This window comes from Williamsia sp. MIQD14 (assembly GCF_051025635.1).
Taxonomy (GTDB): Bacteria; Actinomycetota; Actinomycetes; order Mycobacteriales; family Mycobacteriaceae; genus Williamsia_A.
This window is the reverse complement of record NZ_JBPFDG010000004.1, coordinates 567,296-615,599: the sequence shown is the minus strand read 5'-3', so window position 1 is coordinate 615,599 and position 48,304 is coordinate 567,296. Positions and strand designations below refer to the sequence as shown.

The following is a 48,304-nucleotide window of genomic DNA, read 5'->3' as shown; positions in this document are numbered from 1 at the left end:
GTCTGATCCTGTGGAGAACCAGGCTCCGTGAGCCCCGTCAGAGCGCGTTGTTTCCCAACGATCTCTGACATGGGATTTGCACCCCAAGCGCGGAAGTTCCCCCGGAAACTCTCTCCGGTCTGTTTCCCCCGCTCTGCGGTGCGATATGAAAGTTACACAGGCGCGAACGCAGCGTCAAATCGCCTGGTCAGAGGCGTGCGAACGTTAACGGAACCGCGCACCGGCGACGTTTCGCTTGCCCCGACGCACCACGAGCCATCCGCCGGCCAGCAGGTCCGACGACGCCGGCACCCAGTCCGGGTCGGAGATCTTCACGTTGTTGACGTACGCGCCACCCTCGGCGACGGTCCGTCGAGCTGCCTTGTTGCCGTCGCTGAGTCCTGTCGCGACCAACAGCTCGACGATCGTGGGCTCGTCGCCGGAGGTGTAGTCGGCGACGACGGTCTCCGACAGCGCAGCGGTCAGGGTCCCCGCGTCGAGGTCACCGAGATCGGCGCGACCGAACAGCGCCTGGCTCGCGGTCTCCACCGCACGAGTGGCCTCGGCCCCATGGACGAGCGTCGTCATCTCCGCCGCCAACCGCTTCTGGGCCGCGCGAAGATGAGGTGTCTCGGTGGTCGAGGTCTCGAGCGCGTCGATCTCCTCACGACCCAGGAACGTGAACCACCGCAGGTAGCGCACGACGTCGGCGTCGGCGGTGTTCACGAAGTACTGGTACCAGGCGTACGGGCTGGTCATCTCGGGGTCGAGCCACACCCCTCCGCCACCGGTCGTCTTGCCGAACTTCTTCCCGTCGGAGGCGGTGACCAGCGGAACCGTCATCGCGTGCAGGCTCTCACCCAGCACCCGCCGCCCAAGATCGACACCCGCGACGATGTTCCCCCACTGATCGGACCCACCAAGCTGAAGAGTGCAGTCATGGCGACGGCGCAGCTCGACGAAGTCGTAGGCCTGCAAGAGCATGTAGCTGAACTCGGTGTAGCTGATGCCGTCGGCGTCGAGACGCCGTTTGACCACGTCGCGGGACAGCATGACGTTGACCGGGAAGTGCTTGCCCACGTCACGAAGGAAATCGACGACCGACAACGCGCCGATCCAGTCGAGATTGTTGACGACCACTGCCCCGGTGGGTGACGCGTCGAGGTCCACGAACCGCTCCAATTGCGCGCGGATGCGTTCGGCCCATTCCCCGACCACGTCGGAGGTCTGCATCGATCGCTCCCCCACCTCACGGGGATCACCGATCATTCCGGTGGCCCCTCCGGCCAGCACGATCGGCCGGTGCCCGGCGAGTTGGAAACGTCGCAGGGTCAGCAGCGGGACCAGGTGTCCAGCGTGCAGGCTAGGACCGGTCGGATCGAATCCGTTGTACACCGACACGACCCCGGCCGCCAGCGCCTCCCGCAGGTGGTCGATGTCGGTGGACTGCGCGATCAGGCCGCGCCACTGCAGCTCGTCGATGATGTCGGTGCTCACCAGTCCGATCCTTCCGCATCGATCGTCCCCGCGGCCAACCGACGTCTGCGGACCGCGGCCGAACCGGCCCGGAACGCCGAGACCGCCGGTGATCCGGCGATCCAGAAGCGCCACGGGCGCCCGGTGGCGATGGTGATGCCGACCCGCGGACCGGACATGACCGCGTCCTGGTCGAGAGGTACCCGGCGCTCGAGGCGCAGCGGGCTCGCGGGGGAACACAGGTCGACGCCGTTGTCGTCGAGGTCTGCCGCGACGGCCGCTCCCAGGTTGCCGGGGCCCATGGCCAGGCGATCCGCGGGCACTTCCGTCGACCGCGTCCGTGACCTGCGACGGACAACGGTGTCGTGCCCGTCGGTCACCTCGGCGGCACGGAGCAGCACCGCGGCTGACTCGCCGTCGACCTCCGCCGAGACGTTGAGGCAGAGGTGGATGCCGTAGGACCGGTAGACGTAGAGCCGCCCGGCCCGACCGAACATCACGCCGTTGCGTGGCGTCGGACCGGGGAAACTGTGTGCGGCGGGATCCGCGTGACGTCCGCCCTCCGGTCCCCCGTACGCCTCCACCTCGACGATCCGTAGACGCACCGGACCGGTGTCGGCATCGGCGGGTGCGACGAGGTCACATCCGAGGATGCGGCGGGCCGCGGTGACCGGGTCGACGGCGAGTTCGTCGGCGGTCAGCAGCGCATCGGACACCGGGGGCGATCAGCCGCCGGCGCGGGCGATCAGGGTGTCGTGTTCGGCGTCGTCGACCGAGCGCGCCTCGGGGATGAGCAGGACCGGGATGCCCTCGTCGATGCGGTACACCTGACGCAGTCGAGGGTTGTAGAGCACCTCGTCGGATCCCCCGGTCGCCTCGATGTAGAGCAGTTCGCCGTGGTCCTGCGGGCAGACGAGTCTCTCGCGCAGGAAGGCATCGAGCGGCATGTCTGCTCCTCGGATAGGTGTCGGCACCCCCGGACGAGGTGTCCCACCCACTCTACGAACGCGGTCCCGGACGGCGCGCGACCGCCTCGCGATCGATCAACTCAGGACGTACGGGCCGCACTCCCGTTCGACGACACGCTGTCCGCCGACGCCATCTCCCATTCCTTCTCCGCGAGCACGGTGCGGGTGAGGCGGCGATAGCGGCCGGTGTCGTCGCGGTACCAGACCCGCGTGCTGGGTTTCGGCAGCCCCTGCGCGCGGAACGACCCCGGCAGTGGTCGGTAGGAGTGACTCACCGGGATCTCGTCCACCGCCCACACGATGTGCGGACGTTCCGCGGCCGACAGCCCCGCCAACGCCACACGCAGCGACGACACCGTCAGCGCGTTGGTTGCCCGGCGCGGTGAGACCACCGCCACCGCGAGCTGCGCGCCCGGCGCGCCGACCGAATACGTGACGACCTGGTCGACATCGGGATGGCGCGACAGGGCCGCGATGATCGGCTGTGGGTACAGCGGCCCCTCCGACGACTTGATGACACTGTGCACGCCGGCCATCAGCCAATGGTCACCGTCGACGTCGCGGCGGACGAGCTGACCGGAGGTCTCCCACCGGTCGTGGCGACCGAAGACGTCGCGCAGAACCGTCGCACCGGTCTCGTTGCGCTGCCGGGTCTGCGCCAGCAACAGTCCGACCTCGTCGACGTGGGCCTCGCGCACGAACCCGCGCGGGTCGAGCAGGAACCGTTCCTCCACGACGTCCCAGGCCGCGACGCGGACACGGTTCGTCTCGGGCAGCGGTCGACCGACCGACCCGACCTTGCCGCCGGAGATGTTGGCGAGGATCGCCGCTCCGTCGGAGGTCGCATAGAACTCGATGACACCGGCGTCGGGGAAGCGTTCGACGACGTCGTCCCACAGACCCGCGGGCATGCCCGACCCGATGAACAGGCGGATGGGGTTGTGATCGGTGATCGCCAGGTCGGTGTCGCGGACGATGTCACGCATCATCGTCCAGGTGTAGGAGACGACGGTGATCCCGTAGCGGTAGACCTCGCGGGCGAAACTCTCCGGCCCGATCCCCGACGACAGCGCGATCCGCGAACCGCCGACCACGGTCGCACCGAGGGTGGTGAGCAGACCCGACGCGTGGTGCAGCGGTGTCAGGCAATAGACCGTGTCGTTGTCGGTGAGCGAGGCCGCCGACGCCGCACCGAACGCCGACATCGCCCAGCGGTGGTTGCTGATCGGCCACTTCTGCAGGGCGCCGTCGGCGCCGGTGAAGAGGATGAACGCCAGATCGCTCGCGAGGCCCGGGTCGCTCCGGTACCACGAGGGCACCTCGACCCGGTCGGGGTCGATCTGCTCCATGTCGATGACCTTGTCGCCGTCCGCCTGCGGGATGTCGCGGACGTCGCCGCCACCGAGGACCAGCACGCGCTCGGCGTGGGGCACGCACTCGTCGAGGCTCACCGGGTCGGCGACGACGACCAGCACGTCGGCGAGGCGCAACATCGTGGCGAGGTCGGACGACGGCGGAAGCGGGACCACGACGGCCCCGAGCCGTGACAGCGCAGCGATGGCCACCAGGGCACTGGGACGGGTCTCCATCATGACGCCGACGTGCTCGCCGGGCCGCACCCCGCACTGGATGAGACCGCGGACGACGTTGTCGATGCGGGTGTTGACCTCGGTGTGGCTCAGCACGCGGTCCTCGAAGAGGAACAGCTCACGCCGTCCGGCACGCTCGGCGTTCTCACTCATCAACTTGCCCAACGAGATCCGCGTGCCGGGCTGGATCTGGCCGAGCCGCATGAGACGGGGCAGCGTCCGCACGGACTCCCGCAGCACCGCCTGCGACGTGCGTCGGAACGATCCCGCCGCCGCGACCACCTCACGGCTCACACCGGCGCCCGCGTCGGCGACCGCACCGATGCCGTGGGTGACACGCGAGGCGAGGCTGACCCCGGATCCGGTGTTCTGCTGCGGGGTCTCCGCCATCGGCGCGATGGTCTCGGGCATCTCGCCGTTGCCCTCGTGCCACTGGATCCACCGGGCGGTGGTGGGCCAGCTCTGCGCCCCCGACACCGAACCGACCACGAGTCCGAAGTGACCCACCGGCAGCATCGTCTCGTAGACATCGGCGCGCGGCGCGGCGCGCTTGATGCCGCGGACCGCCGCCGGTTGCCCGATGTCGTCGGCGCCACCGACGAAAGCGAGGACCGGGCAGGTGATCTCGGCGAGGGTGACGAGGTGGTCGCGGATCACGAACCCACCCGACACCATGCGGTTGTGGACCACGAACTGGCGCAGGAGTTCGGCGATCGCCGGACCCGACCAGGCCACCCACCCGTCGGCCTCCAGGAATCGGCGCTGATCCTCACGCGGCAGCAGGGCGTCGCGGTCGTGGAGCTGGCGCAGGAAATCGATGCGACTACGGGCGGCCTTCACCGGGTCGAGCAGCTGGAAACCGGTGCGCGCCAACCAACCCGGGATGTTGAGGCGGTTGAAGACGTTGTCGGCGAAGACCTCGGCCAGCGGGGCCATGATGTTGGCGGGCAAACCCAGCGGCAGTGCGGCCAGCACGTCGACGGGACTGCCGAAGGTGGTGAGGCTCGCGATCTGCTGCGACCGCCGGTACGCGGCGGCCTGGTAGGCGAACATCCCGCCCTGGCTGTAGCCGACGAGATGGACGTCGCGCCCGGTCTCCTCGTGCATGAGGTCGATGATCTGGTCGATGGCCACGATGTGGTCGGCCAGGGTGCGCTCCATGCCCCCGGCCTCCTGGTCGGGTGAGCCGAAGTCGACGACCCAGGGGTCGATCCCCTGACCGTGCAGGATCGACACCGCACCGTTGTGCGGGGTGACGTCGTAGACGTTGGCCGACACCATCATCGGCGGGATCAGCAGGACGGGCGGACCACCGTTGAGATCGTCGGGGAAGTAGCGCCGCAGCCGGTACATCGGCGCGGTCTCCTCGACCCGGAACGGCGTCGGCCGGGTGCCGGTGTCGAGCCCACCCATGCGGATGACCTCGAGACCGTTCTGGGCGGTCGCGACGACCCGGTCCAGCGCTCGTCCGACGTTCGGGATGCCGACCACCCTGACTACCTCCTGGTCGATGGATCCGTGATCGGTGTCACTCTACTCACGATCCTGCGACGCCTCGTCCCACCCGCGCAGAGCCGCGATCCGGTCGGCGACCCGCGCGCGCTGTTCGGCGACGCGGACACCCGCGGTACCGCCGCGCGCCGATCGCGAACCGATGGACCCCTCGACCGTGAGGACCGACCGCACCGCGGGCGTCAGGTCACCGGAGATGGCGGCGAAGTCCGCGTCGGCGAGTTCGTCGAGACCGATCCCCCGCGCTTCCGCGGCCCGCACGCAGGCGCCGGCCACCTCGTGCGCGACACGGAACGGAACACCCTGGCGCACCATCCACTCGGCGATGTCGGTGGCAAGGGTGAAGCCGGCGGGCGCGAGATCGGCCATGCGCTGGGGGTGGAACTCGAGGGTGGCGACCATCCCGGCCATCGCGGGCAGCAGCAGTTCGAGCTGGGCGACGGAGTCGAAGACCGGCTCCTTGTCCTCCTGCAGATCACGGTTGTAGGCCAGGGGTTGTGCCTTGAGCGTCGCGAGCAGCCCGGTCAGGTTGCCGATGAGGCGTCCGGATTTGCCGCGGGCGAGTTCGGCGACGTCGGGGTTCTTCTTCTGCGGCATGATCGAGCTACCGGTAGACCACGCGTCGGACAGTGTCGCGTACCCGAATTCGGATGTGGTCCAAAGGATCACGTCCTCGGCGAGGCGCGACAGGTCGACACCGATCATGGCCAGGACGAAGGCGCCCTCGGCCGCGAAGTCCCGCGACGCGGTGGCGTCGATCGAGTTCTCGGCCGCACTGTCGAAGCCGAGGTCGGCGGCGATGGCGTCGGGGTCGAGGCCCAGCGACGACCCCGCCAACGCGCCCGAACCGTACGGCGACACCGCGGCGCGACGATCGAGGTCGACGAGGCGGTCGACGTCGCGCAGCAGCGGGTGCGCGTGCGCGAGCAGGTGATGGGCGAGCAGGACCGGCTGGGCGGCCTGCAGATGCGTCTTGCCCGGCACCGCGACATCGGGATACCGCTGCGCCTGTTCGACGAGGGCGGCCGCGACATCGAGGACACCGTCGGCGACCCGTCGGAGGGCGTCGCGCAGCCACATCCGGAACAGCGTGGCGACCTGATCGTTGCGGGACCGTCCCGCACGGAGACGGCCACCGACGTCGGCCCCGACCCGCTCGATGAGCCCCCGTTCGAGGGCGCCGTGGACGTCCTCGTCGGACTCGGCCGGTCCGAACGCGCCACTGGCGACGTCCGCACCGAGCCGCGACAGACCGTCGAGCATGGTCGTCAGGTCGGCGTCGGAGAGCAGTCCCGCGCCGTGGAGCACGCGGGCATGGGCTGCCGACGCCTTCACGTCATACGGCGCCAGCGCCCAGTCGAAATGGGTCGACTTGCTCAGCGCGGCCATCGCGTCGGCCGGCCCGGATGCGAAACGTCCGCCCCACAGCGCGCCGGTGTTGGTGCCGTGGCCGTCGCGACCGGCGCCGCCATCGCCTGCGGAGGTCATCGGCGCCGTCACTGCCCCTGCGGTGCGACGTCGCCGCGATCGCGGCGCGCGGCGATCTTCGACGACAGGCCGTGCAGCTGCACGAAGCCCTTGGCCGACGACTGGTCGAAGGTGTCGCCCGCGTCGTAGGTGGCGAGGTTGAAGTCGTAGAGCGACTCCGGGCTGCGCCGGCCGTTGATCACCACGGTGCCCGCGTGCAGCACCAACCGGATGTCGCCGGTGACGTGTTCCTGTGTCTGGGCGACGAAGGCGTCGAGTGCGCTCTTGAGAGGCGAGTACCAGAGACCGTCGTAGACCAGCTCGGCCCACTTCTGGTCGGTGCGACGCTTGTAGCGTCCGAGCTCGCGTTCGAGGGTGACGTGTTCGAGTTCCTCGTGGGCGCGGATGAGGACCATCGCGCCGGGCGCCTCGTAGACCTCGCGGCTCTTGATGCCCACCAGCCGATCCTCGACGACGTCGAGACGGCCCACTCCCTGCTTGCCTGCGCGGGTGTTGAGTTCCTGGATCGCCTCGAGCACCGACACCGGTCGACCGTCGATGGCGATCGGGCGGCCCTTGTCGAAGCTGATGACGAGCTCGTCGGGTGCGGAGAAGTTGACCGTCGGGTCGTCGGTGTAGTCGTAGACGTCCTTGGTGGGCGCGTTCCAGAGGTCCTCGAGGAAACCGGTCTCGACGGCCCGCCCCCACACGTTCTGGTCGATGGAGAAGGGCGACTTCTTCGTGACGTTGATCGGGATCGCGTTCTCCTCGGCGAACGCGATCGCCTTCTCGCGGGTCCACGCGTAGTCGCGCACGGGTGCGAGCACCTCGAGTTCGGGTGCGAGAGTGTTGAACCCGACCTCGAAGCGGACCTGATCGTTGCCCTTGCCGGTGCAACCGTGGGCGACGACGGTGCCGCCGTGCGAGCGCGCGTTCTCGACGAGGTGCTTGACGATCAGCGGACGGCTGATGGCCGAGAGCAACGGATAGCGGTCCATGTAGAGCGCGTTGTTCTGCACCGTGGGCAGGCAGTACTCCTCGGCGAACTCGTCACGGGCGTCGACGACGACGGCCTCGACGGCGCCGCAGTCGATGGCGCGCTGCCGGATGGCCTCCATGTCCTCGCCGCCCTGGCCGAGATCGATCGCGACCGCGACCACCTCCTTGCCGGTCTCGCGACCGATCCAGCTGATGGCGACTGAGGTGTCCAGTCCTCCGGAGTAGGCGAGAATGACGCGTTCAGTCATGAGTTCTGGAGCTCCCTGGTTGTCGTGTGTCGGTCGGTTCCGGCGGGGCCGGGGTCGGATGTGGTCATGCGAGGCCCTCGATCATGCGGGCGAGGTCGGCGCCGCTGTGGCCGTCGCGGGCGACCACGAAGATGGTGTCATCACCGGCGACGGTGCCCACCACCTGAGCCAGGCTGGCACGGTCGATCGCGCTGGCGAGATAATGCGCGGCACCCGGCGGTGTGCGCAGGACGGCCATGTTGCCGCTGTGGTCGGTCGACACCAGCAGGTCGGCCAGCAGCCGCGACAGCCGGTCGGTGCCACCGGACACGCCGCGGACGGGCGACCCGTCCTCGGGCACCACATAGACGCCCGCGCCGCCGTCGGCGGCACGCAACTTCACCGCACCGAGTTCGTCGAGATCGCGGGACAGCGTCGCCTGGGTCGCGTCGATCCCGGCCTGCGCGAGCAGCGTCTGCAGCTCGACCTGGCTGCGCACCGGTGTGGCGGAGAGGATGTGGACGATCTCGGCCAGACGTCCCGCGCGGGTCGGCGACGGCCGCCCCCACGGCGCGGCGCTCACGAGTGCTCCAAGAGCCAGATCAACAACGCCTTCTGGGCGTGCAGACGGTTCTCGGCCTCGGCGAAGACGACGCTGCGGGGTCCGTCGATGACCTCGCCGGTGATCTCCTCCCCGCGGTGCGCGGGAAGGCAGTGCATCACCATGACGTCGTCGGCGGCCTCGGCGAGCAGTGCGTCGTTCACCTGGTAGGGCCGGAACGGCGCGACGCGATCGAGGCCGTCGCCCTCGTCGCCCATCGACGTCCACGTGTCGGTGACGACGATGTCGGCACCGGCGACCGCGGCGAGCGGGTCGGTGAGGACCTTTGCCACGGCGCCGGTCTCCGCGGCGCGTGCCCGCACGGCCTCGATGACGAACGGTGCCGGGGTGAAACCCTCGGGGGCGGCGACGGTGACGTTCATGCCCGCGGTAACGCCGCCGAGCAGCAGCGAGTGCGCCATGTTGTTCGCACCGTCGCCGAGGTAGGTCATCGACAGACCCGCCGCGGTCCCCTTGTGTTCGATGATGGTCTGCAGGTCGGCGAGCACCTGGCACGGGTGGAACTCGGTCGACAGGGCGTTGACGACCGGGACCGTAGCGGTAGAGGCCATGGCCTCGAGACGCTCCTGGCCGTAGGTCCGCCACACGATGGCGCGGACGAAGCGCGAGAGCACCCGGCCGGTGTCCTCCAGGGTCTCGTCGCGGCCCATCTGGCTCGACTTGCCGTCGACGATCACCGCGTGGCCGCCGAGCTGGGCGATGCCGACCTCGAAGGAGAACCGGGTGCGGGTGGAGTTCTTGTCGAAGATGACCCCGACGCCGTGGGGTCCCTCGAGGGGCCGGTGCGCGAACGGGTCACGCTTGACCTCGGCGGCGAGGGCGAGCACCTCGGCCTGCTCGGCCGGGGTGAGGTCGTCGTCGCGCAGGAAATGTCGGACCATCAGGACGCTCCGGAATTCGTGAGGGCCGCCGCGTCACGGGCGGCGTCGAGGATGTCGGGCAGCGCGGAGACGAATCCGTTCGCCTGGTCCTCGGTGAGGATCAGCGGCGGCGCCAGTCGCAGCACGTCGCCGGCCGGCGCGTTGATGAGGAAACCGGCCGAGCGCGCGGCTTTCTCCACCTGTGCGGCAACGGGTTCGGTGAGCACGACACCGAGGAGGAGTCCGGCTCCCCGCACGTGGGAGATCATCGGGTGGTCGAGATCCTCGATGCCGGTGGCGAGGGTCTTGCCGACCGCGGCCACGTGGTCGAGGAGTTCTGCGGAGTCGATCTCGCCGATCACCGCCAGCGCCGCCGCGGCACACACCGGGTTGCCACCGAACGTCGTGCCGTGTTGGCCGGGCGAGAGCAGGTCGGCCGCGACACCGGTCGCGAGGCACGCACCGATGGGCAGGCCGCCGCCCAGCCCCTTCGCCAGGGTGACGACGTCGGGAACGATGCCGACCGTCTGGTGGGCGTAGAACGCGCCGGTGCGTCCGATACCGGTCTGCACCTCGTCGAGGACGAGCAGCGCCCCCCGATCGGTGGTGATGCGACGCGCCGCGGCGAGGTAGTCGGCGGGTGGGACCACCACGCCTGCCTCACCCTGGATCGGCTCGAGGAACACCGCGGCGGTGTGCTCGTCGACGGCGGCGTCGAGTGCGTCGATGTCGCCGTAGGGGACGTGGGACACGCCGGCGGGCATCGGTTCGAACGGTGCCCGCTTGGCCGGCTGTCCGGTGAGGGCGAGGGCACCCATCGTGCGTCCGTGGAACCCGTTCTCGGCGGCCACGATGTTCGGCCGTCCCGTGCGGCGGGCGATCTTGAATGCCGCTTCGTTCGCCTCGGCGCCGGAGTTGCAGAAGAAGGCACGGCCCGGGGTCCCCAACCGGGAGAGCAGCGTCTCGGCGAGCGCGACGACCGGTTCGCTGACGTAGAGGTTGGAGACGTGCCCGAGGGTGCTCAGCTGCCGTGTGACGGCGTCGATCACGGCCGGGTGGGCGTGTCCGAGCGCGTTCACGGCGATACCGCCGAGCAGGTCGAGGTACTCGGTGCCGTCGACATCGGTGACGACCGCGCCTCGTCCGCTGCGCAACGCCACCGCGGGGGTGCCGTAGTTGTCCATCAGCGCATGCGACCACCGCTGCTGCATCGGTGCGGTCATGAGTTCACCTCGGTGTCCTGTGATGTGTCCGGTCCCCCGGTCGGGACGACCATGGTCCCGATGCCCTCCCCGGTGAAGAGTTCGAGGAGCATCGAGTGCGCGACGCGGCCGTCGATCACGTGGGCACGGGGCACGCCGCCGGCGACCGCACGCAGGCAGGCCTCCATCTTGGGGATCATCCCCGAGTCCAGATGCGGCAGAAGTGCTTCGAGGGAGTCGACGTCGATGCTCGAGGTGAGCGAGCCGCGGTCGGGCCAGTCGGTGTAGAGCCCCTCGACGTCGGTGAGCATCACCAACTTCTCGGCACCCAGGGCCTGCGCCAGTGCGGCGGCCGCGGTGTCGGCGTTGATGTTGTGGACCACGCCGTCGGCGTCGGGGGCGATGGTCGACACCACCGGGATCCGACCGGCCGCGATGAGGTCGGTGACGGCACGGGGGTCGACGGTGGTCACGTCGCCGACAAGACCGATGTCGGTGGCCACGCCGTCGACCAGAGCGGTGCGTCGGGTGGCGGTGAACAGGTGGGCGTCCTCACCGGTGATGCCGACCGCGTAGGCGCCGTGGGCGTTGATCAGTCCGACGAGTTCGCGACCGACCTGACCGAACAGCACCATACGGACGACGTCCATCACCTCGGGTGTCGTGATGCGATAACCGCCACGGAACTCGCCGGCGAGACCGAGCCGGGTCAGCATCGCCGAGATCTGCGGTCCGCCGCCGTGGACGACGACGGGGTGGATCCCGCAGGTGCGCAGGAACACCATGTCCTGGGCGAAGGCGGCTTTGAGCTCGTCGTCGACCATCGCGTTGCCGCCGTACTTGACCACGATGATCTTGCCCGCGAAGCGCTGCAGCCACGGCAGGGCCTCGGTGAGGACGTGCGCCTTGGCCAGCGGGCTGAGGTCTCCGGCCACCGATCCGATGGTGGTCACGACGAGTACGCCGAGTTCTCTTCGACGTAGCCGTGCGAGAGGTCGGTGGTCCGGATGGTGGCCCGACCCGGTCCGACCGCGAGGTCCACGGTCACCACGATGTCGGCGCCGGACAGGTCCACCTCGCGCGCGCCGGCGACACCGCATCCGTTGCGCGACACGACATGACCGTTGAAGTCGATGGTGATGGTCTCGGGGTCGAGCTCGACCGGCGCCATCCCCACCGCGGCCAGGACGCGCCCCCAGTTCGGGTCGGAGCCGAACAGCGCAGTCTTGACCAGGCTGTCGCGCGCGACCGTCCGGGCGACGGCGACCGCGTCGTCGTCGCTGTGGGCACCGGTGACCGTGACCAGGATGCGTTTGGTGGCGCCCTCGGCGTCGGCCATCAGTTGCTCGGCGAGGTCGTCGCACGCGGCGAACACCGCGGCGGCGAACTCGTCGGCGTCGGGTTCGATGTCGCTCGCACCCGAACTGAGCATCAGCACGGTGTCGTTCGTGGAGCACGAACCGTCGACGTCGAGCCGGTCGAAGGTCCGGGCGGTCGCCGATCGCAGTGCAGAGTCGAGCACTGCCGCATCGACTTTCGCGTCGGTCGTGACGACGACGAGCATGGTCGCCAGCGACGGGGCGAGCATGCCTGCACCCTTTGCCATCCCGCCGACGTTCCAGCCGTCGGCGTGGTGGACGGCCACCTGCTTGGGCACGGTGTCGGTGGTCATGATCGCGTGGGCGGCGTCGGTGCCACCGGAGAGTCCGCCGGCCATGTCCCGCACGATCGTGGTGACGCCCGGTAGCAGCTTGTCCATCGGGAGGCGGTCGCCGATCAGACCGGTGGAGCAGACCGCGACCTCGATGGCGCCGGTCTCGGTACCCCAGTTGCTCAGGGCCGCGGCGACGGCCTCGGCGGTGGCGTGGGTGTCGCCGAACCCGTCGGGACCCGTGCAGGCGTTGGCGCCACCGGAGTTGAGCACCACGGCGCGCAGTCGCCCGGTGGTCAGCACCTGCTGCGACCACTGCACGGGCGCTGCCTTGACCTTGTTGCGGGTGAAGACACCGGCAGCGGCGTAGTCGGGGCCCTCGTTGAACACGAGTGCGAGATCGGGTCGGCCCGAGGCCTTGATGCCGGCCGCCAGGCCCGCAGCGCGGAAGCCCAGCGGTGCGGTCACGCCCTGGCCGCGGACCACGGTGCCGTTCGGACCCGGGCCGGCCGGTGTGTCGATCCCGTTCCGTGCGGGAATCCTGTCGCTCACGGTGCCACCCCCACTGTCGAGAGTCCCTCTGTTTCCTCGAAGCCCATGGCCAGGTTCATCGACTGCACCGCCGCTCCCCCGGTTCCCTTGGTCAGGTTGTCGATCGCGCCGACGACGACCAACGTCTGTGCGCGTTCGTCGACCGACACCGACAACGCCGCGGAGTTGGACCCGATCACCGCACCGGTGGTGGGCAGCCGGTCGTCGGGCAAGAGGTGCACGAACGGCTCGTCGCCGTAGGCCTTCTCGTAGACCGCCCGGATCTCGTCCGCGGTGGCCGACGTGCGCGCAGTGCAGGTCGCGAGGATGCCCCGCGCCATCGGGACGAGGACCGGGGTGAACGACACCGACACCGGCTCACCCGCGGCGGCCGAGAGTGCCTGCGCTATCTCGGGATTGTGCCGGTGGGCGCCGGCGACACCGTAGGCACGTGCCGATCCGATGACCTCCGACGCGAGGAGATCGATGCGGGTGGAGCGGCCGGCACCCGAGGTACCGCTCACCGCGACGATGGTGACGGCCGACTCGATGACGCGGGCGGTCACGGCGGGCAGCATCGACAGGATCGACACCGTCGGGTAGCACCCGGGCACCGCGATGCGCGTGGCCCCCGACAGCACGTCACGGTTCCCGGGGATCTCGGGAAGGCCGTAGGGCCACGTCCCGGCGTGGGGCGTCCCGTAGAACCGGGTCCACTCCTGCGCGTCGGACAGCCGGAAGTCGGCGCCACAGTCGATGACGAGCGTGGCCGGGGGCAGGGCATCGGCGATGGGACCCGACGTCCCGTGCGGCAGCGCGAGGAACACGACGTCGTGGCCGGCGAGCACCTCCGCGGACGTCTCCTCGAGCACGCGGTCCGCGAGCGGGAACAGGTGAGGCTGGTGCGCACCGAGAGACGTTCCCGCGTTCCCTCCCGCGGTCAGCGCCCCGATGGTGACCTCACCCGAGACCACACGGGGATGCCCGAGCAGCAGGCGCAGGATCTCGCCCCCGGCGTATCCACTCGCACCCGCCACGGCAATCGACATCGACATGTGATTCATTATGCAGAACGTTGCAAGTTAATTCATACCCGGGGTCGAGCCGGTGCCGTCGGGCCCGGCCGTTCTCAGCGCAGTCGGGCGCCGACCACCTCTCCCGCATGCGCGACCGCGGCGTCACGAGCCCCCGAGGCGTCGTCCTCGGTGAGGGTCCGGTCGGCGGCGCGGAAACGCAGGGCGAAGGTCAACGATTTCGCCCCCTCCCCGACCTGCGAGCCCGTGAACACGTCGTAGAGACGGATGTCCTCGAGCAGATCGCCCGCGCCGGCCACGAGTGCCCGTTCCACGTCGGCGGCCGCGACACCGGCGTCGACCACGACGGCGACGTCCTGCAACACCGCCGGGAACAGCGAGAGCTGTGGCGCGGGGAGGGCTGACGAGCGCGGCAACAGATCCAATTCGAGCTCGACGGCGCAGGTACGCGGCGGCAGTCCCGCGCGGTCGATGACGGCGGGATGCAGTTCACCGGCCCATCCCACGTCGATCGATCCACCCGCACCGTCGTCGGCGACCACCCGGGCGCACCGCCCGGGATGCCACGGGACGTGCTCGGCGGCGACCATGCCGAGCTCGACACCCGCTGCCCGACCGATCACGCGCGCGGCGTCGAACGCATCCGACGCCTCGACCGGACGCCCCGGACCCCACGGTCCCGCCGGCTCGCGCGCGCCGGTCAGGACGACCGCGGCGCGCAGCGGCTGACGCGGCAACGACCCCATCAGATCGGCGATCTCCTCCGACGTCGGCCGACGGGTCACGTCGACGGTGGCGACGGGGTGGACGTTCTCGTCGGCGATCATCACCTGCCCGATCGTGTACAGGGCGATGTCGCGCTGCCCGCGCGTGAGGTTGCGGACGGCCATCTCGACCAGTCCGGGCAGCAGAGTCGTGTTCAGCTCGCTGCGCGCGGACTCCAGCGGGTTGAGCACGCGCACCGTCGCGCGCCGGGAGTCGTCGGCCGGGATGCCCCACAGATCGAGGACATCGGCGGGCATGAACGGGAAGGGCAGCACCTCGACGAACCCCGACATGGCCAGCGCGCGACCGACACTGCGTCGGCGGACCTGTTCCGGGGTCAGTCCGGTCCCCGCCGGCGCACTCGGCGGGATCGCGGGGATGTTCTCCAGCCCCTCGAGCCGGAGGACCTCTTCGACGAGGTCCGCCGACTGCCGCAGATCCGAGCGCCACGACGGCGGCACGACCTCGAGTGTGCCGTCGGCACTCTCGCTCACAACGCACCCGACCTGCACGAGACGCCGCACCGTGGTCCCCGGTGCGTAGGTGATCCCCGCGACGCGATCGGGGAGATCCGGAGCCATGACGACAGTGGTCGCCGGCGTCCCGGTCGCGACATCGGTGTAGCCGGGATCGGCCGTCCCCCCCGCGATCTCGACGATGAGGTCGGTCGCGCGGGCCAGTGCGAGCGCGGTGATCCGCGGGTCCACCGTGCGCTCGAACCGCTTACCCGCCTCGCTGGAGAGCCGGTGGCGCCGGCCGGTCCGGAACGCCGACACCGGGTCGAAGTTCGCCGCCTCCAGGATGACATCGACCGTCGCCGAGGAGATCTCGCTCTCGGCGCCGCCCATCACACCGGCCAGCGCGATCGGTCCGCGGTCGTCGGCGATGACGACGTCGTCCGGGTCGAGAGCGCGCTCAACCCCGTCGAGAGTCGTCAGCTTCTCCCCCGCGCTCGCCCGTCGGACCACGATCGTGCCGGACACCCGGGCGCGGTCGAACGCGTGCAGTGGTTGCCCGAGTTCGAGCATCACGTAGTTCGTCACGTCGACCGCGGCCGAGATGGGTCGCACGCCGGCGACCAGCAGCCGTTTCTGGATCCACCACGGCGACACCGCAGCCGGATCGACGCCGCGGATGACCTGCGCGCAGTAGCGGGTCGCACCCGATGCGGGATCGATCCGGACCGGCCACGCGTCGTCCGACCCGGCGCGGGCGGCGCCGTCTGCGTCGACACCGGCGGGGTCGACGTAGGGCAGCTCGAAGCTCGCGGCGAGCTCGCGGGCCAACCCGCGCACCGAGAAGGCGTACCCGCGGTCGGGCGTCACGTTCACGTCGATCGCGGTGTCGTCGAGACCCAGCGCGCTCAGCGCGTCGGCACCGGGTTCCGCGGTCCCCGGCGCGAGCACGAGGATGCCGGAGTGGTCGGTCCCGATCCCCAGTTCCGACACCGAACAGATCATGCCGTCGGAGGTGTGCCCGTAGGTCTTACGGGCGGCGATGGCGAAGTCGCCCGGCAGGACACTGCCGGGAAGCGCGGCGACGATGAGATCGCCCTCGGCGAAGTTACGGGCACCGCAGACGATCCCGCGCGGGGTGTCCTCCCCGACGTCGACCTGACAGAACCGGATCGGCTTCTTGAACTCGGTGAGCTCGGTGATCTGATCAACCCGTCCCACCACCAGCGGACCGGTGATGGTCGGGAACGGCTCGACGTCCTCGATCTCGAAGCCGACGCGGACGAAACCCGCATCGATCTCGGCGGTCGACGCCGCGAACTCGGGGGCGCCGCGCCGAAGGGACTCGGTCAACCAGGACTGGGGAACGCGCACGGTGGCTCAACTACTTTCGAGATCGGAGACTGGAGCGGAGCGAGGTCAGATGGCCGGGCCGAAGGGGACCGTGAAACGGACGTCGCCCTCGACCATGTCGCGCATGTCGGGAAGATCGTTGCGGAACTGCAGGGTGCGTTCGAGACCCATGCCGAACGCGTAGCCGGAGTAGACCTCGGGGTCGATCCCGGCCGCGCGCAACACATTCGGGTTCACCATCCCGCAACCACCCCATTCGACCCATCCGGGCCCGCCCTTCTTGGCCGGGAACCACACGTCGACCTCCGCCGACGGTTCGGTGAAGGGGAAGAAGTTGGGGCGCATCCTGGTCGTGGTGTCGGGTCCGAAGATCGCCTTCGCGAGGATCTCCAGCGTGCCGCGCAGATTGGCCATGGTGAGGCCTCGGTCGACGGCGAGACCCTCCACCTGGTGGAACACCGGGGTGTGGGTCGAGTCGAGCTCGTCGGTGCGGAACGTCCGCCCCGGACAGGCGACGTAGATCGGCAGCTCACGCGTCAGCATCGACCGCACCTGGACCGGTGAGGTGTGCGTGCGCAGCACCTGTCGGGAGCCTTCGGGGGCGATGTAGAAGGTGTCCTGCATCGAACGCGCCGGGTGGTCGGGCAGGAAGTTCAGGGCGTCGAAGTTGAACTGCTCGGTCTCCACCTCGGGGCCCTCGGCGATCTCCCACCCCATCGCCACGAAGACGTCGGCGACCTGCTCGGCGATGACCGTGATCGGGTGTCGCGCCCCGACCGGTCGCCGAGCGCTCGGCAGGGTCACGTCGATGGCTTCCTCGGCGAGCACGGCGGCGTCGCGTTCGGCGGTGAGCACGACGACCCGCTCGTCGTACGCCTGCTGCGCCCGGGCGCGGACCACGTTGACACGCTTGCCCGCGTCGGCGCGCTCGGTCTTCGGCAGCTCACCGAGGGCGCGGCGCGCGAGGGCGATCGCGGACCGGTCACCGAGGTGGTCGGTCTTCGCCTGGGCGAGCTGGGTCAGATCGCCGGCGGCCGCGAACGCGGCGACGGCCGCATCGGCTGCCGCGTCCAACGCGTCCATGGTGGCTCCTGACGTCTCGCTGCTCACGACGAACCCAGCTCCTCTTGTGGTCAGTGGTGTCGAACGGATCGCACACCCGTGTCGCCGTCGAGCGTATCGGATCGGTCCAGCGGATAAGCGCGGCGGTGACCGACCAAAGTCGCAGGTCACGCCCACGGTGCAACGATCAGCGGTGGGTGGCGCGTGCGCTCGCGTAGAGGCAGACGGCGGCTGCGGCAGCGATGTTCAGACTCTCGGCCCGGCCGTGGATCGGTATCGACACCCGGTGGTCGGCGGCGGCAAGGAGATCGGCCGGCAGTCCGTGCGCCTCGTTGCCGAACAGCCAGGCCGCCCGGGTGGACACCACGGCGTCGGCGGCGTCGAGGGAGAGCTCCCCGTCCGCTGCGGTGGCCAGCACCGCGAAACCCGCATCACGGAGCGCGCTCACGACCGCATGCGGGTCCTGAGCCCGCGCGACGGGTAGGTGGAACACACTGCCCGCGCTCGCCCGCACGGCCTTGCCGTTGTGCGGGTCGACGGTGGCCGAACCCACGAGGACCACGCCGGCGCATCCCATGGCGTCGGCCGTGCGGATCAGGGTGCCCGCGTTGCCGGGGTCGGCGATGTCGACGCCGACCGCGATCGTGGACTTCTCGCCGGCGGCGTCGATGATCTGCCGGGGTGATGTGTCGAGCAGATCGCAGATCGCGAACAGTCCGGGACTGGTCGAGGTCTCGGCCAACTTGTCGGCCGCGCGCGCCGTGACCACGAGGGTCTCGATTCCCGCGGTGCGCGCCGCGTCGAGGATGTCGGCGTGCCGCAACTCCTCGTCGGCGCGGACCAGAACGGTGCGGGCGACGCCGGTGTCGAGCGCCGCACGAACCGAGTTGGCCCCCTCGACGAGGAACTCACCCCGGTCTCGGCGCTCACCGGAGCGGTGCAGTTTGGCAAACGAAACGACCCGCGTGGATCGCTCGGTGAGAGCGGGGTCCACAGCGGGTCGTCCGTGTGCGGATCGAGCGTCGATCAGGCTGCCGGGGCGTTGACGTCGTCGGGCAGCGCCTTCTTGGCGATGGCCACCAGACCGGCGAACGCCTCGGGGTCGCTGACGGCGATCTCGGCGAGGATCTTGCGATCCACCTCGAGCTCGGCGATCTTCAGGCCCTGGATGAAGCGGTTGTAGGTGATGTCGTTCGCGCGGGCCGCGGCGTTGATCCGCGAGATCCACAGCTTGCGGAACTCACCCTTGCGCGCACGGCGGTCGCGGTAGGCGTAGGTGAGGGAGTGCAGCTGCTGCTCTTTGGCCTTGCGGTAGAGCCGCGAACGCTGGCCGCGGTAACCCTTGGATGCCTCCAGGGTTGTCCGACGCTTCTTCTGGGCGTTGACCGCCCTTTTCACGCGTGCCACGTGGATTACCTCTTACTGTGTCGAGACCGCGCTCGGCGATCGGTGAAACGGATGTGTGAGCGCGTCGCTCAGATGTTCAGGAGCCGCTTGATGCGGGGCGCGTCGCTGTCGGCGACCACGGCGGTGCCGTCCAGGCGACGGGTGCGCTTGGTGGGCTTGTGCTCCATCAGGTGGCGACGGTTCGCCCGCTGACGCGTGATCTTGCCGCTGCCGGTCACCTTGAATCGCTTCGCGGTTCCCTTGTGCGTCTTTGCCTTCGGCATGTTCTTCCTCGTCTGTGTAGATGTGTGCGCCGGTCGTCGGCGCACCCGGCGGCGTTACGCGCCGGATGCGTCGGTGTCCGACGGTCCGCTCTCGCGGACCTGGGTCACCTTGGCGCGGGTCTTGGCTCCCTTGTGCGGGGCCAGGACCATGGTCATGTTGCGGCCGTCCTGCTTGGCCGACGTCTCCACGAAACCGAAGTCGCTGACATCGGCGCCGAGACGCTGCAGCAGGCGGTAGCCGAGTTCGGGTCGCGACTGCTCGCGCCCTCGGAACATGATGGTCACCTTGACCTTCGAGCCGGCCTCGAGGAAGCGGACCACATGGCCCTTCTTCGTCTCGTAGTCGTGGTCGTCGATCTTCGGCCGGAGCTTCTGCTCCTTGATGACCGTCATCTGCTGGTTACGGCGCGACTCACGCTGCTTCTGCGCGGCCTCGTACTTGAACTTGCCGTAATCCATGATCTTGCACACCGGTGGGCGGGCGTTGGGCGCCACCTCCACCAGGTCGAGATCGGCCTCGAGGGCCAGTCGCAAGGCGTCTTCAACACGCACGATGCCCACCTGCTCCGAATTGGGCCCGACGAGTCGGACCTCCGGTACGCGGATGCGCTCGTTGATGCGGGTCTCTGTGCTGATGGGGCCTCCTCGGTGAAAACAATGGGTGCCGCGGCGCAGGGCCGCGGGTCGTGCGCCGGATGCAGGCGGAACACCCCTGACTCAACGAAAAGGCCCCGCCGATGACGACATCGGTGGGGCCCGCAGTTGACCGGTCCACACCTGCGGATGAACGTTGCCGTTCACGCACGTGCCACCTCCAACAGGAGGTATCCGATTTCTGTTCCCGATGGATGCACAGGGAGCGGTGTTCGGATGACCGGACCGGGCAACGGTCCGTGGAGACGGACGTCGATCGGTGGGAGCGGGACTCCACTTGCAAACCCCAGCTCACGCCGGGGTGGTCTGACATGGAAGTCTAACAGCCATGCCGGAAAACTCACATTCCGCCGACCTCGGGGCCGACGGGTCCACCGAGCCCGGTGACCTGCCCGTGCGCGACCTGGCCGACGTCCCCGCGGTGGAGGTCATCACCAAGTCGATCGTGATGCTGATGAGTGCGGCGGCCGAGAAGCTCGGACTGGCCGACGACCCGTCGGCACAGGCGTCGGTCGATCTCGACGAGGCCCGCAAACTGATCAGCGCGCTCGCCGGCCTGGTGACCGCCTCGGTGTCCGACCTCGGTCTGCATGCCGCGCCGATCCGCGACGGACTCAAGAGCCTGCAGCTCGCGTTCCGCGAGGCCAGCAGCATCCCCGACGAACCCGGCGCCGGACCCGGCGAGAAGCTGACCGGACCCGTTCGCGGCTGAACCACCCGCCTCAGGTCAGCCGACCGACGCGCGGGTCCGCGATCCGTTCGCGGCCTTCTTCTTCGTCGGGCTGGGCTTCGTGGCGGTAGCCGTCGCCTTCTTCGCGGGCGTCTTCTTCCGGGCCGGCGCCCGGGTGCCGGTCGGTGCGGCCTGGGCCTCGACGATCTCGCGCAGGAATCCACCGGTGTGGCTCTCGGGCACCGCGGCGATCTCCTCCGGGGTGCCCTCGGCCACCACGACACCGCCACCCGATCCGCCCTCGGGGCCCATGTCGATGACCCAGTCGGCCGTCTTGATCACGTCGAGGTTGTGCTCGATGACGATCACCGAGTTGCCCTTGTCGACCAGACCGTTGATCACGGCGAGGAGCTTGCGGATGTCCTCGAAGTGCAGGCCGGTGGTCGGCTCGTCGAGGACGTAGACCGTGCGTCCGGTCGACCGCTTCTGCAGTTCCGCCGAGAGCTTGACGCGCTGCGCCTCGCCACCGGACAGGGTCGGGGCGGGCTGTCCGAGCCGGACGTAGCCCAGCCCGACCTCGACGAGTGTCTTGAGGAACCGGTGGATGGAGGTGACGGGCTCGAAGAACTCGGCCGCCTCCTCGATCGGCATGTCGAGGACCTCGGAGATCGTCTTGCCCTTGTAGTGCACCTCGAGGGTCTCGCGGTTGTAGCGCGCGCCGTGGCAGACCTCGCAGGGCACGTACACGTCGGGCAGGAAGTTCATCTCGATCTTGATCGTGCCCTCGCCGGTGCACGCCTCACACCGACCGCCCTTGACGTTGAAGCTGAACCGACCCGGCTGGTATCCGCGGACCTTGGCCTCGGTGGTCGCGGCGAACAGCGTGCGGATCTTGTCGAAGACGCCGGTGTAGGTGGCGGGGTTCGATCGCGGGGTGCGGCCGATCGGCGACTGGTCGACCTGCACGAGCTTGTCGAGTTGGTCGAGCCCGGTGATGCGGGTGTGGCGACCGGGCACCTGGCGCGCACCGTTCAGCTTGTTGGCCATGGTGGTGGCGAGGATGTCGTTGACCAACGTCGACTTGCCGGAGCCGGACACACCGGTGACGGCGGTGAGCACACCGAGCGGGAAACTGACGTCGATGCCGCGCAGGTTGTGCTCGCGTGCGCCGACCACGGTCAGCTGACGCTTGCGGTCGACGGGCCGCCGGATCTCCGGGATGTCGATGTGCTCGCGGCCCGACAGATATGCGCCGGTGAGGGATTCGCGGTTGGCGAGCAGACCCTCGTAGCTGCCGCTGTGGACCACGTTGCCGCCGTGCTCGCCGGCGCGCGGACCGATGTCGACGATCCAGTCGGCCATCCGGATGGTGTCCTCGTCGTGCTCGACCACGATGAGGGTGTTGCCGAGGTCGCGCAGGCGGGTGAGGGTCTCGATGAGCCTGCGGTTGTCGCGCTGGTGCAGGCCGATCGACGGCTCGTCGAGGACGTAGAGCACGCCGGCGAGACCGGAGCCGATCTGCGTCGCGAGTCGGATGCGTTGTGCCTCACCTCCGGAGAGCGATCCGGCCGCACGCGAGAGCGACAGGTACTCGAGCCCGACGTCGAGGAGGAAGGTGATGCGCGCCTGCACCTCCTTCAGCACCCGGCCGGCGATGGCCTGTTCGCGGGCACCGAGGGTGAGGTCGGAAAGGTAGTCGGCGCAGTCGCCGACCGACAGGGCGCAGACGTCGGCGATCGACTTCTCGCCGAATCGCGGATGGTCGAGGGTGACGGCCAGGATCTCCGGGCGCAGGCGGGCGCCGGAGCAGACCGGACATGGGATGTCGCGCATGTAGCCCTCATACCGGTCCTTCATCTGCTCGGACTCGGTCTGCTCCATCCTGCGGTGCAGGAACTTCATCACGCCTTCGAACTCGGTGTAGTACGAGCGGGTGCGGCCGTAGCGGTTGCGGAACTTGACGTGGACCTGATGGTCGCTGCCGTTGAGGATCGCGCGACGGGCCTTGAGGGGCAGTCGATTCCACGGGGTGTGGATGTCGAAGCCCATCTCGTCGGCGAGTCCCGACAGCAGCCGCAGGAAGTAGTCGGCGTTGTGACCGGTCGACCACGGTGCGATCGCGCCGTCGGCGAGGGTGGTCTCCGGGTCGGGCACGACGAGTTCCTCGTCGACCTCCTTGCGGATGCCGAGCCCGTCGCAGTCCGGGCATGCGCCGTAGGGGGAGTTGAACGAGAACGACCGCGGCTCGAGGTCATCGATGGCGATGGGGTGCCCGTTGGGGCAGGCCATCCGTTCGGAGAAGCGGCGTTCACGGTCGGGGTCGTCCTCGTCGAGATCGACGAAGTCCAGCACGATCACGCCGTCGGCGAGACGCAACGCGGTCTCGACGGAGTCGGTGAGACGTTGCTTCGCAGACGACTTCACCGCCAGACGGTCGACGACCACCTCGATGTCGTGCTTCTCCTGCTTCTTGAGGGTGGGCGGACTGGTGAGCGGATGGACGACACCGTCGATGCGGGCGCGGGAGAAGCCCTGTGTCTGCAGCGAGGCGAACAGGTCGACGAACTCACCCTTGCGGGTGCGCACCACGGGGGCGAGCACCTGGAACCGGATGCCCTCCTCCATCGCGAGGACCTGGTCGACGATCTGCTGCGGCGTCTGCTTGGCGATCGCCGCACCACACTCGGGGCAGTGCGCCTTGCCTGCCCGCGCGTAGAGCAGTCGGAGGTAGTCGTAGACCTCGGTGATGGTGCCGACCGTCGACCGCGGGTTGCGGTTGGTCGACTTCTGGTCGATCGAGACCGCGGGCGAGAGGCCCTCGATGAAGTCGACGTCGGGCTTGTCCATCTGTCCCAGGAACTGCCGGGCGTAGGCCGACAGCGACTCGACGTAGCGGCGTTGACCCTCGGCGAAGATCGTGTCGAAGGCCAGACTCGACTTACCCGACCCAGACAGGCCGGTGAAGACGATCAGGCTCTCCCGCGGCAGGTCGACGTCGATTCCTCGCAGGTTGTGTTCCCGGGCTCCTCGGACGATCAGACGATCTGCCACAGCTGTCCTCTACTCTGCGTCGGATCCGACGCTCCTCGCGTGCACATTGGTCGCCCGGTCGGTCGACACCATCGGTCGACTCCGTCGGTTCGGGCCGATCCCGGCCAGACCGAGCACTCCTCCATCGTAGGGGCGGCCACCGACACGACCGACCCGGGAGACTCCCCCGCGGCGACTCCGTGGCCCGCGTCACCGGTTGTAGCGTGAATCCATGACCGCTCCCGAGATGACCGTGTCCGACGACTACACCGGCGATCTGTCCGAGACCTCAGGTGCCCAGCGCCGCACCGCACCGACCGCGACGATCACGAAGCTGTCGGTCGGTCCGATGGACAACAACGCCTACGTCGTCACCTGTCGCGAGACCGGCGACCGACTCCTGATCGACGCCGCCAACGACCCCGATCGCATCCTCGCGTTGCTCGAGACGCTGCCCGGGACCCTCACCGCGATCCTCACGACCCATCAGCACTTCGACCACTGGCAGGGCCTCGCGCAGGTGCGCGAGTCGACCGGCGCGCCCACGCTCGCCGGGCGCATCGACGCCCCCGAGATCCCGGTCGACACCGACCGACCGGTCGACGACGGCGACGTTATCGAGGTCGGAAAGCTGCGCCTGACGGCCGTCCATCTCGTCGGCCACACCCCGGGGTCGATCGCCCTGGCCCTCGACGCCGGCGACCGCACACACCTGTTCACCGGAGACAGCCTGTTCCCCGGAGGTGTGGGAAAGACCTGGCAGGAAGGCGATTTCGAGATCCTGCTCGGCCAGGTGACCACCAAACTGTTCGACCGTTACGACGACGAGACCTCCGTCTACCCCGGTCACGGTCTGGACACGACCTTGGGCGCAGAACGACCCCACCTGGGCGAATGGCGTGAACGCGGGTGGTGACCACGCCCAGGCGCCCCCCGCCGGTCGTCGCCGCCCGGTAACCTCGACACGGCCCTGTGCCGCAGGTGACATGGATCCGTCACCTCTCAGAGCCCGCGTCCCGAGGAGGCCATCAGTGTTGATCCGCCGAATTGCCCGACCGATGCTCGCCAGCGTGTTCGTCGCCTCCGGCGTCACCGCGCTCCGGCATCCCGAACAGTTCGCCGAAACCGCGCGACCGTTCGTCAAGAAGTCCCAGCAGAACCTTCCCGACGACATCACCGACCCGCTGCCGTCGGACACCGAGACCCTGGTGCGCATCAACGCGGCGATCCAGGTCGGCGGCGGCGTCATGCTGGCCACCGGCAAGTTCCCGCGTATCGCGGCACTCGGCCTGGCCGGCTCGCTGGTCCCGACCACGTTGGCCGGCCACGACTTCTGGAACGAGTCGGACCCCGAGGCCCGCAACGCCGCCCTCGTCGACTTCCTCAAGAACGTCTCGCTCCTCGGAGGTCTCCTGATCACGGCGGTCGACACCGAGGGCAAGCCCTCGTTGGCCTGGCGCGGCAAGAAGGCCGCCGAGCACGCCGCCGACGCGGTGACCTCGTCGTTGCCGTTCACCGGCGACTCCGGCGGCGACACCCTCGAGCACCTCCGCTCGGTCGCCGCCGATCGTGCCTCGCACGTCGCCGAGATCGCCAAGGACCGTGGCCCCGTGGTGCTCGACGCCGCACGCGAACGGGCGACGCCACTGGCCGAGGCCGCGGTGGACCGCGGTTCGAAGCTGGCCGAGATCGCCAAGGAGAAGGCCACCCCCCTGGCCGAGGCCGCCGCCGAGCGTGGCAGCGAGCTCGGCGAGAAGGCGGCCAAGGTCGCGCGCAAGCGGGCCGAGAAGGCAGCGAAGGTCGCCCGCAAGGAAGGCGACAAGGCGGCGAAGAAGGCGCGCAAGCGTGGTTCGAAGCTGGCCGACGCCGCGCTCGACCGCGGTTCGGACCTCGCCGACACCGCCCGCCAGCGCGCGCTCGATCTCGCCGACCAGGCACGCGACCGCGGTTCCGATCTCGCCGATCAGGCCCGTGACCGGGGCGCCGAGCTGGCCGACCAGGCCCGCGACCGTCGCGCCGAGCTGGCCGAGCAGGCACGCGCCCGCAGCACCGAGCTGGCCGAGCAGGCGCGTGCGCGCAGCGCCGACCTCGCCGACCAGGCCCGCGATCGTGCGCCGGCGTTCGCCGACGCCGCCCGCAACGCCGCGTCCGACCTGGCGTCGACGGCCAACGACGAGGGCGCCAAGCTCTCGCGTCGTGCGCGCAAGCGTGCCGAGAAGGCGGCGAAGAACCTTCGCTGAGAACACCGTTCGATCGACGACGGGGTGTGCCGGTGACCGACCATGCCGACACACCCCGTCGTCGTGATCGGGCCGTCGCACGAAGTACCCGCCTCGGCCGCACCACGAAAGGCACCCGACACATCCATGACCCGGATCCGGGAGGACGCGACGAGTCCCGCCGTCGCCGCTGACGCGGCCACCGGCGCAGAGGACTCCCCCGTCGCGTCCGAGCAATCACACCTCGACGTCGTCTATGCGCGCCTCGATCGCATGCGGCAGTCGACCGGCCGCCGTCTGCGCACAGCTCTCGTCGAGTCCGACGGCACCCCGCAGTCGCAGTCCGAGCGCGAGTCCTACGAGCGCATGTACTCCGAGGATCTGACCAAATTCGATGCTGCCGAACACAATCTGTACTTCGGCCGTCTCGATCTCGAGGACGGCGAGACGCGACGCATCGGTCGTATCGGCATCCTCGACGACGACGCGCAGGACACCACCCTGTTGCTCGACTGGCGGGCACCGCTATCGCGGCCGTTCTACCTGGCCACACCCGCCGCACCCGACTCGGTCGCCCTCCGACGGCATGTCCGCACACGCAACCGACGCGTCGTGACCGTCAACGACGAACGTCTCGACTCCGGCGATCTCGATGCGACAAGCCGCGGCGACGTGGTGAACGAGGCCGCCCTGATCGGTGCCCTCAACGCCGCACGGACCGGCGAGATGACCGACATCGTCGAGACGATCCAACGCGAGCAGGACATCATCATCCGGTCGTCGCACCGCGGCGTCACCGTCGTCCAGGGCGGGCCGGGCACCGGCAAGACCGCGGTCGCATTGCACCGCGCCGCCTACCTGCTCTACACCCATCGCGAGATCCTCGGCCGCAGTGGCGTTCTCATCATCGGTCCGAACGACGACTTCCTCCGCTACATCGGTCAGGTCCTGCCCTCGCTCGGTGAGACCGGAGTGCTCCTGTCGACGGTGGGAGACCTCTACCCCGGGGTGAGCGCGGAACGCCCGGACGACCGCCGTGCGGCCGCGGTCAAGGGCGACCTCGCGATGGTCGAGGTCTTGCGCACCGCCGTGCGCGAGGCGCAGATCCTGCCGACCGAGCCGGTCACGGTCCGGTTCGACGGCTATCCACTCGTCATCGATCGCGGCCTCGTCAAACGTGCGCGCGGACGAGCGCGGTCGAGCCGGCGACCCCACAACCAGGCCCGCCCGATCTTCCTGCGTTCGGCCCTCGACGCACTCGCCGAACAACACGCCACGCGTATCGGGTCGAGCACCCTCGACGGTTCCCAGCTCATGAGTGCCGGCGATGTCGCCGACATCCGCGACGAGATGGAACAGGACCCGACCATCCTGCGCGCGCTGGCGCAGTTCTGGCCCCAGCTGACACCCGACCGTCTGCTGCGCGACGTGTTGGGCGACCCCGACCGGATCCGCGTGGCGACTCCCGGATGGGGAGCCGACGAGCGTGACGCGCTGTGGCGAGATCCCCGATCGGGCAACGGATTCACCGTCGGCGACGTACCCCTGCTCGACGAACTCGCCGAGATCATCGGGTACGACACAGGCGACGACGCGCGCGAACAGCAGGCGCAGTGGCGTCGCCAACTCACCGAGGCGCAGGACGCTCTCGACATCCTCACCGGTTCGGCCCCACAGGATCTCGAGGACGAACTCGATCCCGAGATCCTGATGGCCTACGACCTCATCGACGCCGAGCAGCTCGCGTCACGTCAGACCCGTCGCCAGACACTGACCACCGCCGAGCGGGCACACGCCGACCGCACCTGGGCGTTCGGCCACGTGATCGTCGACGAGGCGCAGGAGATCTCGGCGATGGGATGGCGGATGATCATGCGCCGCATACCCAACCGGTGGATGACGATCATCGGCGACACCGCCCAGACCGGTGACCCCGCGGGGACGAGCGACTGGGGATCAGTGCTCGAGCCCTACGTCGCAGCACGGTGGCGTCAGCACGACCTCACCGTCAACTACCGCACACCCGCCGAGATCATGGCCGTCGCGTCCGGAGTTCTCGCCGCGATCGACCCGGCGCGTACTCCCCCGACCTCGATCCGTCGGTCGGGCGTCGCGCCGTCGGTGCAGCGCGTCTCCGCCGATGCGATCGTCGACGCCGCGGTCGCCGCGGACGTCGCCGGGCGCGACGCCGACGCCGCAGGTGTGAGTGCGATCATCGCACCGGACGCACTCGTCGACGTGATCACCGCGGCGGCAGGCGCCGAGGTCAGGGTACTGGCGGTGACGGCCTGCAAGGGCCTGGAATTCGATCGCACGGTGGTCGTCGAACCGGCCGCGATCATCGCGCAGTCGCCCCGCGGCCTCAACGACCTCTACGTGGCACTCACGCGCGCGACGCAACGGCTGACGCTGGTCCACAGCGACAACCTGCCCGACTGCCTGTCGCTCGACTGAGCGGTCGGCCGCCGGGCGGTCTCGCCGAACGGCTCAGACGGTGTGAACGATGAGCACGTCGCACGCCGACTTGCGCGCGACGTCCGCGGGCACCGAACCGAGCAGTCGGCCCGCGATCGAGTTGAGGCCCTTGTTGCCCACCACGAGCAGGTCGGCCTTGGTGTCGCCCACGAGCTGCAGCAGGGCGTCGACCGGGGCACCCTTCACCGGACGGGTGGAGATGTTCGCGGTGGCCGCACCGGCCTTCACCGCACGCTCTCGTGCGGTACGCAGGATCTCCTCGGTCGGCGAGCTGCCGTGCACCTGGTAGGCCTCGTCCTTGAGGACGTCGGACATCGTGTTGACGTCCTTGCTCTCATGCGGGAAGAAGGCGCATGCGATAACGAGCTTGGCCCGATCTCCAGCGATGCCGCCCGCACGCTCGACCGCCTTCATCGACGACTCCGACCCGTCCGTTCCGACGACAACTGTCTGGTACGCGCTCATCCATTCCTCCGTCTGTTTCACATCGGTGACTGTGCACCGAGGCGGCTCACGCCGACGCGTCTGGCGCCGCCGACCACCGGCTTCGATATCCGGACAATAGTTGCACGACAGACCCCTTGTCGGGCATTCGTGTGTATCCCCACATCGTGTCGCCGAGCGTTGTCGCCATCACCCGTGACCGGCACGGACCGGGCCGATCCGGCCACCGCCCGCACCGGTCAGCGGATGCCGGCCGCGTCCATCCCGCGCAGTTCCTTCTTGAGGTCGGAGATCTCGTCGCGGAGCCGACCGGCGAGCTCGAACTGCAGATCGCGGGCGGCGTTCATCATCTGCGCGGTGAGCGAGGCGATGAGGTCGGCGAGTTCGGCGCGTGGCATGGCCGACACGTCGCGCTTCTCGATGACGCCTGCGCTGATCGACTTGCTGACCTCGCCCTGCGCGCGCCGACCGCGGCTGGCGTTACGGCCGGAACCGCCGATCTCCACGGCGTCCTCGGCCTCCTTGTAGACCTGGTCGAGGATGTCGGCGATCTTCTTGCGTAGCGGCTGCGGATCGACGCCGGCGGCCTTGTTGTAGGCGACCTGCTTCTCTCGGCGCCGGTCGGTCTCGTCGATCGCGTTGCGCATCGAGTCGGTGATCTTGTCGGCGTACATGTGGACCTCGCCGGACACGTTGCGGGCCGCACGACCGATCGTCTGGATGAGGCTGGTGGTGCTGCGGAGGAAGCCCTCCTTGTCGGCGTCGAGGATCGCGACGAGCGACACCTCCGGGAGGTCGAGGCCCTCACGGAGCAGGTTGATGCCGACGAGGACGTCGTAGTCGCCGCCGCGGAGTTGGCGCAGCAACTCGACCCGGCGCAGCGTGTCGACCTCGGAGTGCAGGTATCGCACGCGGATACCCATCTCCAGCAGGTAGTCGGTGAGGTCCTCGGCCATCTTCTTGGTCAGCGTGGTCACCAGGACGCGCTCGTCGCGTTCGGTACGCAGGTTGATCTCGTGCACCAGGTCGTCGATCTGGCCCTTCGTGGGCTTGACCACCACCTGTGGATCGACGAGACCGGTCGGCCGGATGACCTGTTCGACGAACTCGCCGTTGGACTGGCCCAGCTCGTACGGGCCGGGGGTGGCCGACAGGTACACCGTCTGACCGATGCGGTCGACGAATTCGTCCCACGTCAACGGGCGATTGTCGACCGCCGACGGCAGCCGGAACCCGAAGTCGACCAGGTTGCGCTTGCGCGACATGTCGCCCTCGTACATGCCGCCGATCTGCGGCACGGTGACGTGCGACTCGTCGATGACCAGCAGGAAGTCGTCGGGGAAGTAGTCGATGAGCGTGGCCGGCGCGGTACCGGGGCCACGACCGTCGATGTGCCGCGAGTAGTTCTCGATGCCCGAGCAGAAACCGACCTGACGCATCATCTCGAGGTCGTAGGTGGTGCGCATGCGCAGTCGCTGCGCCTCGAGCAGCTTGCCCTTGCCCTCGAGATCGGCGAGCCGGTCCTCGAGTTCGGCCTCGATGCTCGCCATGGCCCGCTCCATGCGCTCGGGTCCCGCGACGTAGTGCGTGGCCGGGAAGATGCGCAGTGTGTCGACCTGGCGGACCACGTCGCCGGTGAGCGGGTGCAGGTAGTACAGCGCCTCCACCTCGTCACCGAAGAACTCGATCCGGACGGCGAGCTCCTCGTAGGACGGGATGATCTCGACCGTGTCGCCGCGGACGCGGAAGCTGCCGCGGGTGAAGCTCATGTCGTTGCGGCTGTACTGCACGTCGACGAGCAGGCGCAGCAGGGCGTCGCGGTCGACCTCCTGGCCGACGTCGAGGTGGATCGAGCGGTCCATGTACGACTGCGGGGTGCCCAGACCGTAGATGCACGAGACCGAGGCCACCACGACGACGTCGCGGCGCGACAGCAGACTCGAGGTCGCCGAGTGTCGCAACCGCTCGACGTCGTCGTTGATCGACGAGTCCTTCTCGATGTAGGTGTCGGTCTGGGCGATGTACGCCTCGGGTTGGTAGTAGTCGTAGTAGGAGACGAAGTACTCGACAGCGTTGTTGGGCAACATGTCCCGCAGCTCGTTGGCCAGCTGCGCGGCGAGTGTCTTGTTCGGCGCCATCACCAGGGTGGGCCGCTGCACCTTCTCGATGAGCCATGCCGTCGTCGCCGACTTGCCGGTGCCCGTCGCACCGAGCAGGACGATGTCCTTCTCCCCCGCGGCGATGCGCTGTTCGAGCGCCTCGATGGCCGCGGGCTGGTCACCGGCGGGTGAGTGTTCGCTGACCACCTCGAAGGCGGCCTCGGACCGTTCGATGTCGCCGACGGGTCGATGCTCGGAATGGGCGACGATGGGGTGTTCTGCCGCGAAAGCCATGTACTCCAGAGTAGGCGTGGGGTCCGACAACCGCGCCGATCGTCCCGGGCTCCGATACCCTCCGGTCCCATGGACGGCTCGGGGTCGGTGGGGGTGCACCCACCCAAACGCGAGGTGTTCGACGTCCCTGCCATGACCAACACCGACAACAAGGGCGTCGTCCGTCCGGTGCGGACGTACACCGAGACGCCGTTCGGTCTGTACATGTCACGCACCGCCGACCACCCCCGGTTCGACCACCTGGAGTCGTGGTTGCTTCCCGCCCTGGGACTGCGGGCCAGCATCTTCTGGTTCGTGGAGGGCCACCGGGCCGGGCAACGCCTCTACCTCGACGTGGGTCGCTTCACCGGCCCCGACGCCGCCGGCCGATGGCACGCCGAGGACTGGTACCTCGACCTCGTGGACGTCCCCGGGACACCACTCGAGCTCATCGACGTCGACGAGCTCGTGGAGGCCCACGCCGCCGGCCTGCTGTCCGCGGGCGACACGGTTCGGGCGTTCGAGATCGCGACGGCCGCGCTGGTGGGCGCCGCCGAACGAGACCATGACGTGGACCGATGGTTCGTCGAGAGCGGCGCTCCGCTGAGCTGGCCCGACGGCCCGGCCGGTCAGTCGGGGGCGTCGCCCGTCATCACGCGCGGGTAGACCTCGTCGAACCACGGTTCCTTGGCCTCTACGTAGGTGCTCGCCACGCCGTCTGCGGTCGTGGCGGCGGACCGCTTGACCGAGAGGTACTCCGCCTGCAGTCCCGGATCGGCGATGAGACGATCGCGGAACGCGGCGGCGAACCGCGCGTTCGGGGAGCCGTCCACGCGCACGTGGACGTTCGCGGGACGGCCGGGGTCGGCGGCGGCGTGCAGGGCCTTCACCCAGGACTGCGGTCCGTCGGCGGCAGGCGCGTCCCCGCTGCCCACAGCGGGCTTGGGCCGGTCGCCGTCGATCCCCTCGACGCGGGGGAAACCGCCCTCGGCGAGCGGCACTCCGAGCGCCGCGATGGTGTCGACGTCCGCGACGGTCACCTGCAGATCGATGACGTCCTTCGCGTCGAGACCGGGCACCGCCGTCGAGCCGATGTGCTCGACCTGCACGGCCTTGTCGCCGCAGATCGCCTGCAGACGGTGGACGAGTCTGCGCCCCTGTCGGGCCCAGGTCGGGTCGGCCGCGACCAGCGTGGCGGGTCCGGCCGCAGCGCGTGTCCCCGACCGGACGTTGGCCTCGTAGGGCACCAACCGCTCGTCCCAGAGGCGTGCCGCCGCGTCGGCCAATGCCTCGGCGGTGCCGCTGTTGTCGAGCCAGACGTCGGCCACCTCGCGGCGCTGGTCGACCGAGGCCTGGGAACGGATGCGGGCGCGGGCGTCGTCGGCGTCCATCCCCCGCAACTCCGTGAGCCGGTGCACCCGCAACTCCTCGTCGGCATGGACGATGACGACGAGGTGGAAGAACGGCGCCATCGATCCCTCGACGAGCAGTGGCACGTCCTGCACCACGACGGCGTCGGCGGGTGCGGCCTGCAGCATCTCCCAGGTCCGCGCGCCCACGAGCGGATGCACGATGGCGTTGAGGCGCGTGCGCTGTTCCTCGTCGACGAAGGCCTTCGCCGCGAGCGCCGGCCGGTCGAGGTCACCGTCCCCGGTGAGGATGTCGTCGCCGAACGCCTCGACCAGCGCGGCGAGGCCGTCACTGCCCTTCGCGACCACCTCACGGGCGATGACGTCGGCGTCGATGAGGTAGGCGCCGCGGTCGGTGAAGGTACGTGCGACGGTCGATTTGCCGGCGCCGATACCACCGGTGAGGCCCACTCTGATCACGGCGCCCAGTCTGTCAGAACCGGCGCACCGCCATGCCGATCGCGGTGGGCTACCGGGGCGTGACGCCGAGCAGGTACGACAGCTGCGTCGCGAGCGGGTTCAGGTCGAGCCTGTCCGGGTCCTTCTTGGGGGTGCGGTCCCAGGGCTGGGCGATCCCGGGGTCGGCGAACCGCGCGTTCTGGCCGCCGCGAACATCGGTCGGATTCCCCTGCGCCACAGCGCATCGTGCGTCACGGTTGAACGCGAAGTCGTCGTAGTCGATGTCGAAGTCCGGGTTCTTGCGCTTCTCCTCGGCGATGATCGCCTGCGTCCCCTCGTATCCCACGGTGCAGTCGGGTGGGTTGTTGGTCTCCAAGACGGCACCGAATCGGATGGTCCCGTCACCCGGGGCCGTCGAGTAGCTGCCGCTCGAGAGGGCCGAGAGCATGTTGACCGCCGGCCCCACGAGCGGGAAGGTCCCCCGGATGTTGCGGACGTCGGTCGCGAGGTTGCGCAGCACCGATGTCAGGTCGCCACCGCTGCGCTCGATCAGTGCTGCGATCTGGGTGGCGCTGGTCTGACCCGTCGTCAACAGGCGCCGCAGATCGGGGTCACTCGTCGCGAGCTGTGCGGTCACCAGTCCGAGGTTCTTGGACCAGTCGAGGATCGCGTCGGACTGATCGGCCTGCGTCGACAACACGGTGTTGCCGTTGCGGATCAGCGAGATCGTCGCGGGGAGATTGTCGTTGCCCGACTTCGACAGGTTCGCCAACGAGTCGACCAGCACCCGGAGGTTCTCGCCGTTGCCGTTGAACGCCTTGCCCAGCTCGGTGATGACGGTGTTCAGATCACCCAGCGGCACCGACTCGGTGAAGTCGACCGCCGAGGAGATCACGTCCTGCACCGGCGTCGGGATCGTCGTGTCCGAGATGACCGACCCGTCCTTCAGGTACGGGCCGCCGACACTCGACGGTCGCAGATCGACGTACTGCTCACCGATCGCCGATCGGTTGGCCACCACCGCCTGCGCCGTCGCCGGCACCTTCGGACCACCGGAGTCGAGATTCAGGGCGACGCGCACACCGTCGGGCCGCAGCTGCAAAGCGCCCACACGCCCGACCGGCACCCCTTGATAGGTCACCTCGGCGTTGGTGAAGATTCCGCCGGAGTCGGTGAAATCCGCGTGCACCGTGTAGATCCCGACACCGACCAGGTTGTCGATGCGGGCGTACTTCACCGCGAGGACGACACCGAAAAGCGTTGCCACGACCACCAGGACGATGATCTGCCGTACCTGGAACCGGCTCACCATGTTCACAGCGTCGCCACCTCATCCTCTCGACGGTCGCCTGCCGAGGGTGGTGGTGTCACCACGTCACGCGTGCGCCGGGGAGAACACTGTCACACCGGATCTGACGTTTTCAACGCTCGATGGCACGGTTCGAGGTGCCGGGTGAGTCGCGTTCGACACCTCGAGACGGGCGTGTGGTGTGAGTCACCGGAATGCGACATATCGTCGAACCAGCGGCGATCGATGTTGCGCACAGCAGACCGATCCGACCGCCGAGACGACCGTGGGCCCCTCCTCGTGACGAGGAAGGGCCCACGGCCGGAATTGCGTGCGGAAACCGTCAGGCGTTGCCGGACAGCTTCTCGCGCAGTGCTGCGAGCTGCTCGTCGCTGGCGAGCGAACCACCCCGCGCCGGTGCGGCCGCACCGGTCGAGGAGGAGCCACCCTCGGACGGGCCGGCCGAGGCCGACTCCGACGAGTAGTCGGTCGGGGCGTTGGCCGCCTCTTCCGCTGCCTTGGCGAACTTCTCGATCTGGGCGGTGTGCATCTTGTGACGACGCTCGGCCTCGGCGTACCGCTGCTCCCAGGCCTCACGCTGCTTCTCGAAGCCCTCGAGCCACTCGTTGGTGTCGGGGTCGAAGCCCTCGGGGAAGATGTAGTTCCCCTGCTCGTCGTAGCTGTCGGCCATGCCGTACTTCGAGGGGTCGAACTCCTCGGTGTAGTCCTCGTTGGCCTGCTTGAGGCTCAGCGAGATGCGGCGACGCTCGAGGTCGATGTCGATGACCTTGACCATCGCGTCGTCGTTGACCGCGACGACCTGATCGGGCACCTCGACGTGACGCTCGGCCAGCTCCGAGATGTGCACGAGGCCCTCGATGCCCTCTTCCACGCGGACGAACGCACCGAACGGCACCAGCTTGGTGACCTTGCCGGGCACGATCTGACCGATCGCGTGGGTGCGGGCGAACTGACGCCACGGATCTTCCTGGGTCGCCTTGAGCGACAACGACACACGCTCGCGGTCGAGATCGACGTCGAGAACCTCGACGGTGACCTCGTCACCGACGGCGACGACCTCGGACGGGTGGTCGATGTGCTTCCACGACAGCTCGGAGACGTGCACCAGACCGTCGACGCCGCCGAGATCGACGAACGCACCGAAGTTGACGATCGACGACACGACACCCTTGCGGACCTGGCCCTTGGCCAGCTGGTGCAGGAACTCGCTGCGGACCTCGGACTGGGTCTGCTCGAGCCATGCACGGCGCGACAGGACCACGTTGTTGCGGTTCTTGTCGAGCTCGATGATCTTGGCCTCGATCTCCTTGCCGATGTACGGCTGCAGATCGCGCACGCGACGCATCTCCACCAGCGACGCCGGGAGGAAGCCACGCAGACCGATGTCGAGGATGAGTCCACCCTTGACGACCTCGATGACGGTGCCCTTGACGGCCTCGTCCTTCTCCTTGAGCTCCTCGATCGTTCCCCAGGCACGCTCGTACTGCGCGCGCTTCTTGGAGAGGATCAGCCGGCCTTCCTTGTCCTCCTTGGTGAGGACGAGGGCTTCGACCGCATCGCCGACGTTGACGACCTCGTTGGGGTCGACGTCGTGCTTGATGGACAGCTCACGCGAGGGGATGACGCCCTCGGTCTTGTACCCGATGTCTAGCAGGACCTCGTCGCGGTCGACCTTGACGATGGTTCCCTCGACGATGTCGCCATCGTTGAAGTACTTGATCGTGGCGTCGATTGCGGCGAGGAAATCCTCGGCAGTGCCAATGTCGTTGATGGCAACTTGCGGCGAGATGATGGTGGACGGCATATGTTGGGTTGCTCCGGACAGTGTCGTAGTAGGGGTGATCGTGCGGGTTGTGGTCCGATGAGGACATGACTTCCCACGCGGGCGTGGGCACGCGCGTGACTCAGGCTACGCCAGGCGCTGTGTCCTGGGCAAATGGCCTCGACCGCCCCTCGATGCGCCCTCCGCAGGCCCCAGCTCGGCGAATTGCCCGGGAGCACAGGTGAGTAGACCGACGATCCGCCTCCGTCCCGATTCGGCGGCCAGTGAGGATGCCAACCGTCGCTGGTGGGATTCCGACGCCGCGAGCTATCACGCAGAGCACGGCCGCTTCCTGGGCGCCGACTCCCCCGACGGCGAGTTCGTGTGGTGCCCCGAAGGCCTGCACGAGGGGGATGCGGGTCTGCTCGGTGACGTCGCCGGACGCGACATCCTCGAGGTCGGCTGCGGTTCGGCACCGTGCGCCCGATGGCTCGTCGGACGCGGGGCCCGGGTGGTCGGTCTCGACGTCTCGGCGGCGATGCTGCGCAGCGGCGCCGCCTCCCCGGGAGCCGCGCCGGCGCTGGTGCAGGCCGGTGCCGAGAACCTCCCCTTCGCCGACGCGTCCTTCGACATCGCCTGCTCGGCGTTCGGGGCGGTGCCCTTCGTGGCGGACTCGGCACGCGTGATGGCCGAGGTGGCGCGGGTCCTGCGTCCCGGTGGTCGATGGGTCTTCGCGGTCAACCACCCGGTGCGCTGGATCTTCCCCGACGATCCCGGACCGGTCGGCCTCACCGTGGCCATCCCCTACTTCGACCGGTCGCCGTATGTGGAGGCCGACGACGACGGCACGGTGACCTACGTCGAGCACCATCGGACGATCGGTGACCGGGTCCGGGAGATCCGCACGGCCGGACTCGTGCTCGACGACATCGTGGAGCCGGAGTGGCCGGAATGGCTCGATCAGGAGTGGGGACAGTGGAGCCCGCTGCGCGGTCAGTACTTCCCCGGTACCGCGATCTTCTGCTGCACCCGCCCCGAGTGACCTCGGGAGGTCACGCCGAGGCCATCAGGACGCGCGTGGCGGCGTCGGCCGGATGGAACAACTCCAGGGTCAGCTCGTCCACGGTCACGTCGAGAGCGGTCTGCACCGAGGCGGCCATGGACAGGAACGCCAGCTCACCGAGCCGATGCCCGAGGCGCAGTTCCACCGCCACGCCCGCGGGATTCTCGGCGTGCCCTGCCGGCGACGGATAGCCACGGACCTCGCCGAGGAGTTCGGCGAGGCGGGGGTCACCTGTGCGGCTCGCCCGCCGGGTCAGTTGGGTGAGCAGATGGTCACGCCACGGGGCCAGGTCGGTGATCCGTGGTGCGAGACCGTCGGGGTGCAGTCCGAGTCGGATGACGTTGACAGGAGGGGTCAGCAGTTCGACCGAGCACCCCTCCACCACGGTCGCGACGGCGTCGTTGGCCTCGACGACGTCGAAATGGCGGTCGAGGATCAGCGCGGGGAACGGCATGTGTGCGATGAGCACGCCGCGAAGTGCGTCACGGAAGGTCGCCAGTTCCGGGGCGTCGAGACCGTATTCGCCGTAGGCGGGTGCGTACCCGCCCGCGAGCAGCAGTCGATTGCGTTCGCGCAGAGGCACATCGAGGTACTCGGCGATCCGTAGGATCATCGCAGCGGTCGGACGGGATCGACCGGTCTCGATGAAACTGACGTGCCTACTGGATATCCCCGCCTCGACGGCGAGGTCCAGCTGGCTGCATCGGCGCGTGTTCCGCCACCCCCGCAGCAACTCACCGACCGGCGCGTCTGCGGAGCCGCGAGACGGGCTGTGGACCACCATGGGCCGACCCTAGGCGAAGGACATCATCACGACCATTACCTCACGGGTAATCGACTGTGGCACAGCGGCGAGCCGACACTGACGGAGCCCGATCGCCCGATGTGGAAGGACACCACCATGAACCACCAGACCGACACCATCGACCTCGACGACCTCGTCGACCGTTACCTCGCCATCTGGAACGACACCGACCCCGCCGGCCGTCGAGGGAAGATCGACACACTGTTCGCGGGCGACGGACGTTATGTCGACCCGCTGGCCACCGCCTCGGGCCGAGGGGAGTTCGATGAACTGGTCGACGGCGCCCAGCGGCAGTTCGCGGGTCTCACGTTCCGACGGGGACGGGTGTTCGACGCCCACCACGATCTCGCCAGGTTCACGTGGGAACTCGTGACCGGCCCCGACGCCGAGCCCATCGCCGTCGGATTCGACGTCGTGGAGGTCGACAGCACCGGTCGGATCACCCGCGTGAGCGGGTTCATCGATTCGATGCCCGCCTGAGCGGTCAGAGAATTCGGGACAGGAACGCCTGCGTGCGTTCCTGTTTCGGGTTCGACAACACCTCACTGGGCACGCCGCTCTCGACGATCCGACCGCCGTCCATGAAGACGAGCTTGTCGGCGACCTCGCGGGCGAATCCCATCTCGTGGGTGACGACGATCATCGTCATCCCCTCCTTGGCGAGCGTGCGCATCACGGTGAGCACCTCGCCGACGAGTTCCGGGTCGAGAGCCGAGGTCGGCTCGTCGAAGAGCATGAGCTTGGGGTCCATCGCGAGGGCACGGGCGATCGCGAGCCGCTGCTGCTGCCCACCCGACAGCTGGGCCGGGTAGGCATGCGCCTTGTCCGACAGGCCGACCTGGCCGAGCAGATCCTCGGCCCGCGCGACGGCCGCCTTCTTCGACACGCCCTTCACCCGGATCGGCGCCTCGATGATGTTGTTCAGCGCGGTGCGGTGTCCGAAGAGGTTGAAGTGCTGGAACACCATCCCGATGTCACGGCGCTGATGCGCGGCCTGCTTCGGACTGAGTTCGTACAGTTTCCCGTTGGCCTCGCGGTAACCGATCAGCTCACCGTCGACATAAAGGCGACCGGCGTTCACCGACTCCAGGTGGTTCACGCAGCGCAGGAACGTCGACTTACCCGATCCCGAGGGGCCGACGATGCACATGACCTCACCGGGGTCCACGTCGAGGGAGATCCCCTTGAGGACCTCGAGGGCACCGAAGTTCTTGTGCACCTGTTCGGCACGCACCATCGGGGTCATGCGGGGCCACCCTCGTGATGTGACGCCGCCTTGGCGAGCGCCTGGAGTTGTCGTCCGGTGAGTGTGCGAGTCGAACCTCGCGAGTAGTACCGCTCGATGTAGAACTGGCCGACCATCAGGACACTGGTCACCGCCAGGTACCAGGTGGAGGCGACCAACAGCAGCGGGATGGGCTGGAAGTTGACGCCGGCGATGTCGTTGGCTCGGCCGTAGAGCTCGGCGCTGTAGGGGACGGCCGTGACCAGCGTCGTCGTCTTGAGCATGCTGATCACCTCGTTCCCGGTCGGGGGGATGATGACCCGCATGGCCTGCGGCAACACGGTGCGCCACATGGTCTGGCCCCAACTCATGCCCAGCGCCTTCGACGCCTCGGTCTGCCCCTCACCCACCGAGAGGATGCCTGCGCGCACGATCTCCGCCATGTACGCCGACTCGTTGAGCGCGAGGCCGATCATCGCGAAGGTGAACGCCGCGTTGAGATCCTGGATGTCGAAGTGCGCGAACTGAACGGTGAAAGGGATACCGAGATCGATCGTCTTGTAGATCGACGGGAACAGACCCCAGAAGACCAACTGCACGTAGACCGGTGTGCCGCGGAAGATCCACAGGTACACCCATCCCACCGACCGCAACACCCGGTTCGGGGACAGCCGCATCACGGCCAGCAGCGCGCCGAGCACGACGCCGATCACCATGGCGAGCACGGTGAGCGCCAGCGTGTAGCCGACACCGGACAGGATCCGGGTGTCGAACAGGTACTTGCCGTAGGTGGACCACCCGTACGCCGGGTTGGTGGCGGCGCCGTAGATGAACAACACCACCAGGACCACGACGACGACCGCCGCGATGATCTGGCCGGGTTTACGGACCGGGATGGCCTTGATGGGGGTCGGATCGGCGGCGGTGGTCGCCGCGGGTTCGGTGGAGGACATCGAGATCGTCGGTCTGAGGCGACGGCGCGGTCAGTTGATCGCGCCGTTGATGACCGCGGTCGGGATCGCCCCGGCCTGCACACCCCACGACTTCGTGATGTCGAGGTAGGCGCCGCTGTCGATGAGGGCCTGCACGGCCTTCTGGAGAACCGGCCCGAGCGGCGAACCCTTTGCCACCGGGTAGCCGTACGGCGCGGAGTCGAAGACCGCGCCCGCGGTGGCGAGCTTCCCGCCGGACTGCTTGATGGCGTAGGCGGTGACCGGCGAGTCGGCCGACATCGCGTCGACCTTGCCCAGCACGACGGCGTTGGTCGCGTCGGCCTGGCTGTCGAACTTGACCTTGTCGATGGCGGGTTTGCCGGCGTCGGTGCACGCCTTGCTCTTCGCCGGGACCTCGTCGGTGTCCTCGGTGGTGTCGGACTGCACCGCCACCCGTAGACCGCACGCATTGTTCGGATCGACCGATTTGCCTGCGGGCGCGGCCCACTGGACACCCGCGCTGTAGTAGGTGACGAAATCCACCTGCTGCTCACGCTCTTTCGAGTCGGTGAACGACGACATGCCCATGTCGTAGGTGCCCTGCTGCACGGCGGGGATGATCTTGGCGAAGTCGGATTCCTTGTATTCCGCGGTCACACCGAGTGTCTTGGCGATCGCGTTCACCAGGTCGACATCGAAGCCGACGATCTTGCCGCTGGGATCCTTGAACTCGTTGGGCGAGTAAGGAACATTGACGCCGACCACGAGCTTGCCCGAGGACTTGATCTTCTCGGGGAGCTGCGCGGCGAGCGCGTCGTTCTTCGACACGGAGATGCTCGAGGCGCCGGCGGACGGCGCCGTCCCGGACGCGCCCTCGCTGTTGGTACAGCCGGCGGCCGTGAGCGCCACCAGGGCGGTCGCGGCGATGGTGGTGATCAGACGTGGTCGTCGCACAGGTCGTTCCCCTCGAGATCCATGGCGACGTGTGGTCGGGTCGTCGCCTCTCGTGACACTAGACGACCCCGACGGTCGGTGAGTGGTGAGTGACCACAGGGCGGAGACTCAGATCCATGGCCCATTCCCTCGAACTCCTTCTCGATCCGGACACCGACGCCACGATCCGACGGATGTGGACGGCACTGCTCGCCGCGGACCTGCCCAGCCAGGGCGCGCACCGATCGAGTTCGAACCGACCGCACATCACCCTGCTCGCCACCGAGCGCATCGACCCCGGCGTCGACGCCGTCGCCCGCGGACTCGTCGACCGGTTCCCGCTGACGGTAGACGTCGGTGCGACCGTGGTCTTCCGAGGCGGCCGGTCGACGGTGGCCCGGCTCGTCGTCGCGAGTCGGGAGTTGCTCGCGCTGCACCGCGAGGTGCATCACCTCGCGGCGCCGTTCGTCGACGGGGTCGTGTTCGACCACTGCACCCCGGACCACTGGACACCGCATCTCACGGTGGCCCGGCGCGTCTCCGACGAGCACCTCGGCCGATGCATCGCGGTGGCCGACGACGGGGGTCACGGGGCGGCGATCACCGCAACCGTCACCGGGATGCGTCGGTGGGACAGTGACTCCCGCGAGGTCGTCGAACTCATCGGCGTCCGACAGATCGACCGGTAGACGACGGGCCCGGACTCAGTGCGCGGCCTCGTCCCACGATGTCCCGAACCCGACCGAGACGTCGAGCGGAACAGACAGTTCGATCGCCGATCCCATCTTCGCGCGCACCATCTCCTCGAGCTGGTCGCGCTCGCCGTCGGCGACCTCGAACACGAGTTCGTCGTGTACCTGCAGCAGCATCCGCGAATCCATCTCCGCATCGCGTAAAGCATTCTGCACGTTGATCATCGCGACCTTGATGATGTCGGCGGCCGTGCCCTGGATCGGCGCGTTGAGCGCAGCGCGCTCGGCGACGTCGCGACGCTGCCGGTTGTCGCTGTTGAGGTCCGGGAGGTAACGCCGACGCCCGAAGAGCGTGGAGGTGTACTCGTTGCGGCGCGCCTCCTCGACCGTCTCGTGCAGGTAGTCGCGCACGCCACCGAACCGGGAGAAGTAGGCCTCCATCTGCTCCTTGGCCTCGGTGGTGCTGATCTTCAGCTGCGCCGAGAGTCCGAATGCGCTGAGCCCGTAGGCGAGTCCGTACGACATGGCCTTCACCCGACGACGCATGTCGGCGGTCACCTCGTCGATCGGGACACCGAACGCGCGTGACCCGACGAAACTGTGCAGGTCCTCACCGGTGTTGAACGCCTCGATGAGTCCGGCGTCGGCGGAGAGGTGCGCCATGATGCGCATCTCGATCTGGCTGTAGTCGGCGGTCATCAGCGATGCGAACCGCCTCCCCGGGGCCTCACCGACCACGAAACCCTTGCGGATGTCGCGACCGGCGTCGGTCCGCACCGGGATGTTCTGCAGGTTCGGCTCGGTCGACGACAACCGTCCGGTCGCGGCGATCGTCTGGTTGAACGTCGTGTGGATGCGACCGTCGTCGGAGACCGACTTCAACAAGCCGTCGACGGTGACCTTGAGGCGGGTCGCGTCGCGGTGTTCGAGCAGATGCGCGAGGAACGGGTGCTCGGTCTTGTCGAACAACGTCTGCAACGCATCGGCATCGGTGGTGTACCCGGTCTTGGTGCGTTTGGTCTTGGGCATCTCGAGCTTGTCGAAGAGCACGGCCTGCAACTGTTTGGGCGAGCCGAGGTTGATCTGTTCGCCGATCACCTCGTACGCCTGGTCGGCCGCCGACCGGATGCGGTCGGCAAACCGCGACTCGAGGTCACCGAGATGGCCGGTGTCGACGGCGATGCCCGCGGCCTCGATGTCGGCCAGCACCACCAGCAGCGGCAGCTCCATCTCGGTGAGCAGGGTGAGCGAGTCGATGTCGGCGAGCTCGCCGTCGAGGGTCGCCGCCAACTCGTGCACCGCCTGGGCGGCGATCATCTCCTGCTCGGCGCGACGGGTGTCGTCGGCCCCCTCGTCGTCGAGCAACGACATCTGGCCCTCGTCGGCGACGTCGTCGGCCCGCAGTTCCCGCCGCAGGTATCGCAGGGCCAGATCGTCGAGGTTGAACGAGCGCTGCCCGGGCCGCACCAGGTAGGCGGCCAGCGAGGTGTCGCTGGTGATCCCGGCGATCGCCCATCCGCGTCCACGCAGCGCGTGGATGGCCCACTTCGCCTCGTGGATCGCCTTGGCGCACGTCGGGTCGGCCAACCATTCGGCCAGTGCCGCCTCGTCGTCGGCGTCGGCGATCGCCGTGTCGAGCCAGGCGGCCTCCCCGTCCTCGGCCGCGAACGCGATGCCCTCGGTGTCGGACCCGAACACCCGGGCGGGACCCACCACCGACAGGGCGGTACGACCGGTACGGGCGTGGTTGTCGAGCCATTCCCGCACGGTTCCGGCGGCGAGCACCTGCCCGCGCACCTCGAAACCGGCCTCGGCCTCGGGTTCGACCGAACTCAGCGTGGTGAAGATGCGGTCGCGCAGCACCCGGAACTCGAGATCGTCGAACAGCTGGTGGATCCGTTCGCGGTCCCAGGGCTGCAGGGCCAGGTCCTCGGGAGCGGTCGGCAGCTCCATGTCGCGCACGAGCTCGGTGAGGCGCCGGTTCATGAGCACCGAGGCCAGGTGCTCGCGCAGGGCGTCGCCCACCTTGCCCTTCACCGCGTCGACGTTGTGCACCAGCGCCTCGAGCGATCCGTACTCGCGGATCCACTTGGCTGCGGTCTTCTCCCCCACCCCGGGGATGCCGGGCAGGTTGTCGCTCGGATCACCGCGCAGCGCAGCGTAATCCGGGTACTGCGCAGGGGTGAGGCCGTACTTCTTGTCGACCTCCTCGGGGGTGAACCGGGTCAGTTCCGACACGCCGCGCTTGGGGTAGAGGACGGTGGTGTGGTCGTCGACGAGCTGCAGGGAGTCCCGGTCTCCGGTCACCACGAGCACGCGGAAGTCCTGGGCGCGCGCCTGGGTGGTGAGGGTCGCGATGATGTCGTCGGCCTCGAAGCCCTCGATCGCCATCACCGGGATGCCCATCGCTGCGAGGACGTCCTTGGTGAGATCGACCTGACCGTTGAACTCGTCGGGCGACTTGCTGCGCTGCGCCTTGTACTCGGGGTACATGTCGGCACGGAACGTCTGACGGGACACGTCGAAAGCGGCGGCGATGTGCGACGGCTGCTCATCGCGCAGCAGGTTGATCAGCATCGAGGTGAACCCGTACACGGCGTTCGTCGTCTGGCCCGATGCGGTCTTGAAGTTCTCCGCCGGCAGGGCGAAGAACGCCCGATAGGCCAGGGAGTGACCGTCGAGCAGCATGAGGGTCGGCGGCCCGGTCGTGCCGGCCTTGGTCGCGGTGGTTCCGGTGGGGCTCACACCGAACCACTCTAGAGAGCCGGTCGGACACGCGGCGACGACCTGCGACATGTCGACCGGGAACGCGCTTCACCCGGACGGGTGTCGGTTCGGGCACTAGAGTCCCAACTCACGGTGAACAACGCCGCGCCGGGGCGCGTTGCGCCGGCGAACATCTGTGGAGGTGGACGGCCCGATGCACGGCATTGTCCCGCGGGAGACCGCGAGGCCGCGAAATCCACGGGGATTCCCGGTGATCCGATGGTGCGCGACGATCCTGGTGACGGCGTTCGCGTCGATGATCCTGGCGTCGACGCTGGCGTCGACGGCGTCGGCCGCACCCGGCGACGTCCGCATCTTCGGCAACCTGCGCAACGGCACCGAGCGGGTGGCCGACGTGACGGTCACCGCGAAGGACACCGGGGGTGCCACGGTGGGCACGGCGAAGTCGAGCGCCACCGGCGCCTGGTCGATCAGCCTGCCCCCGGGCAACTATGTCGTCGCCATCGACGAGTCGACGCTGCCCAAGGGCATCTCGGTGCAGGAGAAGACCCGATCGATCCCGGTGGTGTTGACCGCGGGCACCGATCGGCCGGTCATCTTCTCCTTCGGCGCCGAACGGACCTCCACCGAGGTCTCGGCGGTGTCGAAGCTGACCAGACTCGCGATCGACGGATTGCGGTTCGGCCTCATCATCGCGATCACCGGCGTCGGGCTCAGCCTGATCTTCGGGACGACCGGCCTGACGAACTTCGCGCACGGCGAGCTCGTGACCCTCGGCGCGGTCATCGCGTGGGCCATCAACGTGAAGCTCGGCCTCAACCTCATCCTGGCGACGGTCATCGCGGTGGTCATCGGCGCGGGCATCGGCGTCGCCAACGAACTGGGCATCTGGCGCCTGCTGCGACGCCGACGATCGGGGTTGGTCGCGCAGCTCGTCGTGTCGATCGGGTTGTCGCTGGTCGCGCGCTACCTGATCCTCATCTTCTTCTCCGACCGATCGGAACCCTTCGCCGACTATCAGGTCCAGACCCAGATCGGATCGGGCGCCTTCGCCATCACCCCGGTCAACCTGTTCTGCATCATCGTCAGCCTCGTGGTGCTCGTCGCGGTGGCCACCATGTTGCAGCGCACACGGATCGGCAAGGCGATGCGAGCGGTCGCCGACAACCGGGACCTGGCGGCGTCGTCGGGCATCGACGTCGACCGCGTCATCCTGTTCGTCTGGGCGCTCGCCGGCGCACTGGCCACCCTCGGCGGTGTCCTGTTCGCCCTGTCGGAGCTCTCGGGTCGTGTCCAGTGGGAGATGGGGTTCAAGCTGTTGCTGCTCATGTTCGCCGGCATCACCCTCGGCGGTCTGGGCACCGCCTACGGCGCCCTCCTCGGATGCGTGATCGTCGGTCTGTTGGTGCAGCTCTCCACGTACTGGGTCAACCCCGACCTCAAATACATCGGCGGTCTGGTCGTGTTGATCGTCATCCTCGCCATACGACCCCAGGGCATCCTCGGATCCCGCGCACGGATCGGCTGACGACATGGATCTCATCGCAGCTCTGCAGACGTCGCTCGCCCAGCTCGTCGGGCCCTCGGCGATCTTCTACGCACTCCTGGCCATCGGCCTGAACCTGCACTTCGGCTACACCGGTCTGCTGAACTTCGGCCAGATCGGCTTCGCCCTCCTCGGCGGCTACGGCGTCGGCATCATGTCGGTGAAGTACGACCTGCCGTTGTGGGCCGGGTCGATCATCGGCGTCGTCGCCGCCGGTGTGCTGGCCCTCGTGTTGGGCCTGCCCACCCTGCGCCTGCGCGCGGACTACCTCGCCATCGTCACCATCGCGGCGTCGGAGATCCTGCGACTGATATTCCGGTCGACCTCCACCGACAGCGTGACGGGTTCGACGAACGGGCTGTTCGGCTACGCCGACGGGTTCTACTCGTTGAGCCCCTTCGACAACGGCAAGCAGTACTCCTTCCTCGGCATCAAGTTCCAGGGCAGCGACCTGTGGTCGATGGTCATCGGTTGGATCCTGGTGGCGCTGCTGTGCCTGTTCGTCTTCCTGCTCGTCCGCAGCCCCTGGGGACGGGTGCTCAAGGCGGTGCGCGAAGACGAGGACGCCGCACGGTCGGTCGGCAAGAACGCGTATTTCTACAAGATGCAGGCCCTCGTCCTCGGCGGGTGCATCGGTGGCCTGGCCGGCGTGTTCAACGCCCTGCAGACACAGTCGATCAACCCCGACTTCTACTCCACCGCCCAGACGTTCTTCGCCTACGGCGCCTTGATCCTCGGCGGCGCGGCGACGGTGTTCGGCCCGGTCCTCGGCGCCATGCTGTTCTGGTTCCTGCTCTCGATCCCCGATGTGCTGCTGCGCCAGGCCACCTCGGGTGACAACCCCATCCTCGACCTGAGCCAGCAACAGGTCGGCGCGATCCGCTACGTCCTCCTCGGCCTCGCCATCGCCCTGATGATGGTGTTCCGCCCACAGGGCATCCTCGGCAACAAGCGGGAGGTCCAGCTCGATGCCAAGTGACACCACACCCCAGGCCCCGACACCACAGACCCCGACATCACAGACGGCGACCGTCGCGACGAGCAGGCTGACCGCGCTCTCGACCGAGGAACGCGCCCGGATCTTCGCCTCCGTCGACCCCAGTCCGGGCAGCGCCAAACCCGACGCCATCATCACCGTCGACGGCATCACCCGGAAATTCGGTGGGCTCACCGCCGTCGACGTCGCCCACCTGGAGATCCAACGCGGGGCAATCACCGGCCTCATCGGACCGAACGGCGCGGGCAAGACGACATTCTTCAACCTCATCACCGGATTCGACAAACCCGACTCCGGCACGTGGTCGCTCAACGGCGACCCGCTGGGAAAGCTGGTGCCACACCAGGTCTCGCGCCGCGGCATGGTCCGCACGTTCCAGCTGACCCGCGCGCTGGCGAAGTTGTCGGTGCTCGACAACGTGCGCCTCGGCGGCCGCCACCAGCGCGGCGAGCACTTCCTCGCCGCGCTGGCCCCGTGGACCTGGAGCAAGCAGGAAGCCGAGATCACCGAACGGGCGCACGCCCTGCTGCGCCGATTCCGTCTGGAGGAGAAGGCGAACGACTACGCCGGCTCCCTCTCCGGCGGCCAGCGCAAACTCCTCGAGATGGCAAGGGCCCTCATGTGCGACCCCGAGGTGGTGATGCTCGACGAGCCGATGGCCGGCGTGAATCCCGCACTGACACAGAGTCTTCTCGAACACATCAAGTCCCTGCGCAAGGACGGCATGACCGTCGTGTTCGTCGAACACGACATGGACGTCATCCGCGACATCAGCGACTGGGTGGTGGTGATGGCGCAGGGCACCGTGATCGCCGAGTCCCTCCCCGACCGACTGGGCGACAACGAGGCCGTCGTCGACGCCTACCTCGGTGGCCACCACGACCAGGCCCTCGAATTCGACGCCGACGGCAACCCGATCGGCGAGACCGCCGTGCTCGCCCACGAAGTGGACGAGGCGATCGAGGAGACCCTGCAGGCGGGCGGTGACCTCTCCGCTCCCCCGCCGGCGGCCACCGCGCCCCGGCACGACGCCGCACCCGACCCGACACCCCGCGACGACGCCCAGGAGAAGCCATGAGCGAACCCGACGGCCTCGAGAACGGTCGTGGCGAGGCCGATCTGACCCCCGCCCAGCTGGCCGCCACACCCGCCGAACACCAGCGCCGCGCCGGCAACGCGCTCATCCGCGCCGACGACATCACCGCCGGCTACCTGCCGG

General features: G+C 68.6%; 41 protein-coding genes (1 of these 41 only partly in view). 12 read left to right on the top strand and 29 right to left on the bottom strand.

What is annotated here, in order from left to right:
• Positions 1-204: 204 nt before the first annotated feature.
• The 18 genes from tyrS to infC form a co-directional block, all read right to left on the bottom strand.
• Positions 205-1,476 (bottom strand): tyrosine--tRNA ligase, encoded by a 1,272-nt coding sequence (tyrS, locus tag ACQ7HM_RS17450; RefSeq protein WP_434217473.1) that lies wholly within the window; start codon positions 1,474-1,476, stop codon positions 205-207.
• Complete coding sequence (locus tag ACQ7HM_RS17445; protein WP_434217472.1) at positions 1,473-2,171, bottom strand: DNA-3-methyladenine glycosylase; 699 nt, start codon at positions 2,169-2,171, stop codon at positions 1,473-1,475. The genes tyrS and ACQ7HM_RS17445 overlap by 4 nt, the downstream gene beginning before the upstream one ends.
• 9 nt (positions 2,172-2,180) lie before the next feature.
• Positions 2,181-2,402: a Trm112 family protein gene (locus ACQ7HM_RS17440; RefSeq protein WP_434217471.1), complete on the bottom strand. Its 222-nt coding sequence runs from the start codon at positions 2,400-2,402 to the stop codon at positions 2,181-2,183.
• Positions 2,403-2,503: 101 nt separating this feature from the next.
• A complete protein-coding gene (locus ACQ7HM_RS17435) occupies positions 2,504-5,503 on the bottom strand; it encodes an alpha/beta fold hydrolase (protein WP_434217470.1) in 3,000 nt (999 codons plus the stop codon).
• Between the two features lie 42 nt (positions 5,504-5,545).
• Complete coding sequence (argH, locus tag ACQ7HM_RS17430; RefSeq protein ID WP_434217469.1) at positions 5,546-7,012, bottom strand: argininosuccinate lyase; 1,467 nt, start codon at positions 7,010-7,012, stop codon at positions 5,546-5,548.
• Positions 7,013-7,020: 8 nt separating this feature from the next.
• Positions 7,021-8,238, bottom strand: coding sequence for an argininosuccinate synthase (locus ACQ7HM_RS17425; RefSeq protein WP_045822997.1), 1,218 nt, complete (start codon positions 8,236-8,238; stop codon positions 7,021-7,023).
• Positions 8,239-8,302: 64 nt separating this feature from the next.
• On the bottom strand, positions 8,303-8,800 hold the full coding sequence (locus ACQ7HM_RS17420) for an arginine repressor (RefSeq protein WP_434217468.1): 498 nt from the start codon (positions 8,798-8,800) through the stop codon (positions 8,303-8,305).
• Entirely contained in the window at positions 8,797-9,720 is a 924-nt protein-coding gene (gene argF / locus ACQ7HM_RS17415; protein WP_434217467.1) for an ornithine carbamoyltransferase, read from the bottom strand. Before argF ends, ACQ7HM_RS17420 begins: the two co-directional genes overlap by 4 nt.
• On the bottom strand, positions 9,720-10,922 hold the full coding sequence (locus ACQ7HM_RS17410; RefSeq protein WP_434217466.1) for an acetylornithine transaminase: 1,203 nt from the start codon (positions 10,920-10,922) through the stop codon (positions 9,720-9,722). The genes argF and ACQ7HM_RS17410 overlap by 1 nt, the downstream gene beginning before the upstream one ends.
• Positions 10,919-11,845: an acetylglutamate kinase gene (gene argB / locus ACQ7HM_RS17405; RefSeq protein WP_434217519.1), complete on the bottom strand. Its 927-nt coding sequence runs from the start codon at positions 11,843-11,845 to the stop codon at positions 10,919-10,921. Before argB ends, ACQ7HM_RS17410 begins: the two co-directional genes overlap by 4 nt.
• Positions 11,846-11,850: 5 nt before the next feature.
• A complete protein-coding gene (gene argJ / locus ACQ7HM_RS17400) occupies positions 11,851-13,074 on the bottom strand; it encodes a bifunctional glutamate N-acetyltransferase/amino-acid acetyltransferase ArgJ (RefSeq protein WP_434217518.1) in 1,224 nt (407 codons plus the stop codon).
• A gap of 26 nt (positions 13,075-13,100) precedes the next feature.
• A complete protein-coding gene (argC, locus tag ACQ7HM_RS17395) occupies positions 13,101-14,138 on the bottom strand; it encodes an N-acetyl-gamma-glutamyl-phosphate reductase (protein WP_434217465.1) in 1,038 nt (345 codons plus the stop codon).
• Positions 14,139-14,212: 74 nt separating this feature from the next.
• A complete protein-coding gene (pheT, locus tag ACQ7HM_RS17390) occupies positions 14,213-16,711 on the bottom strand; it encodes a phenylalanine--tRNA ligase subunit beta (protein WP_434217464.1) in 2,499 nt (832 codons plus the stop codon).
• Positions 16,712-16,756: 45 nt separating this feature from the next.
• Positions 16,757-17,773: a phenylalanine--tRNA ligase subunit alpha gene (gene pheS, locus ACQ7HM_RS17385; protein WP_434217463.1), complete on the bottom strand. Its 1,017-nt coding sequence runs from the start codon at positions 17,771-17,773 to the stop codon at positions 16,757-16,759.
• 166 nt (positions 17,774-17,939) lie between these two features.
• Entirely contained in the window at positions 17,940-18,746 is an 807-nt protein-coding gene (locus ACQ7HM_RS17380) for a TrmH family RNA methyltransferase (RefSeq protein WP_434217462.1), read from the bottom strand.
• A 32-nt stretch (positions 18,747-18,778) separates the two neighbouring features.
• Positions 18,779-19,159 carry a 50S ribosomal protein L20 gene (rplT, locus tag ACQ7HM_RS17375; protein WP_045823004.1) on the bottom strand — a complete coding sequence of 127 codons (381 nt, stop codon included), beginning with the start codon at positions 19,157-19,159 and terminating at the stop codon, positions 18,779-18,781.
• Between the two features lie 68 nt (positions 19,160-19,227).
• On the bottom strand, positions 19,228-19,422 hold the full coding sequence (gene rpmI / locus ACQ7HM_RS17370; protein WP_045823005.1) for a 50S ribosomal protein L35: 195 nt from the start codon (positions 19,420-19,422) through the stop codon (positions 19,228-19,230).
• A 54-nt stretch (positions 19,423-19,476) separates the two neighbouring features.
• A complete protein-coding gene (infC, locus tag ACQ7HM_RS17365; protein ID WP_434217517.1) occupies positions 19,477-20,097 on the bottom strand; it encodes a translation initiation factor IF-3 in 621 nt (206 codons plus the stop codon).
• Positions 20,098-20,404: 307 nt separating this feature from the next.
• Between infC and ACQ7HM_RS17360 the strand changes: the two genes are divergently transcribed.
• Positions 20,405-20,788 (top strand): DUF1844 domain-containing protein, encoded by a 384-nt coding sequence (locus ACQ7HM_RS17360; protein ID WP_434217461.1) that lies wholly within the window; start codon positions 20,405-20,407, stop codon positions 20,786-20,788.
• A 15-nt stretch (positions 20,789-20,803) separates the two neighbouring features.
• Here ACQ7HM_RS17360 and uvrA read toward each other — a convergent pair whose 3' ends face one another.
• A complete protein-coding gene (gene uvrA / locus ACQ7HM_RS17355; RefSeq protein WP_434217460.1) occupies positions 20,804-23,797 on the bottom strand; it encodes an excinuclease ABC subunit UvrA in 2,994 nt (997 codons plus the stop codon).
• Positions 23,798-24,008: 211 nt separating this feature from the next.
• Between uvrA and ACQ7HM_RS17350 the strand changes: the two genes are divergently transcribed.
• The 3 genes from ACQ7HM_RS17350 to ACQ7HM_RS17340 all read left to right on the top strand — a co-directional run bounded on the left by ACQ7HM_RS17350 (position 24,009) and on the right by ACQ7HM_RS17340 (position 28,449).
• A complete protein-coding gene (locus ACQ7HM_RS17350) occupies positions 24,009-24,692 on the top strand; it encodes an MBL fold metallo-hydrolase (protein ID WP_434217459.1) in 684 nt (227 codons plus the stop codon).
• Between the two features lie 115 nt (positions 24,693-24,807).
• The gene (locus ACQ7HM_RS17345; RefSeq protein ID WP_434217458.1) at positions 24,808-26,016 is read left to right on the top strand and encodes a DoxX family membrane protein; all 1,209 of its coding nucleotides are present in this window, start codon (positions 24,808-24,810) and stop codon (positions 26,014-26,016) included.
• Positions 26,017-26,142: 126 nt separating this feature from the next.
• Positions 26,143-28,449 carry a HelD family protein gene (locus ACQ7HM_RS17340; protein ID WP_434217457.1) on the top strand — a complete coding sequence of 769 codons (2,307 nt, stop codon included), beginning with the start codon at positions 26,143-26,145 and terminating at the stop codon, positions 28,447-28,449.
• A gap of 33 nt (positions 28,450-28,482) precedes the next feature.
• Here the strand turns inward: ACQ7HM_RS17340 and ACQ7HM_RS17335 are convergent, their stop codons facing one another.
• Together ACQ7HM_RS17335 and uvrB are read right to left on the bottom strand one after the other, a co-directional pair.
• A complete protein-coding gene (locus ACQ7HM_RS17335) occupies positions 28,483-28,935 on the bottom strand; it encodes a universal stress protein (RefSeq protein WP_434217456.1) in 453 nt (150 codons plus the stop codon).
• 218 nt (positions 28,936-29,153) lie between these two features.
• Entirely contained in the window at positions 29,154-31,307 is a 2,154-nt protein-coding gene (gene uvrB / locus ACQ7HM_RS17330) for an excinuclease ABC subunit UvrB (RefSeq protein ID WP_434217455.1), read from the bottom strand.
• 69 nt (positions 31,308-31,376) lie between these two features.
• Between uvrB and ACQ7HM_RS17325 the strand changes: the two genes are divergently transcribed.
• Positions 31,377-31,952: a DUF402 domain-containing protein gene (locus ACQ7HM_RS17325; protein WP_434217454.1), complete on the top strand. Its 576-nt coding sequence runs from the start codon at positions 31,377-31,379 to the stop codon at positions 31,950-31,952.
• Here ACQ7HM_RS17325 and coaE read toward each other — a convergent pair.
• The 3 genes from coaE to rpsA form a co-directional block, all read right to left on the bottom strand.
• Positions 31,916-33,115 carry a dephospho-CoA kinase gene (gene coaE, locus ACQ7HM_RS17320; protein WP_434217453.1) on the bottom strand — a complete coding sequence of 400 codons (1,200 nt, stop codon included), beginning with the start codon at positions 33,113-33,115 and terminating at the stop codon, positions 31,916-31,918. The genes ACQ7HM_RS17325 and coaE overlap by 37 nt on opposite strands.
• Before the next feature lie 49 nt (positions 33,116-33,164).
• Positions 33,165-34,406 carry an MCE family protein gene (locus tag ACQ7HM_RS17315; protein WP_434217516.1) on the bottom strand — a complete coding sequence of 414 codons (1,242 nt, stop codon included), beginning with the start codon at positions 34,404-34,406 and terminating at the stop codon, positions 33,165-33,167.
• 319 nt (positions 34,407-34,725) lie between these two features.
• Complete coding sequence (rpsA, locus tag ACQ7HM_RS17310) at positions 34,726-36,207, bottom strand: 30S ribosomal protein S1 (RefSeq protein ID WP_045823014.1); 1,482 nt, start codon at positions 36,205-36,207, stop codon at positions 34,726-34,728.
• Positions 36,208-36,406: 199 nt separating this feature from the next.
• Here rpsA and ACQ7HM_RS17305 point away from each other — a divergent pair, with 199 nt between their 5' ends.
• On the top strand, positions 36,407-37,207 hold the full coding sequence (locus ACQ7HM_RS17305; RefSeq protein ID WP_434217452.1) for a class I SAM-dependent methyltransferase: 801 nt from the start codon (positions 36,407-36,409) through the stop codon (positions 37,205-37,207).
• Positions 37,208-37,217: 10 nt separating this feature from the next.
• On the opposite strand, the gene ACQ7HM_RS17300 is transcribed toward ACQ7HM_RS17305, so the two are convergent.
• On the bottom strand, positions 37,218-38,012 hold the full coding sequence (locus ACQ7HM_RS17300; RefSeq protein ID WP_434217451.1) for a helix-turn-helix domain-containing protein: 795 nt from the start codon (positions 38,010-38,012) through the stop codon (positions 37,218-37,220).
• Between the two features lie 117 nt (positions 38,013-38,129).
• On the opposite strand from ACQ7HM_RS17300, the gene ACQ7HM_RS17295 reads away from it, so the two are divergent.
• Positions 38,130-38,513 (top strand): nuclear transport factor 2 family protein, encoded by a 384-nt coding sequence (locus tag ACQ7HM_RS17295; RefSeq protein ID WP_434217450.1) that lies wholly within the window; start codon positions 38,130-38,132, stop codon positions 38,511-38,513.
• 4 nt (positions 38,514-38,517) lie between these two features.
• On the opposite strand, the gene ACQ7HM_RS17290 is transcribed toward ACQ7HM_RS17295, so the two are convergent.
• Genes ACQ7HM_RS17290 through ACQ7HM_RS17280 form a run of 3 tightly spaced genes read right to left on the bottom strand, consistent with a single transcriptional unit; the run spans position 38,518 to position 41,144 of the window.
• Positions 38,518-39,279 (bottom strand): amino acid ABC transporter ATP-binding protein, encoded by a 762-nt coding sequence (locus ACQ7HM_RS17290; protein ID WP_434217449.1) that lies wholly within the window; start codon positions 39,277-39,279, stop codon positions 38,518-38,520.
• On the bottom strand, positions 39,276-40,211 hold the full coding sequence (locus tag ACQ7HM_RS17285; RefSeq protein ID WP_434217448.1) for an amino acid ABC transporter permease: 936 nt from the start codon (positions 40,209-40,211) through the stop codon (positions 39,276-39,278). Before ACQ7HM_RS17285 ends, ACQ7HM_RS17290 begins: the two co-directional genes overlap by 4 nt.
• Positions 40,212-40,241: 30 nt before the next feature.
• Positions 40,242-41,144 (bottom strand): ABC transporter substrate-binding protein, encoded by a 903-nt coding sequence (locus tag ACQ7HM_RS17280; RefSeq protein ID WP_434217447.1) that lies wholly within the window; start codon positions 41,142-41,144, stop codon positions 40,242-40,244.
• A 116-nt stretch (positions 41,145-41,260) separates the two neighbouring features.
• Between ACQ7HM_RS17280 and ACQ7HM_RS17275 the strand changes: the two genes are divergently transcribed.
• On the top strand, positions 41,261-41,812 hold the full coding sequence (locus ACQ7HM_RS17275; RefSeq protein ID WP_434217446.1) for a 2'-5' RNA ligase family protein: 552 nt from the start codon (positions 41,261-41,263) through the stop codon (positions 41,810-41,812).
• 15 nt (positions 41,813-41,827) lie between these two features.
• Here the strand turns inward: ACQ7HM_RS17275 and polA are convergent, their stop codons facing one another.
• On the bottom strand, positions 41,828-44,503 hold the full coding sequence (polA, locus tag ACQ7HM_RS17270; protein WP_434217515.1) for a DNA polymerase I: 2,676 nt from the start codon (positions 44,501-44,503) through the stop codon (positions 41,828-41,830).
• Between the two features lie 334 nt (positions 44,504-44,837).
• On the opposite strand from polA, the gene ACQ7HM_RS17265 reads away from it, so the two are divergent.
• The 4 genes in view from ACQ7HM_RS17265 to ACQ7HM_RS17250 are tightly spaced (at most 4 nt apart) and all read left to right on the top strand, a layout consistent with a single transcriptional unit that may run on beyond the window.
• Positions 44,838-46,070: an ABC transporter permease subunit gene (locus ACQ7HM_RS17265; protein WP_434217514.1), complete on the top strand. Its 1,233-nt coding sequence runs from the start codon at positions 44,838-44,840 to the stop codon at positions 46,068-46,070.
• 4 nt (positions 46,071-46,074) lie between these two features.
• Positions 46,075-47,067, top strand: a complete 993-nt coding sequence (locus ACQ7HM_RS17260; protein WP_434217445.1) for a branched-chain amino acid ABC transporter permease — start codon at positions 46,075-46,077, stop codon at positions 47,065-47,067.
• A complete protein-coding gene (locus ACQ7HM_RS17255; RefSeq protein ID WP_434217444.1) occupies positions 47,057-48,163 on the top strand; it encodes an ABC transporter ATP-binding protein in 1,107 nt (368 codons plus the stop codon). The genes ACQ7HM_RS17260 and ACQ7HM_RS17255 overlap by 11 nt, the downstream gene beginning before the upstream one ends.
• Positions 48,160-48,304, top strand: the 5' end (the start) of a protein-coding gene (locus ACQ7HM_RS17250) for an ABC transporter ATP-binding protein (protein WP_434217443.1). Its footprint extends 683 nt past the window's final position; the window shows 145 of its 828 coding nt (coding positions 1-145); the start codon lies at positions 48,160-48,162; the stop codon falls past the right edge of the window. The genes ACQ7HM_RS17255 and ACQ7HM_RS17250 overlap by 4 nt, the downstream gene beginning before the upstream one ends.

Excerpts from the sequence above, each read along its gene's own strand:
- pheS (WP_434217463.1), bottom strand. The coding sequence starts at position 17,773 with ATGGACGCGTTGGACGCGGCAGCCGATGCGGCCGTCGCCGCGTTCGCG.
- uvrB (WP_434217455.1), bottom strand. The coding sequence starts at position 31,307 with ATGGCTTTCGCGGCAGAACACCCCATCGTCGCCCATTCCGAGCATCGA.
- rpmI (WP_045823005.1), bottom strand. The coding sequence starts at position 19,422 with ATGCCGAAGGCAAAGACGCACAAGGGAACCGCGAAGCGATTCAAGGTG.
- ACQ7HM_RS17325 (WP_434217454.1), top strand. The coding sequence starts at position 31,377 with ATGGACGGCTCGGGGTCGGTGGGGGTGCACCCACCCAAACGCGAGGTG.
- ACQ7HM_RS17340 (WP_434217457.1), top strand. The coding sequence starts at position 26,143 with ATGACCCGGATCCGGGAGGACGCGACGAGTCCCGCCGTCGCCGCTGAC.
- ACQ7HM_RS17315 (WP_434217516.1), bottom strand. The coding sequence starts at position 34,406 with ATGGTGAGCCGGTTCCAGGTACGGCAGATCATCGTCCTGGTGGTCGTG.
- ACQ7HM_RS17295 (WP_434217450.1), top strand. The coding sequence starts at position 38,130 with ATGAACCACCAGACCGACACCATCGACCTCGACGACCTCGTCGACCGT.
- ACQ7HM_RS17260 (WP_434217445.1), top strand. The coding sequence starts at position 46,075 with ATGGATCTCATCGCAGCTCTGCAGACGTCGCTCGCCCAGCTCGTCGGG.
- ACQ7HM_RS17440 (WP_434217471.1), bottom strand. The coding sequence starts at position 2,402 with ATGCCGCTCGATGCCTTCCTGCGCGAGAGACTCGTCTGCCCGCAGGAC.
- ACQ7HM_RS17275 (WP_434217446.1), top strand. The coding sequence starts at position 41,261 with ATGGCCCATTCCCTCGAACTCCTTCTCGATCCGGACACCGACGCCACG.
- argC (WP_434217465.1), bottom strand. The coding sequence starts at position 14,138 with ATGTCGATGTCGATTGCCGTGGCGGGTGCGAGTGGATACGCCGGGGGC.
- ACQ7HM_RS17410 (WP_434217466.1), bottom strand. The coding sequence starts at position 10,922 with ATGACCGCACCGATGCAGCAGCGGTGGTCGCATGCGCTGATGGACAAC.
- rpsA (WP_045823014.1), bottom strand. The coding sequence starts at position 36,207 with ATGCCGTCCACCATCATCTCGCCGCAAGTTGCCATCAACGACATTGGC.
- ACQ7HM_RS17360 (WP_434217461.1), top strand. The coding sequence starts at position 20,405 with ATGCCGGAAAACTCACATTCCGCCGACCTCGGGGCCGACGGGTCCACC.
- ACQ7HM_RS17350 (WP_434217459.1), top strand. The coding sequence starts at position 24,009 with ATGACCGCTCCCGAGATGACCGTGTCCGACGACTACACCGGCGATCTG.
- argH (WP_434217469.1), bottom strand. The coding sequence starts at position 7,012 with ATGACCTCCGCAGGCGATGGCGGCGCCGGTCGCGACGGCCACGGCACC.
- ACQ7HM_RS17425 (WP_045822997.1), bottom strand. The coding sequence starts at position 8,238 with ATGACTGAACGCGTCATTCTCGCCTACTCCGGAGGACTGGACACCTCA.
- ACQ7HM_RS17265 (WP_434217514.1), top strand. The coding sequence starts at position 44,838 with ATGATCCTGGCGTCGACGCTGGCGTCGACGGCGTCGGCCGCACCCGGC.
- ACQ7HM_RS17285 (WP_434217448.1), bottom strand. The coding sequence starts at position 40,211 with ATGTCCTCCACCGAACCCGCGGCGACCACCGCCGCCGATCCGACCCCC.
- ACQ7HM_RS17290 (WP_434217449.1), bottom strand. The coding sequence starts at position 39,279 with ATGACCCCGATGGTGCGTGCCGAACAGGTGCACAAGAACTTCGGTGCC.
- polA (WP_434217515.1), bottom strand. The coding sequence starts at position 44,503 with ATGCTGCTCGACGGTCACTCCCTGGCCTATCGGGCGTTCTTCGCCCTG.
- ACQ7HM_RS17300 (WP_434217451.1), bottom strand. The coding sequence starts at position 38,012 with ATGGTGGTCCACAGCCCGTCTCGCGGCTCCGCAGACGCGCCGGTCGGT.
- ACQ7HM_RS17335 (WP_434217456.1), bottom strand. The coding sequence starts at position 28,935 with ATGAGCGCGTACCAGACAGTTGTCGTCGGAACGGACGGGTCGGAGTCG.
- argF (WP_434217467.1), bottom strand. The coding sequence starts at position 9,720 with ATGGTCCGACATTTCCTGCGCGACGACGACCTCACCCCGGCCGAGCAG.
- ACQ7HM_RS17255 (WP_434217444.1), top strand. The coding sequence starts at position 47,057 with ATGCCAAGTGACACCACACCCCAGGCCCCGACACCACAGACCCCGACA.